This window comes from Pseudomonas sp. GW822-FHT06B12, assembly GCF_058799675.1.
The window spans coordinates 280,221-334,397 of the sequence record NZ_JBXALR010000003.1; the positions used below are offsets into that span (position 1 = coordinate 280,221).

The 54,177-nt window shown below is 57.7% G+C and carries 60 protein-coding genes and 1 tRNA gene (2 of these 61 running past the window's edge); 40 read left to right on the forward strand and 21 right to left on the reverse strand.

Annotated elements, in window-relative coordinates:
• The 11 genes from AC1RKH_RS08760 to AC1RKH_RS08810 all read left to right on the forward strand — a co-directional run.
• Positions 1-188, forward strand: the 3' portion of a protein-coding gene (locus AC1RKH_RS08760; RefSeq protein WP_123425574.1) for a DUF4398 domain-containing protein. It extends 169 nt beyond the left edge of the window; only the last 188 of its 357 coding nucleotides appear in the window; its start codon lies off the left edge, out of view; its stop codon occupies positions 186-188.
• A complete protein-coding gene (locus tag AC1RKH_RS08765) occupies positions 185-997 on the forward strand; it encodes an OmpA family protein (protein WP_493061443.1) in 813 nt (270 codons plus the stop codon). Before AC1RKH_RS08760 ends, AC1RKH_RS08765 begins: the two co-directional genes overlap by 4 nt.
• Positions 998-1,209: 212 nt before the next feature.
• Positions 1,210-2,649, forward strand: a complete 1,440-nt coding sequence (locus AC1RKH_RS08770; RefSeq protein ID WP_123425576.1) for an aminotransferase-like domain-containing protein — start codon at positions 1,210-1,212, stop codon at positions 2,647-2,649.
• 92 nt (positions 2,650-2,741) lie between these two features.
• A complete protein-coding gene (locus AC1RKH_RS08775; protein WP_123426078.1) occupies positions 2,742-3,245 on the forward strand; it encodes a translation initiation factor 2 in 504 nt (167 codons plus the stop codon).
• A 167-nt stretch (positions 3,246-3,412) separates the two neighbouring features.
• Positions 3,413-3,667, forward strand: a complete 255-nt coding sequence (locus tag AC1RKH_RS08780) for a YkgJ family cysteine cluster protein (protein ID WP_123425577.1) — start codon at positions 3,413-3,415, stop codon at positions 3,665-3,667.
• 41 nt (positions 3,668-3,708) lie between these two features.
• Positions 3,709-4,314: an START domain-containing protein gene (locus tag AC1RKH_RS08785; RefSeq protein WP_123425578.1), complete on the forward strand. Its 606-nt coding sequence runs from the start codon at positions 3,709-3,711 to the stop codon at positions 4,312-4,314.
• Positions 4,315-4,452: 138 nt separating this feature from the next.
• Positions 4,453-4,689, forward strand: coding sequence for a hypothetical protein (locus AC1RKH_RS08790; protein WP_493061444.1), 237 nt, complete (start codon positions 4,453-4,455; stop codon positions 4,687-4,689).
• Positions 4,690-4,900: 211 nt separating this feature from the next.
• Complete coding sequence (locus AC1RKH_RS08795; RefSeq protein WP_493061445.1) at positions 4,901-5,242, forward strand: ribonuclease E inhibitor RraB; 342 nt, start codon at positions 4,901-4,903, stop codon at positions 5,240-5,242.
• A 300-nt stretch (positions 5,243-5,542) separates the two neighbouring features.
• Positions 5,543-6,952 carry a circularly permuted type 2 ATP-grasp protein gene (locus tag AC1RKH_RS08800; protein ID WP_123425580.1) on the forward strand — a complete coding sequence of 470 codons (1,410 nt, stop codon included), beginning with the start codon at positions 5,543-5,545 and terminating at the stop codon, positions 6,950-6,952.
• A 12-nt stretch (positions 6,953-6,964) separates the two neighbouring features.
• Entirely contained in the window at positions 6,965-7,915 is a 951-nt protein-coding gene (locus AC1RKH_RS08805) for an alpha-E domain-containing protein (protein WP_123425581.1), read from the forward strand.
• Positions 7,912-8,715, forward strand: coding sequence for a transglutaminase family protein (locus tag AC1RKH_RS08810; protein WP_123425582.1), 804 nt, complete (start codon positions 7,912-7,914; stop codon positions 8,713-8,715). Before AC1RKH_RS08805 ends, AC1RKH_RS08810 begins: the two co-directional genes overlap by 4 nt.
• 122 nt (positions 8,716-8,837) lie before the next feature.
• Here AC1RKH_RS08810 and AC1RKH_RS08815 read toward each other — a convergent pair whose 3' ends face one another.
• Positions 8,838-9,644 (reverse strand): c-type cytochrome, encoded by an 807-nt coding sequence (locus tag AC1RKH_RS08815; protein WP_493061446.1) that lies wholly within the window; start codon positions 9,642-9,644, stop codon positions 8,838-8,840.
• A gap of 605 nt (positions 9,645-10,249) precedes the next feature.
• Here AC1RKH_RS08815 and AC1RKH_RS08820 point away from each other — a divergent pair.
• From AC1RKH_RS08820 to AC1RKH_RS08830, 3 genes are all read left to right on the forward strand, one after another.
• The gene (locus tag AC1RKH_RS08820) at positions 10,250-11,455 is read left to right on the forward strand and encodes an acetyl-CoA C-acetyltransferase (RefSeq protein ID WP_493061447.1); all 1,206 of its coding nucleotides are present in this window, start codon (positions 10,250-10,252) and stop codon (positions 11,453-11,455) included.
• A 25-nt stretch (positions 11,456-11,480) separates the two neighbouring features.
• Complete coding sequence (locus tag AC1RKH_RS08825) at positions 11,481-13,625, forward strand: 3-hydroxyacyl-CoA dehydrogenase NAD-binding domain-containing protein (RefSeq protein ID WP_493061448.1); 2,145 nt, start codon at positions 11,481-11,483, stop codon at positions 13,623-13,625.
• A gap of 107 nt (positions 13,626-13,732) precedes the next feature.
• On the forward strand, positions 13,733-14,461 hold the full coding sequence (locus AC1RKH_RS08830; protein WP_493061449.1) for an amidotransferase: 729 nt from the start codon (positions 13,733-13,735) through the stop codon (positions 14,459-14,461).
• 87 nt (positions 14,462-14,548) lie between these two features.
• On the opposite strand, the gene AC1RKH_RS08835 is transcribed toward AC1RKH_RS08830, so the two are convergent.
• The 3 genes from AC1RKH_RS08835 to AC1RKH_RS08845 form a co-directional block, all read right to left on the reverse strand.
• Positions 14,549-15,520: a magnesium and cobalt transport protein CorA gene (locus AC1RKH_RS08835; protein WP_493061450.1), complete on the reverse strand. Its 972-nt coding sequence runs from the start codon at positions 15,518-15,520 to the stop codon at positions 14,549-14,551.
• A 132-nt stretch (positions 15,521-15,652) separates the two neighbouring features.
• Entirely contained in the window at positions 15,653-16,375 is a 723-nt protein-coding gene (locus tag AC1RKH_RS08840) for a lysophospholipid acyltransferase family protein (RefSeq protein ID WP_493061451.1), read from the reverse strand.
• Positions 16,376-16,591: 216 nt separating this feature from the next.
• Positions 16,592-17,281 carry a crotonase/enoyl-CoA hydratase family protein gene (locus AC1RKH_RS08845; protein WP_493061452.1) on the reverse strand — a complete coding sequence of 230 codons (690 nt, stop codon included), beginning with the start codon at positions 17,279-17,281 and terminating at the stop codon, positions 16,592-16,594.
• Between the two features lie 307 nt (positions 17,282-17,588).
• Here AC1RKH_RS08845 and AC1RKH_RS08850 point away from each other — a divergent pair.
• The 4 genes from AC1RKH_RS08850 (at position 17,589) to AC1RKH_RS08865 (ending at position 19,271) form a co-directional block, all read left to right on the forward strand.
• A tRNA-Ser gene (locus AC1RKH_RS08850) sits at positions 17,589-17,678 on the forward strand.
• Between the two features lie 213 nt (positions 17,679-17,891).
• Positions 17,892-18,638, forward strand: a complete 747-nt coding sequence (locus AC1RKH_RS08855) for a zeta toxin family protein (RefSeq protein WP_493061453.1) — start codon at positions 17,892-17,894, stop codon at positions 18,636-18,638.
• Positions 18,635-18,817: a hypothetical protein gene (locus tag AC1RKH_RS08860; protein ID WP_493061454.1), complete on the forward strand. Its 183-nt coding sequence runs from the start codon at positions 18,635-18,637 to the stop codon at positions 18,815-18,817. Before AC1RKH_RS08855 ends, AC1RKH_RS08860 begins: the two co-directional genes overlap by 4 nt.
• A 256-nt stretch (positions 18,818-19,073) precedes the next feature.
• Positions 19,074-19,271, forward strand: a complete 198-nt coding sequence (locus AC1RKH_RS08865; RefSeq protein WP_493061455.1) for a hypothetical protein — start codon at positions 19,074-19,076, stop codon at positions 19,269-19,271.
• A gap of 20 nt (positions 19,272-19,291) precedes the next feature.
• Here AC1RKH_RS08865 and AC1RKH_RS08870 read toward each other — a convergent pair whose 3' ends face one another.
• Both AC1RKH_RS08870 and AC1RKH_RS08875 read right to left on the reverse strand, forming a co-directional pair.
• Complete coding sequence (locus AC1RKH_RS08870; RefSeq protein ID WP_493061456.1) at positions 19,292-20,839, reverse strand: sensor domain-containing diguanylate cyclase; 1,548 nt, start codon at positions 20,837-20,839, stop codon at positions 19,292-19,294.
• Positions 20,840-21,062: 223 nt separating this feature from the next.
• Positions 21,063-21,605, reverse strand: a complete 543-nt coding sequence (locus AC1RKH_RS08875) for an Hsp20/alpha crystallin family protein (protein WP_493061457.1) — start codon at positions 21,603-21,605, stop codon at positions 21,063-21,065.
• Between the two features lie 282 nt (positions 21,606-21,887).
• Here AC1RKH_RS08875 and AC1RKH_RS08880 point away from each other — a divergent pair, with 282 nt between their 5' ends.
• Positions 21,888-22,142 (forward strand): DUF1652 domain-containing protein, encoded by a 255-nt coding sequence (locus AC1RKH_RS08880; RefSeq protein ID WP_123426079.1) that lies wholly within the window; start codon positions 21,888-21,890, stop codon positions 22,140-22,142.
• A gap of 53 nt (positions 22,143-22,195) precedes the next feature.
• Here the strand turns inward: AC1RKH_RS08880 and AC1RKH_RS08885 are convergent, their stop codons facing one another.
• Together AC1RKH_RS08885 and osmE are read right to left on the reverse strand one after the other, a co-directional pair.
• Positions 22,196-22,531 (reverse strand): c-type cytochrome, encoded by a 336-nt coding sequence (locus AC1RKH_RS08885; RefSeq protein WP_493061458.1) that lies wholly within the window; start codon positions 22,529-22,531, stop codon positions 22,196-22,198.
• Positions 22,532-22,588: 57 nt separating this feature from the next.
• Entirely contained in the window at positions 22,589-22,954 is a 366-nt protein-coding gene (osmE, locus tag AC1RKH_RS08890; RefSeq protein ID WP_493061459.1) for an osmotically-inducible lipoprotein OsmE, read from the reverse strand.
• 245 nt (positions 22,955-23,199) lie between these two features.
• Here osmE and AC1RKH_RS08895 point away from each other — a divergent pair, with 245 nt between their 5' ends.
• Together AC1RKH_RS08895 and AC1RKH_RS08900 are read left to right on the forward strand one after the other, a co-directional pair.
• Positions 23,200-23,535 (forward strand): hypothetical protein, encoded by a 336-nt coding sequence (locus AC1RKH_RS08895; RefSeq protein ID WP_123425596.1) that lies wholly within the window; start codon positions 23,200-23,202, stop codon positions 23,533-23,535.
• Between the two features lie 36 nt (positions 23,536-23,571).
• Positions 23,572-23,868 (forward strand): hypothetical protein, encoded by a 297-nt coding sequence (locus tag AC1RKH_RS08900; RefSeq protein ID WP_493061460.1) that lies wholly within the window; start codon positions 23,572-23,574, stop codon positions 23,866-23,868.
• Between the two features lie 69 nt (positions 23,869-23,937).
• Here AC1RKH_RS08900 and AC1RKH_RS08905 read toward each other — a convergent pair whose 3' ends face one another.
• Entirely contained in the window at positions 23,938-24,516 is a 579-nt protein-coding gene (locus AC1RKH_RS08905) for a DUF4337 domain-containing protein (RefSeq protein WP_493061461.1), read from the reverse strand.
• A 276-nt stretch (positions 24,517-24,792) separates the two neighbouring features.
• On the opposite strand from AC1RKH_RS08905, the gene AC1RKH_RS08910 reads away from it, so the two are divergent.
• A complete protein-coding gene (locus AC1RKH_RS08910) occupies positions 24,793-25,125 on the forward strand; it encodes a hypothetical protein (protein WP_493061462.1) in 333 nt (110 codons plus the stop codon).
• On the opposite strand, the gene AC1RKH_RS08915 is transcribed toward AC1RKH_RS08910, so the two are convergent.
• Positions 25,122-25,280, reverse strand: coding sequence for a hypothetical protein (locus tag AC1RKH_RS08915; RefSeq protein WP_493061463.1), 159 nt, complete (start codon positions 25,278-25,280; stop codon positions 25,122-25,124). The two genes, AC1RKH_RS08910 and AC1RKH_RS08915, sit on opposite strands and share 4 nt — an antisense overlap.
• Entirely contained in the window at positions 25,273-26,178 is a 906-nt protein-coding gene (locus AC1RKH_RS08920) for a LysR family transcriptional regulator (RefSeq protein WP_493061464.1), read from the reverse strand. The genes AC1RKH_RS08915 and AC1RKH_RS08920 overlap by 8 nt, the downstream gene beginning before the upstream one ends.
• Positions 26,179-26,272: 94 nt before the next feature.
• Between AC1RKH_RS08920 and AC1RKH_RS08925 the strand changes: the two genes are divergently transcribed.
• Positions 26,273-27,262 (forward strand): SDR family oxidoreductase, encoded by a 990-nt coding sequence (locus AC1RKH_RS08925; protein ID WP_493061465.1) that lies wholly within the window; start codon positions 26,273-26,275, stop codon positions 27,260-27,262.
• Positions 27,263-27,307: 45 nt separating this feature from the next.
• Here the strand turns inward: AC1RKH_RS08925 and AC1RKH_RS08930 are convergent, their stop codons facing one another.
• The gene (locus AC1RKH_RS08930) at positions 27,308-27,502 is read right to left on the reverse strand and encodes a hypothetical protein (RefSeq protein ID WP_493061466.1); all 195 of its coding nucleotides are present in this window, start codon (positions 27,500-27,502) and stop codon (positions 27,308-27,310) included.
• A 125-nt stretch (positions 27,503-27,627) separates the two neighbouring features.
• Between AC1RKH_RS08930 and AC1RKH_RS08935 the strand changes: the two genes are divergently transcribed.
• The 3 genes from AC1RKH_RS08935 to AC1RKH_RS08945 all read left to right on the forward strand — a co-directional run bounded on the left by AC1RKH_RS08935 (position 27,628) and on the right by AC1RKH_RS08945 (position 29,034).
• Positions 27,628-27,948, forward strand: a complete 321-nt coding sequence (locus tag AC1RKH_RS08935; RefSeq protein WP_123425603.1) for a YbjQ family protein — start codon at positions 27,628-27,630, stop codon at positions 27,946-27,948.
• Positions 27,949-28,139: 191 nt separating this feature from the next.
• A complete protein-coding gene (locus tag AC1RKH_RS08940; RefSeq protein ID WP_493061467.1) occupies positions 28,140-28,331 on the forward strand; it encodes a hypothetical protein in 192 nt (63 codons plus the stop codon).
• A 358-nt stretch (positions 28,332-28,689) separates the two neighbouring features.
• Positions 28,690-29,034, forward strand: a complete 345-nt coding sequence (locus AC1RKH_RS08945; RefSeq protein WP_019689428.1) for a hypothetical protein — start codon at positions 28,690-28,692, stop codon at positions 29,032-29,034.
• 131 nt (positions 29,035-29,165) lie between these two features.
• Here the strand turns inward: AC1RKH_RS08945 and AC1RKH_RS08950 are convergent, their stop codons facing one another.
• Together AC1RKH_RS08950 and AC1RKH_RS08955 are read right to left on the reverse strand one after the other, a co-directional pair.
• Complete coding sequence (locus AC1RKH_RS08950; protein WP_493061468.1) at positions 29,166-29,492, reverse strand: helix-turn-helix domain-containing protein; 327 nt, start codon at positions 29,490-29,492, stop codon at positions 29,166-29,168.
• Positions 29,473-29,727: a type II toxin-antitoxin system RelE family toxin gene (locus AC1RKH_RS08955; RefSeq protein WP_401122422.1), complete on the reverse strand. Its 255-nt coding sequence runs from the start codon at positions 29,725-29,727 to the stop codon at positions 29,473-29,475. The genes AC1RKH_RS08950 and AC1RKH_RS08955 overlap by 20 nt, the downstream gene beginning before the upstream one ends.
• Positions 29,728-29,980: 253 nt before the next feature.
• Here AC1RKH_RS08955 and AC1RKH_RS08960 point away from each other — a divergent pair, with 253 nt between their 5' ends.
• Positions 29,981-30,673, forward strand: a complete 693-nt coding sequence (locus tag AC1RKH_RS08960; RefSeq protein ID WP_493061866.1) for an HAD-IA family hydrolase — start codon at positions 29,981-29,983, stop codon at positions 30,671-30,673.
• A gap of 84 nt (positions 30,674-30,757) precedes the next feature.
• Here AC1RKH_RS08960 and AC1RKH_RS08965 read toward each other — a convergent pair whose 3' ends face one another.
• The gene (locus AC1RKH_RS08965; RefSeq protein WP_493061469.1) at positions 30,758-31,504 is read right to left on the reverse strand and encodes a 3-oxoacyl-ACP reductase family protein; all 747 of its coding nucleotides are present in this window, start codon (positions 31,502-31,504) and stop codon (positions 30,758-30,760) included.
• A 124-nt stretch (positions 31,505-31,628) separates the two neighbouring features.
• On the opposite strand from AC1RKH_RS08965, the gene AC1RKH_RS08970 reads away from it, so the two are divergent.
• Positions 31,629-32,552 (forward strand): LysR family transcriptional regulator, encoded by a 924-nt coding sequence (locus AC1RKH_RS08970; protein ID WP_493061470.1) that lies wholly within the window; start codon positions 31,629-31,631, stop codon positions 32,550-32,552.
• 140 nt (positions 32,553-32,692) lie between these two features.
• Here the strand turns inward: AC1RKH_RS08970 and AC1RKH_RS08975 are convergent, their stop codons facing one another.
• Positions 32,693-33,427: a phosphoadenylyl-sulfate reductase gene (locus tag AC1RKH_RS08975; RefSeq protein ID WP_493061471.1), complete on the reverse strand. Its 735-nt coding sequence runs from the start codon at positions 33,425-33,427 to the stop codon at positions 32,693-32,695.
• A gap of 174 nt (positions 33,428-33,601) precedes the next feature.
• Here AC1RKH_RS08975 and thrH point away from each other — a divergent pair, with 174 nt between their 5' ends.
• On the forward strand, positions 33,602-34,219 hold the full coding sequence (gene thrH / locus AC1RKH_RS08980; protein ID WP_493061472.1) for a bifunctional phosphoserine phosphatase/homoserine phosphotransferase ThrH: 618 nt from the start codon (positions 33,602-33,604) through the stop codon (positions 34,217-34,219).
• Between the two features lie 31 nt (positions 34,220-34,250).
• On the opposite strand, the gene pabB is transcribed toward thrH, so the two are convergent.
• The 4 genes from pabB to rloA all read right to left on the reverse strand — a co-directional run bounded on the left by pabB (position 34,251) and on the right by rloA (position 38,880).
• Positions 34,251-35,594, reverse strand: coding sequence for an aminodeoxychorismate synthase component I (pabB, locus tag AC1RKH_RS08985; RefSeq protein ID WP_493061473.1), 1,344 nt, complete (start codon positions 35,592-35,594; stop codon positions 34,251-34,253).
• Between the two features lie 225 nt (positions 35,595-35,819).
• Positions 35,820-36,806: an alpha-L-glutamate ligase-like protein gene (locus AC1RKH_RS08990; RefSeq protein ID WP_493061474.1), complete on the reverse strand. Its 987-nt coding sequence runs from the start codon at positions 36,804-36,806 to the stop codon at positions 35,820-35,822.
• Positions 36,806-38,338, reverse strand: coding sequence for an osmotic stress tolerance membrane protein RloB (gene rloB, locus AC1RKH_RS08995; protein ID WP_493061475.1), 1,533 nt, complete (start codon positions 38,336-38,338; stop codon positions 36,806-36,808). Before rloB ends, AC1RKH_RS08990 begins: the two co-directional genes overlap by 1 nt.
• 5 nt (positions 38,339-38,343) lie before the next feature.
• The gene (gene rloA, locus AC1RKH_RS09000; RefSeq protein WP_493061476.1) at positions 38,344-38,880 is read right to left on the reverse strand and encodes a retropepsin-like aspartic peptidase RloA; all 537 of its coding nucleotides are present in this window, start codon (positions 38,878-38,880) and stop codon (positions 38,344-38,346) included.
• A gap of 270 nt (positions 38,881-39,150) precedes the next feature.
• Between rloA and AC1RKH_RS09005 the strand changes: the two genes are divergently transcribed.
• From AC1RKH_RS09005 to prpD, 6 genes are all read left to right on the forward strand, one after another.
• On the forward strand, positions 39,151-39,873 hold the full coding sequence (locus AC1RKH_RS09005; protein WP_123425615.1) for a GntR family transcriptional regulator: 723 nt from the start codon (positions 39,151-39,153) through the stop codon (positions 39,871-39,873).
• Positions 39,870-40,760, forward strand: a complete 891-nt coding sequence (prpB, locus tag AC1RKH_RS09010) for a methylisocitrate lyase (protein WP_123425616.1) — start codon at positions 39,870-39,872, stop codon at positions 40,758-40,760. The genes AC1RKH_RS09005 and prpB overlap by 4 nt, the downstream gene beginning before the upstream one ends.
• A 76-nt stretch (positions 40,761-40,836) precedes the next feature.
• The gene (prpC, locus tag AC1RKH_RS09015; RefSeq protein WP_493061477.1) at positions 40,837-41,964 is read left to right on the forward strand and encodes a bifunctional 2-methylcitrate synthase/citrate synthase; all 1,128 of its coding nucleotides are present in this window, start codon (positions 40,837-40,839) and stop codon (positions 41,962-41,964) included.
• A gap of 202 nt (positions 41,965-42,166) precedes the next feature.
• Complete coding sequence (gene acnD, locus AC1RKH_RS09020; RefSeq protein WP_493061478.1) at positions 42,167-44,761, forward strand: Fe/S-dependent 2-methylisocitrate dehydratase AcnD; 2,595 nt, start codon at positions 42,167-42,169, stop codon at positions 44,759-44,761.
• A gap of 53 nt (positions 44,762-44,814) precedes the next feature.
• Positions 44,815-46,005 (forward strand): 2-methylaconitate cis-trans isomerase PrpF, encoded by a 1,191-nt coding sequence (gene prpF, locus AC1RKH_RS09025; RefSeq protein WP_493061479.1) that lies wholly within the window; start codon positions 44,815-44,817, stop codon positions 46,003-46,005.
• A 210-nt stretch (positions 46,006-46,215) separates the two neighbouring features.
• Positions 46,216-47,700 (forward strand): 2-methylcitrate dehydratase, encoded by a 1,485-nt coding sequence (gene prpD / locus AC1RKH_RS09030; RefSeq protein WP_493061480.1) that lies wholly within the window; start codon positions 46,216-46,218, stop codon positions 47,698-47,700.
• Between the two features lie 135 nt (positions 47,701-47,835).
• On the opposite strand, the gene ppsR is transcribed toward prpD, so the two are convergent.
• Positions 47,836-48,654 (reverse strand): posphoenolpyruvate synthetase regulatory kinase/phosphorylase PpsR, encoded by an 819-nt coding sequence (gene ppsR, locus AC1RKH_RS09035; RefSeq protein WP_493061481.1) that lies wholly within the window; start codon positions 48,652-48,654, stop codon positions 47,836-47,838.
• Positions 48,655-48,830: 176 nt separating this feature from the next.
• Between ppsR and ppsA the strand changes: the two genes are divergently transcribed.
• The 5 genes from ppsA to AC1RKH_RS09060 form a co-directional block, all read left to right on the forward strand.
• A complete protein-coding gene (gene ppsA / locus AC1RKH_RS09040) occupies positions 48,831-51,206 on the forward strand; it encodes a phosphoenolpyruvate synthase (RefSeq protein ID WP_493061482.1) in 2,376 nt (791 codons plus the stop codon).
• 96 nt (positions 51,207-51,302) lie between these two features.
• Entirely contained in the window at positions 51,303-52,292 is a 990-nt protein-coding gene (locus AC1RKH_RS09045) for an alpha/beta fold hydrolase (protein ID WP_493061483.1), read from the forward strand.
• A gap of 100 nt (positions 52,293-52,392) precedes the next feature.
• A complete protein-coding gene (locus tag AC1RKH_RS09050; RefSeq protein WP_493061484.1) occupies positions 52,393-52,692 on the forward strand; it encodes a Rieske (2Fe-2S) protein in 300 nt (99 codons plus the stop codon).
• An 88-nt stretch (positions 52,693-52,780) separates the two neighbouring features.
• Positions 52,781-53,272 carry a ribonuclease E activity regulator RraA gene (gene rraA, locus AC1RKH_RS09055; protein WP_123425626.1) on the forward strand — a complete coding sequence of 164 codons (492 nt, stop codon included), beginning with the start codon at positions 52,781-52,783 and terminating at the stop codon, positions 53,270-53,272.
• A 26-nt stretch (positions 53,273-53,298) separates the two neighbouring features.
• On the forward strand, positions 53,299-54,177 hold the 5' portion of the coding sequence (locus tag AC1RKH_RS09060; protein ID WP_493061485.1) for a zinc transporter ZntB. It continues 117 nt past the right edge of the window; the window shows 879 of its 996 coding nt (coding positions 1-879); its start codon is at positions 53,299-53,301; its stop codon lies beyond the right edge, outside the window.

The following is a 54,177-nucleotide window of genomic DNA, read 5'->3' on the forward strand; positions in this document are numbered from 1 at the left end:
AGTTCGCTCAGGCTCAGGCCGACATGAGCCATCAATCGTTCAAGGATGCGCGCATGCAGGCCGAACAGGCGGAGCTGGACGCGCGCTTGGCCGAGGCCAAGGTTCTGACGTTGAAAAGTCAGGAGAAACTGAACGTGCTCAATACCCGCATCACTCGCCTGCGCAAGCAACTGGGAGATGCCCAATGAACCTGAAAAACACATTCCTGGGCGGCTTGCTGCTGGTCGGTTGCGCAGGGCTTGCCGGCTGCGCAGGTCAACACAGCGCGGCGGCTTTGCAACAAGCCGGCGCCGACTTTCAGAAGGTCAAGGAAGATTCGAATGTACTGCGCATTGCGCCCAAGGACGTGATTCGGGCCGGTGAATCCCTTGCCCGAGCTGATCGCCTGTCGACCTACTGGGGCAGCGGCGCGGATGTTCAGCATTACGCTTACCTGAGTCAGCGTTACAGCGAAATTGCCCGTCAACACACAGAGCAAGCGCTGAATGATGAGCGTGCGGTGAAGCTTGAGTTGGAGCGTCAGCGCCTGCAACTGGCATTGCGCGAGAACAAACTGCTCAGCGTGCAGCAACAGGGTAAATGGCTCGAAGAACAAATCATCAATCTGGCCACGACCCAGACCGATCGGGGTCTGGTCATGACCCTCGGCGATGTATTGTTCGACACGGGGGAAGCCGAGCTGAAAAACTCGGCAAACCGCACCGTACTGAAAATCGTCCAGTTCCTTCAGCTCAACCCCAAGCGTGTGGTGCGTATCGAAGGCTATACCGACAGCACCGGCGGCAAGCAGGACAATCTCCATTTGTCTCGCGACCGTGCCCAGTCAGTGGCTGACATGCTGATCGATCTGGGAATCGACGATAAACGTATTCAGGTCGAAGGCTACGGTGATGAGTATCCGGTAGAGGCCAACGCTTCCGAGCGGGGGCGCGCGCAAAACCGCCGGGTCGAAATTGTGTTCTCCGACGAAAAAGGCCAGCTTGGCGCTGCCCGCTAAGGTCAGCGTTATTGGAAAACCCGGCCCCTCAGTGGTGCCGGGTTTTTTTTGCCTGCGAATTGGATCGCGCCCATACCCATAAAAGCAGTACAGTTTTTGCTGTCACTGCACTGTACGGTCGACTATTGTGGCAACTGTCCCAGTACACTTCTAAACTGTTCCGGTATTGTTTCACACAAGAATAAAATGCCCGTGAAATCGAGTGCTGCGTCATGACCAATCTCTTGCTCTATCAACGTATCGCTCAGCAGTTGGCTGAGGATATCCGGCGTGGTGTCTATCAGCCTGGCGAGCGCGTGCCTTCAGTGCGCAAGATGAGCTCGCAGCTGAATGTCAGCCATGCGACGGTGCTTCAGGCGTATGCCAATCTTGAAGATCAGGGGCTGATTCGCGCGCGTCCGCAATCGGGTTACTACGTCCACCAGACCCCGGCACTGACCGCGCCGACACCGGATATCGCGCGTGTCGAGCGTCCTGGCCTGGTCACGCGCAGCAGTATCATTCAGCAAGTGTTGGTCGAGTCGCGTCGTGAAGGGGTGTTCCCGCTAGGCGCGGCGGTGCCCAGTGTCGACTACCTGCCGGTACGGGCGTTGCACCAGCAATTGGCCAAGGTCACACGGTTCCACAGCCCGCGGGCGTTCAGTTACATGTTCAGCCCGGGGTTTGAGCCGCTGCGTCGTCAGGTGGCAATCCGCATGCGTGATGCCGGCGTAGTGGTCGATCCTTCAGAAGTGGTCATCACCCATGGTTGTGTCGATGCGCTGCAAATGTCGTTGCGCGTCCTGACGCGTCCCGGCGATCTGATCGCAGCGGAGTCGCCGACCTACTACGGTCTGTTGCAACTCGCCGATTTACTGGGTTTGAAAGTCATCGAGATTCCCAGCGACCCGGCGACGGGAATGAGCCTGGAAGCCTTGCAGTTGGCCGCCAACCAATGGTCGATCAAGGCGTTGGTGCTGACCACCCGCCTGAGCAACCCGCTGGGTGGCACCATGCCGGAAGAGCGGCAAAAGCAGCTGCTGCGCCTGGCTTCGGACTTCGATATCCAGATTGTCGAAGACGATATTTACGGCGAGTTGATGTTCGAGCAGGGCCGCACCAAATCGTTGAAAGCCTATGACCGGCTGGATCGGGTCATCTATTGCTCAAGTTTCTCCAAGACCCTGTCGCCCGGTGTGCGTATCGGCTGGATGATTGCCGGCAAGTACCAGCAGGAAATCCAGCGTTTGCAGACCTTCAGCACCCATTCGGCGTGCAGCGTGACGCAGATGGGGATTGCAGCTTATCTGGAGAATGGCGGCTACGATCGCCACTTGCGCTACATCCGTCAGGAATACCGCAAAAATCTCAGCGCTTTCCAGTTGGCGGTGCAGCAGTATTTCCCAGAAGGAACGCAGATGAGCCGGCCCACAGGCGGCTTCATTCTATGGGTCAGCCTGCCGGGACGGGTCAATACGCAGGAATTGCATGTACGGGCGTTGCAGCAGGGCATCAGTATCGCGCCGGGGCTTATTTTCAGTAACACCGAGCAGTTCAATCACTGCATTCGCTTGAACTGCGGCACGCCGTGGAATCGTGAAGCCGAGCGGGCGCTGATGACACTCGGGATGCTCGCTACTCAGCTGTGTCAGGAGACCGCTAGCGGCTTTTGACGCGGACTCGAGGGCTGGATTGCTATGTGAGCTTGTCAGGGGCTTTACAACAAGCGAGCATATGGCCCTCTGCCGTTAGCGCTGTAGTGTTTATGAAAGCGATTTTCCCTGCGGGATTGATGTTGGCGTGCCTTTTGAGTGTCTTCATTCCGGGCAGCGCGATGGCTGCGGCTGCTCCAGATAAAGGGGCAGTCAGCACGTCTGAGGTGAAGGCGAAGCCCGCTGCGCCGGCGAAAAACCATGCCCCTGTCAAAAAGACCGAAGCGTCGAAGAAGCCGACACCCCAAAAAAAACGCCCACCTGTTGCCTCAAAATCGAAATCCGCGAGTGAGGTGGTTAGAACCACGTACTTGCCACCGGCCAAGCTGGATTTGAGTCTGCCACCGGATATGGTCAAGCAGTTGCAACCTGTCGGGAGTGTCCCGCTAGTCAAACACGCGCCTTTGCTGCCGCCCATGTTTGGTGAAAAGCCCAAAGATGACAGCCCGTTTCAGCTCAACGGGCGCCTGCTCAGCAACGAAATGCAGTTGCAAATGCGCAAAGAAGAGCACCGAGAAGTAGAAGGCGCGGCACTTGAGTTCGAGTTCAAGCACTAAATCACTCGCAGATCCGTGACTCCCGAACCAGACGCTTTGTCGGAGACTGGTCAGTCACGCGTATTTGAATGAAAAAACCGCTGTCCGGCCAATTTCAAACGGCTGTTTTAGCGGGTACTCTAGTCCACGTTATTCAACACACTACCCGTCGCGAGGAGCGTGTCGTCATGAACTGCCGTGAAGGCTGTGGCGCCTGTTGCATTGCCCCTTCCATCAGCACACCTATCCCCGGAATGCCCAACGGCAAAGCGGCGGGAGAGCGTTGTGTGCAACTTTCTGTCGACAATCTGTGCAGTATCTTCGGCAAACCTGAACGTCCGGCAGTATGTAGCGCGTTTCAGGCGGATATCGAGGTCTGCGGCAACAGTCGGGAAGAAGCCATCAAGTTGATCGGTTGGTGGGAGGAAATGACCGCGGCGTAGTGTGTTCAACGAACGGAACTTCAACAATAAGGAATAAGACTATGGGTTCGCTGCATCGTATCGCTGTGTTGTGTGGTTTGACCGTTCTGCTGGCCACGACAGCCCAGGCTGAAGACTGGAAAACTGCCAAGGATGAGGACGGTATCAAGGTTTCCCTGAGTGAAGTCGCCGGGTCTCAATACAAGGCCTATCGCGGTGTGACTGTGATGAAGACCACCGTGGCCAAGCTGCGCGCTCTTCAGGAAGACGTGGTCGGTGCGTGTGCCTGGATTCACGAGTGCAAATCGCAGAAGTTGCTCAAGCACGAAGGCGATCAAAGCTGGACCTACACTCAGTTCAATACCCCATGGCCGGTGACTGCACGTGATTCGGTGCTGCACGTGACCACCGTCGCAGGTGCCGATGGCAGCCTGACCCGTAAGCTTGAAGGTGTGCCGACCTACCTTCCTGAAGAAAAAGGTTTTGTGCGTGTCACCCAGGTTCAAGGCTTCTGGAAGTTCATTCCAAAAGGCGCTGACCAGGTCGAAGTGACCTATCAGGTTCACACTGAGCCGGGTGGCAGCGTGCCGTCCTGGCTGGCCAACAAGTTCGTTGTCGACGCGCCATTCGATACCTTGAAAGCACTGAAAGAACGCGCCGAGAAGTAATCCCGCGCGCGTTGCAGAGAGGTCGCCAACAGGCGGCCTTTTTTCGTGCTAAAGCATTGGTTTGCGCGGGAACGATTGCTCGGCGTTCGGGGTCGAGATGTTGTAAGCCCATCAATGGGTTTTATCGAGGAGGCACCAATGCAAAAGTGGGAAGTCACCTTCGTTGATGATCATGGTGTGCAGACCGTGGAGCAATTCGATTGCGATCAAGAACCCACGATGGAGCGGGCCGCGCAATTGATTCGTGCAAAACTCCTCCCTGTTCCGGCCGAGCTCGATCTCAATGATCTGGAGGGTCGAACCGATGATCCGACAGTCAAAAGTCTGAAAGATCAGAACAGCATTGAAATTCTTAGTATCACTCCAATTGCATAACCTCTTGATGCGACTCGCAACCAGGCCTTGGCAGCAGCTCTGACTTGGGGCTACTCTGCAATCGAGATCAGCGAATGGATCGCTAAGGTCTGGTCTTGTCAGCTACATGCTTGTTTCCCGGCGGCAATCTGATTGCCGTATCGCCCTCACCATTCGGTTGCGGGCGCAGGGAGTACGGAAAGTCTATCCATCAGTTTGAGGAGGACGTTTCATGAGCACAGCCTATCAAGAAGACATCAGCAGCAGCGTGCTGCGCCGCATGAAAGAGGGCGGTTTTGACTTTTCACGGTTCCATCCCATCGAGTTCTACGCCATTTTCCCGGATGAGGAGCGGGCACGCAGGGCGGCAGGGCATTTTCGCGGTGAGTCCTTGAATGCGCAGATCAGCGTGCGTGATGACGGTGCCTGGCATCTGGAGTTGAGCAAGGTGATGTACGCCACTTACGGCGGCATCGGTGACTTCGAACAGGACTTTGAGGCGGTGGTCGAGCCTTTGGGTGGGATTATCGAAGGATGGGGCGTCAAGCAGGAGGTACGAGGGCTACTCGCATAACACTATGAACAGCGACAACACTCAGCAACGGCTGACCTCAGGGTTGGCCGTTTTCGTTTGTGTTCATTAAACATCAGAGAATTGCAGCCGCACGCGAGCAGTGAAATCAACTCTGGCTATGCTGGTAATAGCCATGAGCATTGCTTCGCAATGAAGCGGGGGCGATCAGGTTGGGGCATTTGCCGCACAGGATTGGTGCGGTGTGCATTGGGCGATTATCCAACCGATTGATAATAAAGCGTTTATGCCGCTGGCACGGGCCTTGCGAAGCCTAGGTGTCCGGGTGACAAGGAGTACGGCATGATCCGCACCTATTTTGATGAGATGTACGACGCCGGCGGCCTGGTCCGCCCGCATTATCGGGAGTTTGCCCGTTGGTTAGCTGAAACGCCTGACGAGCTTTTGGCACAACGGCGACGCGAGGCCGATCTGTTATTTCATCGCGCCGGGATAACCTTCACGCTCTATGGTGATGAGCAGGGGACAGAGCGCCTGATTCCCTTCGACACCATTCCCCGCAGCATCCCCGCCAGTGAATGGCGGATCGTCGAGCGCGGCTGTATTCAACGGGTCAAGGCACTGAACATGTTTCTTGCCGACCTGTATCACGAGCAGCGCATCATCAAGGCCGGCATCATCCCGGCCGAACAAGTGCTGGCCAACGAGCAATACCAGCTGGCCATGCAAGGGCTGGATCTGCATCGCGATATCTATTCGCATATCTCAGGCGTCGATCTGGTGCGCGATGGCGACGGCACGTACTACGTGCTCGAAGACAATTTGCGCACGCCCAGTGGCGTCAGCTACATGCTCGAAGACCGCAAGATGATGATGCGGCTTTTCCCCGAGTTGTTCGCCGCCCAGCGCATCGCGCCCATCGATCATTACCCGAACCTGTTGCTCGACACCCTGAAAAGCTCGAGCCCGCTGGACAACCCGAGTGTCGTGGTACTGACCCCCGGGCGCTTCAACAGTGCGTTCTTCGAGCATGCGTTTCTGGCGCGCGAGATGGGCGTGGAACTGGTGGAGGGCGCGGACCTGTTCGTACGTGATGACAAGGTGTTCATGCGCACCACCGATGGGCCGAAAGCCGTCGATGTGATCTACCGTCGCCTCGATGATGCCTTCCTCGATCCGTTGGCGTTCAATCCGGATTCGATGCTCGGCGTTCCAGGGCTGCTGTCGTCCTATCGCTCTGGCAATGTGGTGTTGGCGAATGCCATCGGCACCGGTGTCGCGGACGACAAGTCGGTTTATCCGTTCGTGACCGACATGATTCGTTTCTACCTGGACGAAGAACCGATCCTGAAAAACGTGCCGACCTGGCAGTGTCGCAACCCGTCAGAGTTGTCTCACGTCTTGGCGAACCTGCCTGAACTGGTGGTCAAGGAAACCCAGGGTTCCGGTGGTTACGGAATGCTGGTCGGACCCGCGGCCTCTGCGGCAGAGATCGAATCGTTTCGCGCACGCATCAAGGCCAAGCCCCACGCGTATATCGCACAACCGACGTTGTCCCTGTCGACCTGCCCGACGTTTGTCGAAAACGGCATCGCCCCACGGCACATCGACTTGCGCCCGTTTGTCCTGTCTGGCCGCGAAACCCGGGTCGTACCCGGCGGCCTCACCCGTGTAGCCCTGCGCGAAGGATCCCTGGTGGTCAATTCGTCCCAGGGGGGCGGAACCAAGGACACCTGGGTGGTCGAGGATTGAAGGAAGCCTGCCATGTTAAGTAGAACTGCCTCGGATTTGTATTGGATGTCGCGTTACCTGGAGCGGGCGGAAAACCTCGCACGGATGCTCGATATCAGTTATTCGCTGTCATTGATGCCGCAGGATGGCCGCGGTGACGGTCTGCACGAATTGGCGATGCCCTTGCTGATCACCGGTACGCTGGACGATTACCTGGAGCGTCATGGCGAATTGCACGCCGAACGATTGCTGCACTTCTTTGCCCTGGATGCGGCCAACCCGGCCAGCATCTACAGCTGTCTCGGTGCTGCGCGGGCCAGTGCTCACGCGGTACGTGGGCGGATCACCGCCGACATGTGGGAAAACATCAACTCTACCTGGCTGGAGATTCGCGGTATTGCCGAACAGGGCCTCAGCCGTTATGGCATGAGCCGTTTCTGCGAGTGGATCAAAGAACGCTCCCACCTGTTTCGGGGCGCGTCCTACGGCACCATCATGCGCAACGATGCCTTTCGCTTCATTCGTCTGGGGACGTTCATCGAAAGGGCTGACAACACGTTGCGCCTGCTCGATGCCCGCTACGAAATGGCCGGCGATCAGGCCGAGGCTGTCAGCGATGGCACCGCCCACGCCTATTACCAATGGAGCGCATTGCTGCGCGCCTTGTCGTCGTTCGAGGCGTACACCGAGATCTACCGCGACGCGCCTGGCGCTCGGCATGTCGCCGAGCTGTTGCTGTTGCGTGCCGACGTACCGCGTTCGCTGCGTGCCTGCACTGAAGAAATCGATCAGATCCTCGCCCAACTGCCGGGGGCCAACGGCCGTCCTGCACAACGTTTGGCAGCGGAAATGGACGCGCGGCTGCGTTATACCGGTATCAACGAAATCCTCGACGAAGGCCTGCACGCCTGGCTGACCGAATTCATCCCGCTGGTGCGCCAGTTGGGCAACGCCATACACAGTTCCTATCTGGAGGCTGCATGAGACTTTCCATTAGCCACGAGACCACCTATCACTACGAAGATCAGGTGCGGGCGAGCATCCAGTATTTGCGACTGACACCGCACGACAGTGAGCGTCAGCACGTGCTCAGCTGGCAACTCGACCTGCCACGTCCGGTGCGCGCGCAACTCGATCCGTTCGGCAACATCCTGCACGTGCTGACGATGGACGAGCCCCACGAGGCGATCATCATCGGAGCGCGGGGCCAGGTGGACATCGATGAACTGCGTGAGGCCGAACATGAAAGCCAGTCGGCGCTGCCGTTCTTGCGTTTCACTCGACTGACCGAGGCGGATGAGGCGCTACGTGCGTTCGCCGAGAAGGAATGTCGTCAACGCCGTGATCGCACAGCGCTGATCGACTTGATGCATGGCCTTAACCAGCACATGACCTACACGCCGGGGTCCACTGAAGTCGAAACCAGCGCCGCTCAAGCCTTCGCCGGGCGCGCGGGCGTCTGTCAGGATCACGCTCATGCGTTTCTCGCCTGCACGCGCAGCCTGGGGATTCCAGCGCGGTATGTGTCGGGTTACCTGTACAGCGAAAACAGCGAGCACCTGGCCAGTCACGCCTGGGCCGAAGCCTGGCTCGACGACGCGTGGTACAGCTTCGATGTCACCAACGAACTGGCCAGGCCCGAGCGTCATCTGAAACTGGCGGTAGGCCTCGACTATCTCGATGCCTGCCCGGTACGCGGCATGCGCCGTGGCGGTGGGTGTGAACAGATGCACGCCAAGGTGTTCGTCTCGCCGACGCCGGTGATTTCGGTGCAACAGCAGTAAGATTGGGGATACCTCATCGCGAGCAAGCTCGCTCCCACATTGGATCTCCAGTGTGCCGGAAATCCTGTGGGAGCGAGCTTGCTCGCGATGAGGCCCTTACTAACACCACATCTCTCAAACTATCAGGGCTGCTGCTTACGCCCCGCCATATGCTTCAAATACCCCACCAGCAACGTCAGCTCCTCATCCGACAATACCGCCGTCGAGAACCCCGGCATCTTCGCCTGTGGCCACTGGCGCAAGCTTTGCGGGTCGCGGATATAGCGCTTGAGGAATTCGGCGCCAAAGTACTCGGTTGGGCTGAAGGGAATGTTCAGGTCAGGACCAAACTGCGCATCGCCCGCGCCATTCACACGGTGGCACGCCAGGCAGTTTTTCTGGAACAGCGCGTAGCCCAGATTCACCGGGTCATTGGCTGCGAGCGCCGGGTCTGGAAGCAGGGCAGGGAAGCGTACGCCTACCGCTGCCAGGCGTTTGATACTGGCGACCTGGAAAGGCCATTGCTCGGGACTGATGTGCCCGGCCTGAGGGTTGGTCCACACCAGATAAAACGGTCCGGCGCTGGGTTTACCCTCCGCCAGCGCTGGCCAAGGCTTGGCCGGGTCTTCAATGGCCAACCACGCCTGCGCGCCCTCCGTGTTGAGCAAAGGCGCGGCAGCCAGCTCGGCAGCGAAACCGTCCAGGGCCACGGCTTGCAAGTGGTCGTCGGCTTTTATTCCGGTCAACAACGCCGCCAGCGGTACAGCGCGATAACTCATGTCCCGTTTATAGGACACATCGTCGGTGATCTGAATAGTCTGAACCTGAGGATGTTTGAGCAACTCCTCGGTCCGCCAGGTTTGGCTGCCGCTGCCCAGATCGAGCACCAGTTGCGCAGCATACAAGGGTGTGCTGAGCAACAAGGCCCAGAGCAAAAGTAGACTTTTCAAGTGATCGCCATCCTGTCGTGGGTATGCCGTAAAGGTTGGCACACGCACGCTGACCCGGGTAGCGAGCGAGTCAGATTTTTAGTGAGGCGTCGTAAACAACCACGCTTGATTATCCGATCATTTTTGTAAGGTTCGGCAAAATCAGTATCAGCGTAGTGGCGAATAGAATGAGCCCGGCTTGACGTACCTTCGAATGTTTGAACATGGCTGTCTGCCTTTTTTTGTTATTTCCTGAGCGTCGAATGCTTGCCTGCATTTCTCCATGACGGCAAAGCGCTGTAGTTCCCTTCTCACGAGCGCCTCGGCAAAACCCGACGACAACCTCGTAAGGTTTACCTTAGGGGCCCCGCAGGCTGTGGTTTAGATCCATTTCGTATCAAATAAGAACAAACAGCTACTAAAAAGGCATGAGGCGTATTGCCAGCTGCTTTGCCGGCCTTTTGCTAGACAGTTCGCTGACCTGAACCGGTTAATCCGATAGCTCACTACCGTCCGTCTGAGCGTGACCGTCAAGGCCGTTGAGCGCTTCGGTCATTGAATCCGCCGCTGCTGAGCCTAAGGTGAGAACTCGCTCATTATTCATCTGCCAGCGGTACGAGGATGTCATGACCCAAGCTTTGATTTTCGATGCGTTACGCACGCCCCGTGGCCGAGGCAAGGCCGATGGCGCCTTGCACAGCGTCAAGCCGGTGAACCTGCTGGCAGGCTTGCTCGGCGCTTTGCAGCAGCGTACGCAGCTCGACACCAGCCAGGTCGATGACATCGTGATCGGCTGTGTCACGCCGATTGGTGATCAGGGCGCCGATATCGCCAAAACCGCAGCGCTGGTGGCCGACTGGGACGTCAGCGTCGCGGGCGTGCAAATCAACCGGTTTTGCGCGTCCGGGCTGGAGGCGGTGAATCTCGGTGCGATGAAGGTTCGCTCCGGCTTCGAGGACCTGGTGGTGGTCGGCGGCGTCGAGTCCATGTCGCGGGTGCCGATGGGCAGCGATGGCGGCGCCTGGGCGCTTGACCCGCAGACCAACCTGCACAGCCATTTCACTCCACAAGGCGTCGGCGCCGACCTGATCGCCACGATCGAGGGATTCAGCCGTCAGGACGTCGATGCGTACGCGCTGCACTCCCAGCAGAAGGCTGCACGGGCACGGGCGGATGGTTCGTTTAAAAAGTCCCTGGTGCCGGTGCAGGATCAGAACGGTATCGTCCTGCTCGATCATGACGAGTTCATTCGCGCCGAGTCGACGCTGGAAGGTCTGGGCAAGCTCAAGCCGAGCTTCGAGATGATCGGGCAAATGGGTTTCGACGCCACCGCGCTGCGGGTCTATAGCCACATCGAACGCATCAACCACGTTCACACACCGGGCAACAGCTCGGGGATCGTCGACGGCGCGGCGCTGATGTTGATCGGCTCCGCCGCTCGTGGTCGAGAGTTGGGTTTGCAGCCACGGGCGCGGATCGTCGCCACTGCAGTCACCAGCACCGATCCGACCATCATGCTGACCGGACCTGCGCCGGCCACTCGCAAGGCCTTGGCCAGGGCCGGGCTGCGCGTCGAGGACATCGATCTGTTCGAGGTCAACGAAGCGTTTGCCTCGGTGGTGCTCAAGTTCATCAAGGACATGGCCATCGATCCGACCAAGGTCAACGTCAACGGCGGCTCCATCGCCATGGGCCACCCGCTGGGCGCCACCGGTTGCGCGATTCTCGGCACCTTGCTCGATGAACTGGAAGTGCGGCAGTTGCGCTACGGTTTGGCGACCCTTTGCGTCGGCGGCGGCATGGGCATTGCCACCATCATTGAACGCCTCTGAGCCCCGACTTCAAGGAAGCACCTTTATGACTGATGCCATTCGTTACGAAAAAGGTCAGGACCAGATTGTCGTCCTGACCATCGACATGCCGGGCCAGAGCGCCAACACCATGAACGCGGTGTACCGCGACGCCATGGCTGGCTGCGTTGCGCGCCTGGTGGCCGACAAGGATTCGATCGCCGGAGTGATCATCACCTCCGCGAAAAAAACCTTCTTCGCTGGCGGCGATCTCAACGAGTTGATCAAGGTCGGCAAGCCCCAAGCCAAAGCCTTCTACGATATGGTGCTGACACTCAAAGCTCAGCTTCGGACGCTGGAAACACTCGGCAAACCAGTGGTTGCGGCGATCAATGGTGCGGCACTGGGCGGCGGCTGGGAAATCTGCCTGGCCTGCCATCACCGCGTTGCGCTGGACAATTCGTCGGTGCAGATCGGTTTGCCGGAAGTCACGCTGGGGCTGCTGCCGGGCGGCGGCGGGGTGGTGCGCATGGTGCGCATGCTAGGTCTGGAGAAGGCACTGCCGTATTTGCTCGAAGGCAAGAAAGTTCGGCCGCAGCCAGCACTGCAAGCCGGTTTGGTCGATGAGCTGGCGGCGGATCGTGATGAACTGCTGGCGAAGGCGCGCGCGTGGATTGTTGCCAACCCTGCGGTCAAACAGCCTTGGGATATGAGCGGTTACCAGATTCCCGGTGGTACACCGTCGCACCCGAAAGTCGCGCAGATGCTGGCCATCGCGCCGTCGATTTTGCGCAGTAAAACTCAGGGTTGCATGCCGGCACCGGAGAAGATCCTCTGCGCCGCGGTTGAGGGTGCTCAAGTCGATTTCGACACGGCGCAACTGATCGAAACCCGCTACTTCACCGAGCTGACTACCGGCCAGGTGGCGAAAAACATGATCGGCACCTTCTGGTTCCAGCTTAACGAGATCAATGCCGGAGGTTCGCGGCCTGTAGGTTTCGCACCTTACGTGACCAAGAAAGTCGGGGTGCTCGGTGCGGGGATGATGGGCGCGGGCATTGCCTACGTCAGCGCCGTGGCCGGTATCGACGTGGTGCTCAAGGACATCAACCTGACGGCAGCCGAAAAGGGCAAGGCCCATTCGGCAGCACTGCTGGACAAAAAAGTCGCCCGTGGCCAGTTAAGCGCAGCGCAACGGGAAGCCACGCTGGCGCGGATCAAAACCACCGAGCAGGACGCCGATCTGGCGGGTTGTGACCTGATCATCGAAGCCGTATTCGAAGACCGCGAGCTGAAAGCCAAAGTCTCGTCAGCCGCGCAAAAAATCGTCGGCGTGGATGCGGTTATCGCTTCCAACACCTCGACCTTGCCGATCAGTGGCCTGGCGACAGCGGTGCCGGATCAGTCGAAATTTATCGGTCTGCACTTCTTCAGCCCGGTCGATAAAATGCCGCTGGTGGAGATCATCAAAGGCGCCAATACCAGCGATGAAACCCTGGCCCGTGGTTTCGATTTCGTCCTGCAAATCAAGAAAACCCCGATTGTGGTCAACGACAGTCGGGGATTCTTCACCTCGCGGGTGTTCGGCACCTTCACCAATGAAGGCATCGCCATGCTCGGCGAGGGCATCTCGGCGCCGATGATCGAAACCGAGGCACGCAAGGCCGGAATGCCGATTGGTCCGCTGGCGATTTCCGACGAGGTTTCCCTGAGCCTGATGAGCCATATCCGCCAGCAAGCCGCCAAGGACCTGCAAGCCGAAGGCAAACCGCTGACAGTGCATCCGGCCTTTGCCGTGATCGACCTGCTGCTCAACGAATACAAACGTCCTGGTAAAGCCGCTGGCGGTGGTTTCTATGAGTATCCGGCTGGAGGGCAAAAACATTTGTGGCCAGGGCTGAAAACGCGTTTCGAGAAGGCTGACGGGCAGATATCACCACAGGACGTACGCGATCGCTTGCTGTTTGTGCAAGCCATCGAAACCGTGCGCTGCGTGGAGGAGGGCGTGCTGCAGTCGACGGCCGACGCCAACATCGGTTCGATCTTCGGCATTGGCTTCGCTGCCTGGACGGGTGGGGCGTTGCAGTTCATCAACCAATATGGCGTGAAAGACTTCGTCGCCCGCGCCCAGTACCTGGCCGAGCAGTACGGCGAGCGTTTCACGCCGCCGGCTTTGTTGTTGGAAAAGGCCGCGAAGGGAGCGTTGTTCTGAGGGAGTCGCTCTGACGGATTGGCGGTGCGCACCGGGCTTGCCTGACCCAACGTTTCAAGGCAGGCTCTGGGTGTGCACTATCGCCTCTATCGTGTCAGGTATTTTTTATGTCGTTACGCATCTGCATTCTGGAAACCGACATCCTGCGCCCAGAACTGGTCGATCAGTATCAGGGTTACGGGCAGATGTTCCAGCGTCTGTTTTCGCAGCAACCCATCGCTGCCGAGTTCACCGTCTACAACGTGATGCAAGGCGAGTACCCGAGCGATGAGTTGAGCTTCGATGCCTATCTGGTGACCGGCAGCAAGGCTGATTCGTTCGGCACCGATCCGTGGATTCAAACCCTCAAGACTTACCTGTTGGCGCGCTATGAGCGCGGCGACAAGCTGCTGGGCGTGTGCTTCGGCCATCAATTGCTGGCGCTGCTGTTGGGCGGCAAAAGCGAGCGCGCGACGCAGGGCTGGGGCGTCGGCACCCACAAGTACAAACTCGCCGCCAAAGCGCCGTGGATGAGCCCGGTGCGGGAAGAACTGACCTTGTTGATCAGCCACCAGGATCAGGTCACCGCGCTACCGGAAAACGCTACGGTGATCGCTTCCAGCGATTTTTGCCCGTACGCCGCGTACCACATCAACGACCAGGTACTGTGCTTCCAGGGCCACCCGGAGTTCATTCACGATTACTCGCGGGCGTTACTGGAATTTCGCCAGCAACATCTTGGCGAACAGGTCTATCAGAAAGGCGTGGCCAGCCTGGCGCATGAGCACCACGGCACCACTGTTGCGGAATGGATGATGCGGTTTGTGGCCCACAAACCCCAGACCAAATCCGTATAGATGCCCGTAGGAGCTGCCGCAGGCTGCGATCTTTAAAGTTCAAGATCAAAAGATCGCAGCCTGCGGCAGCTCCTACAGGATAAGGCGTTACAACCACCCCGACCGCTTGAAGCTCACCCACAACCCGAAACAGCCCACAGTCATAAACCCCATCACCACGAAATAGCCGTAGTGCCAACTCAGTTCCGGCATGTTCTGAAAGTTCATCCCATAGATCCCGGCCACCGCTGTCGGGAACGCCAGAATTGCCGCCCAGGCCGCAAACTTGCGTTGCACCACACTTTGTCGGGCTGCTTCCAGCAACACGCCGATCTCGATGGTCTGGCTGGCGATGTCGCGTAACGTCGTCAGGTCTTCCATCTGCCGTGTGACATGGATCTGCACATCGCGAAAGTACGGTCGCATGTTCTTGTCGATAAACGGGAAGCTCAGCTTCTGCAGCTCCTCGCTGATTTCCACCATTGGCGCTGCATAACGGCGCAGGCGCAACACGTCGCGACGCAAACCATGGAGGTTCTGAATGTCCTTTTCGTTGAGTGTGCTACGCAGCACGTTGCGCTCCAGTTCATCGATCTCGTTATGGATCGCTTCGCCCACTGGCTGATAGTTTTCGATGACGAAATCGAGCAGGGCGTACAGGACGAAATCTTCGCCGTGCTCAAGCAACAGCGGGCGCGCCTCACAGCGTTGGCGCACATGCGCGTAGGATGCCGAGTGACCATTACGGCAGGTGATGATGTAACCCTTGCCGGCAAAGATGTGGGTTTCGATGAACTCCAGTTTGCCCTCATGGCGCACCGGCGAGTACGTGACGATAAACAGCGCATCGCCGAAGGTTTCCAGCTTCGGTCGGCTGTGTTTACCCAGGGCGTCCTCAATTGCCAGTTCGTGCAGGCCGAACTGACGTTGCAGGTTGGCCAGCTCCTGGGCGTTCGGCTCCTCAAGGCCGATCCAAACAAAGTGGCCTGGTTTTGCAGCCCAGGCGGCGCCCTCATCGAGGGTGATATTGGCGACTCTCTTACCGGCACTGTAGACCGCAGACGCAACGACTCTACCCATGATTTTTATTCACTTCTTCTTGGCAAATGACAATGACAGGTAACGTTCAGCTTATCCTGCTCTGAGGCTTGAGAGTCAGCAAAATCGGCGAAGTTCGCCGGCAAAAAGAAGCCCGCACAGGGCGGGCTTCATTCAGGCAGCTTGCAGCTGTCGATCCATCGACTCGATGCACTCGCGCATCTGTTCGCGGCACTGGGCGATCAGCATCGGCATGTCGTCCATGCTCAAAGCGGCGGTAGGAATTGCCGGTAGCGAGCGGATCAGGATCTTCCCACTGCGCCAGCGGTTCAGGCGCATATGATTGATGTAGCTGCTGACGCACACGGGCACGATCGGCACCCCGGCGGCGATAGCCATCTGGAATGCGCCTTTCTTGAACGGCAGCAACTCTTCACCAAGGTTGCGCGTACCTTCCGGGAATACCCAGATCGAGGTGTCTTTGTGCTGCAAGGTGTTGGTGGTGGTGAGCATCGATTGCCGAGCCTTGTGCGCATTACCACGGTCGATCAACACATTACCCGCCAGCCAGAACAGCTGTCCGAACAACGGCACCCACTTCAGGCTCTTCTTGCCGATGCACACGGTGCGGTGTGGTACCACATTACCCAGCACAAACAGATCGTAGTTCGACTGATGGTTGGCGATCACCACGCAGCTTTGCGTCTTGTTCGTTAGCCCGTCGACATCGGTCTTCACTCGCAAACGCAAAATACACATCGCCGGCCAGGCATAAAGGCGCGCGCACAAACGGCTGTTATCCGGATTGAACGGTCGGCACAGACCAAGCACTACACCGAGCACGCCCGCTACCACAAAATGCAGACCCATCAATAACATGCGAAACAGATACAGCATTTACAGGCCCACCGGGACAAAAGGTGGCGCAGTGTACGGATGTGCACTGTTTTCGGCAATTGCCGCTATAGAGGTAGGAGATAGGCGATGTTTTAGCGCATGTTTCTGACTATAGCGTCAGATGCAGCCTAGAGCGGCTGAGGGACGGTAAACAGATCGGACAAGAAAAAGCCCGACTCGGCGGTCGGGCTTTTCGTTGCAGCGCTTTCGGGCTTCTTAAACCAAATGTTCCTGATCCTGGATGATCGCGTTGTCCAGCGTCTCCAGCAGGGCCTTGCGTACTTTCAGCTTGGTGTTCTTGTGAGCGGTCATGTTGATCTTCTTCAACTGGCGCGCCATGGCCAGTGCTGCACCTTGCAGTTCTTCAGCAGAGACGACCTTGTCAAGGAAGCCAGCATCCACCGCGCTTTGCGGATCGAACATCTCAGCGTTGATCACCGAACGGTGGAACGCCGATTTGCGCAGACGATCACGGGCCAACTCGATACCGGCGTGGTGCATGGTCATGCCGATCTGCACTTCGTTCAGACCAATGCTGAACGGGCCGTCGACACCAATCCGGTAATCGGCCGACAACAGAATGAACGCGCCCTTGGCCACCGCGTGCCCAGGGCACGCGACAATCACCGGGAAAGGGTGCGACAACAGACGACGGGCAAGGGTCGAACCGGCAGTCACCAGGCTCACCGCTTCTTTAGGGCCGGCCGTCATCACCTTCAAGTCATAACCGCCCGACAGAATGCCCGGCTGACCGGTGATGATCACCACCGCCCGATCCGTCACCGCCTGATCCAGCGCAGTATTAAACGCGGCAATCACGTCCGGCGAGATGGCATTGACCTTGCCATTGCTCAAGGTCAGGGTCGCGATACCGTCTTCGAGATGGTAGGAAATCAACTCACTCATGACGCTATTCCTTGTATTGAAGTGGGGCAGACGTTACCCACCGCCGTAGGCCAGGTAAAGCACCAAGACTGACCGACCAGTCAGCCAACTCGCGCCCGCCAAGCGTAGCCGGCCATACGCACCGCGCATTGCCCTCTATATAGAAGCATTCACCCAGCCGAAGATTGGCAGGTTTGCCCTGTCTCCAAACCCGCCCGAACGCATAAATCTCTTAACCGCATGAAAATTCTGAAAAAATGTTTGCCATCGGAAAAGCTTTCGACTACATTAGCGCGCCTCGACAGACAGAACATGTTTGAAGAGATACGGTGAAGTGTCCGAGTGGCTTAAGGAGCACGCCTGGAAAGTGTGTATACAAGAAATTGTATCGAGAGTTCGAATCTCTCCTTCACCGCCACATTCGATACACACAAAACCCCTGATTTCGAAAGAAGTCAGGGGTTTTGTGGTTTCTGGCGTCTAAAAAAAAGCGAACATCCCAACAGATGGGGTACCTAGGAGAAACCGAAAATGTGACCGCATCATTCCAGATGGCCGTATCACCAGTAGCAACCGGTATAGTCGGCATGCCGTAGCCTTAGACGACGCCACGAGTGAATCCGAGTTTCATATGACCCCTGAAGAAATTGCCATTGAAGAGGCAGCCTTTGAGTTTGCAAAAGCGAATCGGACGTCGCTCGCCAGAACAATTGCGGACACGAGTATTTTCGCGGCGGAAGCTTCTCCGCTTACCGTTTTCATGGCTGGGTCACCAGGGGCAGGGAAAACAGAGATTTCCAAGGCTATGGTCGAAACCTTGGAGGAGGGGATACCAGGTGTGCCTGCGCAGAGAGTTTTACGCATTGATCCCGACGACTTCAGGTGCTTGATTCCTGGGTATGCTGGCGATAATTCATACCTCTATCAGCGTGCGGTGACCAAAATTTTGGAGAGGGTGCTTGATCGGGCGTTCAACAAGCACCTTTCATTTCTTCTTGATGGGACCTTGGCAAATATTGACGTGGCAAGACGGAACATCGACAGGGTCCTGAGAAGTCAACGAGTGGCTCAGGTGATCTATGTTTATCAAAGGCCTGAGCTAGCTTGGCAGTTTGTTAAAGCTAGGGAGATCACTGAGGGGCGCAATATCCCAATGGATGCATTTGTCAGTCAGTATTTGGCTGCGCGCCGAAACGTTGTGGAGCTGAGGAAATCTTACGGTGAACATTTTTCTGTGGATTTGATCATAAAAAATACGGATCGTACGGCTATGGCCTTCGAGGGCGACGTTTCCGTAGAGCAAATTGACGCTTTGATTCCTGAGACCTATGATCAAAACGAGCTCGTTGAGCTATTAACCGAGGTGGAACAGTCATGAGTGCCGTTAAGGCCGGAAAAAACAGCCCATTGGCTGATTTTTTCTCCAATGCTTCTGCGGAAACGAAGCGAGGAGTGTTTGAAGAAGTGATCAGCAAGGCTATCGCTTCTCAGCTAGAAGTCATAGAAAGGGCTGAAGCGATCAAAAAGACGCGAAAATCGTCGAAGGCACCCGTATAACAATATTTCCTCGATTCCGAAGCCCAGCCTAGTGCTGGGCTTTTTCATTGGACCCCTACGGGGCTTCCGAAATTGCTGTAGGGCAAATGATGGAGGTGTGGGAAGCAACGCTGCAAAGCCAGGTGCTTGAGCACTTCCATGGGTTTCAGCGCTTCACACGAAGCAAGTCGGGAAGGGCTATTCATTTCGCACCTTTAGGGTAGAAAATGAATCAAAGCGCAGCACACCCGACCCACCACCCGAAAGGATGAGCGTTATGCAGGAGCTGACCCTGCAACAGGCCGAACTGGAAAAGGTTCACGTGGAAATCGTCAAGCTGATGGCTGAGCAGCGCAAGCTGAATGCCGAGGCTGGCAAGATGACCCGTGAAACTTTTTGGTATCCGGTAGCCGTTGCGACTGGCCTGATCGGCACGGTGGCCGCCGTCACTGCGGTGTTGATCAAGCTTCTCTAATCCCTTCAAGCCGATCAATATTAATTTGAAATAATGGTCCTGTTTCTCCCGTTGGATTTGGCGATGTATAGCGCTTTGTCGGCGGTATCCACCAGGTTTTCGGGAGTGCCAATTTCCTCTTCGGAGAGTGCGCTAATGCCAATGCTGATAGTGATCACTCCCAGCGGAGACTTGATGTGTTCTATTTTAATTTTTTCTAGATCGAATCGTATCTTTTCAGCCAGCAGGAAAGCGCCAACATAATCTGTATTTGAGAGCACAATGGCAAATTCTTCTCCACCGTATCGGGCGGCAAGATCGCCGACCCGGTTGACATGGTTTTTAATTATTGCCGCCACCGTCTTCAGGCACTCGTCACCCTGTACGTGTCCGTAGTGGTCGTTGTAGTCTTTGAAGAAGTCAATGTCGATCATGATGAGCGCTGTGCCGTCTAACTTGCGTTTCTTTCGGCTAATTTCAGCTTCTATAAATAAGTCAAAATGACGGCGGTTGGCAATTTTTGTAAGCCCGTCTTCGAGTGCCATTAATCCAAGTGCTTTGTTTACTTCGATATAGTTCTTTTGGGAGGCCTGTAACTCTCTTTGCGCTTGAATTTGCTGGCTCATCAGTTTGATCAGTCGATAACCTATGAAGCTAAGGATTATCAGCAGTATGGAGGATATGATTAAGCTGGCAAGAGACTCGCTTCGCCAGTCCGCGAGGAGTTCATTTCTGTCAAAGGCCGCGATGACTACCAGCGGGTATCCATCGACGCGTCGAAAGCCGATGACCCGCTCCACGCCGTCTATAAACGACCTTATGGTTGCAGTGCCAGAATTGACATCAGGCTTTAGCAGGGCGAACACTTCACCCGTTGATATGTTAATGCCGATGTCTGAGTCGTGAAATGGTTTGCGTACCAGAATATTACCGCGTGATGTCACTAGATTGATGATTCCGTTTGTTCCCATGTCTACGTCGTCGTAGAGGCTGAGAAAATAATTAAGATAAATGGTAGCAATCGTTACCCCGGCAAAACTCCCGTCAGGATGGTTGATCCTGCGAGATATAGTCATTATCCATTCATTGGTCGAGCGACTGCGTATTGAAGGGCCAAGATAAGGGCCGGAGTCGGGGTGGTCGCGATGGTAAATGAAGTAGTCGCGGTCTGAGTTGTTTGCGCCGACGGGGAGTATGCCGTTTGAGTTAAGTAGCCAGCGCCCCTGCTCATCATAGATAAAGAAGCCATGTATTTGAGGTAGACGCTTTTGTTGTACTTTAAGTAGTTCACCCAACCTTTTTAAATTTTCTGTATCTTCACCTTCAGCTTCCAGACGCTCCTTAACACCTAAAAGCACTGTGTCGGCCTGAGTTAGAGTGGCCTCAATGTTGGATGATAGCGTCTTGGAAAGATTTGACATCTCGGTTTCTTTGTCGTGCAGGTGGTACTCCAGGGAGCTGAATACGCCCCAGATGCTTATCGCTATCAATGAGATGCATACGACTGCAACGAAAAGGACTACATGACCGACCTTCAGTTTGGCATCCGTCCACTCAGTGGCAAAAATTGAGGCCTTTTTTATTAGCATTGATGTCTGCCGTCATCCTTGGGTAGTAGCGTTTAGCGTATTCTAGTTTTTTTACATCGTTGAGATTTTTTCGGCTGAGGTTCCGGCCATTCTGGCCATATGCTCGTTTTGATTTTTGAATGACGACAGTGCAGGTAACCGTCTACAGGTGCGCGTCGCCCTTGCTCACTACAATGAAAAGCCCCTTGCCGGTTTCCCGGCAAGGGGCAGGGCTGTCACCGGCTCATTCGGTTTTGATCGGTACGATCTTTTCCGGCTTTATGGCTTCGGGTTTTTTCGGCAGCGATAGGCTCAGCACACCGTTGCTGAATTTTGCTTCAATCTTGTCGGCATCAACCCCTTTTGGCAGGTTGAACACCCGCTCGAAGGAACCGTAGTGACGCTCGGAAAGGTGATAGCCCTTTCTGTTCTCTTCCTTATCCTCTCTCTTTTCGCCTTTGATGATCAGGCTACCGTTGGACAGTTTGATCTCGATGTTCTTCTGATCCATGCCGGGTAATTCGGCAGTGATTTCGAAGCTTTTTTCCTTCTCGGCAATATCCACGGCAGGTAAGCCGCGACCGATAAATTCCCGCCGCCAGAACGGCTCGACATCAAACAGTCCGCGGCTGAACGGCGACAATCCTGAGCCTCGATTGAAGTCTTCGAACAGGTGATCGACCTGTTGCCGCAGTTTTTCCAGGGGGCGCCAAAGGTCAGTCGTTACCGGGTGCTGACTGGCTTTGTCTTCGGTATGGATCGGCATTTTTTTCACGGAGTTGGCCATTTTCACCTCTCCTCTTGGTAATGACTGGAGGTGGGCTGCGAGCATCCCGGACGCTTGCCCACTCCAAAAAAATATACCGTCTTACCAAGCCCTACAAGGCCGGTTTCCCCAACCACACACTCCGAAACGGTCTAACAGGCGGCTACTCAAGGCGTAGACTGAAACTGCCGTCACCCTCGCCAAGTGGTTTGAGGGGCGGTGTTCAGGCGTTAATGCTTCTGGACCCATCAAGACCATCAAGCAAGAGCACCTTGGCTGGCTCCTGCCCTGAACGGGGTCATCATGTTATCTACGCTCGAGTTGCGTCACCTCATCGAATCAGCATTCCTGCCTCTTTCCTGCCAATGTCGAGTTGACCCCGGCGGATCGCTGCAAGCTCAGATTTTCGAGCCAGTCACAGGCCGAGTGGAGTTGCTGGTGACAGGGATTCCTGCTTCCAGCCTGAGTGGCAATCTGGCGATAACCAAGCTCATCGGCGAGATTCGACACGATCTCAAGGCCACCCATGAACGGCGGGGATTGCACAGGATCAGGTAGGGCCAGAATGTAAAGGGCCGGCGCTGTTCAAGCGTCCGGCCGAAGGTTGTGCGTCATTTTTGCTTGTGCAGGTATTGCTGTATTGCGTCCACTTCAAGCTTGCCGGGTTTTGCGCCATTATCAGCTTTGAAGCTGGCCCCGCTCCAGTGTGGCATGGGGGCTTTCAGGGGCTTTCCATGGTCGTCGACACCGTTCAATACGGCCCGCTCAAATACCTTTGCTTTCCACTCGCTGGCATCTCCCGCCAATTTAGGTGCCGAGCCCCCCATGCCTCGAGGCCCATGGCAGGCACTGCAGTTCTCCTGGAAAAGCGCTTCCCCATCGGGCGGTAACGCCATGGCCGATGAGCAAAACAGCAGAGTCATCAGGGTAAAAAAAGCGCACTTCATTTCAGACTCCTTGGCCGGCCAGCCGTTACGCGGGTATAGGCCGGCATGACCCCTGCCTTAATAACCACCACCACCGCCCATGCCTCCCATACTGCCGGACGGCTCTCGGGCCTTTTGCTGCACGCGACTCCATTCCGCGCACGTCATAAAGCTCTTATGGTCTACCTTGCCGGTCCTGTCGAAGCTGACATTGAACGTATGCCTCTGGCCAGCCTGCGTGAGCATGTAGTCAAAGCAGGTGCCGGGTTCGACGGTGCGATCACTGATCGATAAAGGTTTACCGCCGATTTGCTGAACCTGATCCTTGCTCATGCCCATCTCGACCTTTGCGACCAGCGGTTGCTCTCGATAGACCTGTGAATCAGAGCTGCATCCAGCCACCGCAGACAACACGGCGACCAGTGCGAATAAAGGGGTGTTCATGACTGGGCTCCCGGTAGTGAGTGTCGTGAAGAAACTCTTGGGTGCATCAGTAAAATTAAAGTCGAGTTCGACGGTGCGCGCCAAATATCCTCAGGGTCGACTTTCAGAGGCGCGCGCAAACGCTCCCTTTCGATAGATTTGTGCTCAATTCTGCAACAGTGTGTTGCACTGCTGACCCCCTAATTACACTGGATGTCTACTCGGGCCCGCGTTACATTTGCCACATTTTATTGCAGGGAACAATTATGCGAATTTTGATAGGCGCGCTTGCTGTTGCGGCGTTGGCGGGGTGCTCTTTACCGGCGTCCCTGGTGCCGGGTGAACCGAATGTCAGCGAGATCACTGCCAAGGCGCCCAAAGACTATGCCCAGTGCGTTTTGCCGGCCTGGCAGCGCGAGATCCCTAAAACCACTCAGGCTGCGATAGCTAACGGCTACAGGATCACTGCGCCAAGCGTTGTGACTGCCGATGAGACGCTGGATATCGTGAAGTACAAGAATGGGAGTCGCATATCGCTGTATCAAGGCCCGCCGTGGGCCAAGTCCCGCGCTCTGATGAAGTCCGTGCACGACTGTTTGTAATTCATACCTTATGAATCGACGTTGGAGTGATGCCGGATGCGTGCACCAGTAGGTTCAATCGTGGGGCTTTGCTCCGCCTCTGCGACGATGTTTGCCATGGGCATGGCGTTTCTCGGCTATTGGGGCGTGCATGAACCTCACCCGTGGCGCTGGCACGAAATCCTCGTGGTGGTGTTGGCTCTGGGTGGATTCGCGATGCTCGGAGCGGTGACCTGGATCGCCACAACACCTGTCGAGGATGAAACGCTGGAGAGGGTTTTGCCAGCCAGACGAGCATTTGCGTCGGGTGTTGTGCTGCTTTGGCTGTCCGTCCTGGTCACGGTTGTGTATTGATTGCTTGTGCCTGTTCAACAAGAGGCAAGGTGGAGGAGCGATGACTTGATGTCGCCCCCCGCCAAAAGCTTATATATGTAACCACGCCAGCGAACCCAGCACGATGCTAACGCCCGCCGCACTGTACGCGACCCTTTTCAGCCACTCTTTGCGCGTCAACAAGGTGATTGCCGCCAGCGAAATAGCGATCTGAATCGCCGTCATTGCCTGGGCCCAGCGATGATGCTGGTGCAATACCAATTCTGATTTTTCATCCCACTCGCGAGCCTCTGCTTCGAGTACTTCGGCTTTCTTGCGTACCTCTTCTTTTTCGGTCTTGTAGCGTTGCGCTTCGGCAGTGTAGTGCGCGGCATCGAGGCCAGGGATGTGAATCGCCAGTTCAGACAGGTTTTGCCGGCTGGATTTTGCCTGGTAGTAATTCCACTCGTTGGAGGCTTCGGTTTTCTTGATGGCAGCGTTGTTTTTGTCCATTGCCGCTTCGCTTTCCGTGGAGCCCGCCTGATAGCTGAGCATGGCGCCGATGGTCGCCATGATCGCCGTCATCACCGCGATCTTGCTGGCGAAACTGTCCCCACGGGCCTGGGCGTGTTCGGTAGCGTGTTCCAGATGTTTTTCGTGCGGGCTAGGGACTTCGAAGTCTTCAGTCATGGACTTTGGTCTGCGCGGAGTGAATAAGTGTCAAATTGTAACGGTAGTATTTGTCAAAGGCGCTACCTCAATGAGGCGCTTTTGGACTTTTATTCCTGGATAACATGAAGTTTTCACCTTTATCCGACGGTAACCCTACAACCCCAAGTCCAAGCTCTGCGGCGCCACGGCTGACAGTGAGGAGGACCAGGCAAAGGGCAGGACTCAAAGGGTAACGTTGGCGCAAATCGCATTAACGATTCACGCGTGTGCAATCCACTCATTCAGGAGTTACCTATGTCCATCGGAGCAATCTCGGCTTCCAACCCAGTGACTATTAACGGGCTCAGTTCTGCCCAAAGTCAGCCCAAGGCGCAAGCGGATCAGGCAACTGCATCCACAAGCGTCACCGCCGTTGCCAGCAACGTTGCGGCGGCATTGAAAGAAGCAACCGAAACCGCTGCACAAACCGCTCAAGAAGCTGGGCATGGTGATCATCAAGCTCAGCTATTGATGCAAAAACAGCATCACCACCACGTAGGCGCTGCAACGCCGTCCAAGGCGCCAGCTACTGGCGTTGTGAATGGCAATGGGCAGATAACCGGCGAGCTTATCAACACTAAAGCTTAAGCCGTTTGATGAAGTGCTGAAGGCTGGTGAATCCTGCGCGAGCAGGCTTTGCCAGTTGCGATTTGAAGCGCGCCAGTAATGCCCGCATTCACAGACAACTCTCCCATTTCAAAAGCAGCGCCTGATAAGCCATCTTCCTTTGGCAACTCAATCACCCAGAGCATCCTGATCGGCATAGTGCTGCAACCCTTCAACCAACGCGTCGAAGGTCGTTCGGCAGCGCGGGCTGTTGCGCAAGTCCTCGTGCATGGTGACCCAGGTTTCCATTCCCAGCGAAAACGAACTCGTCAGCACACGCTGCAGCGCAACGTCACGCTTGGCCAGCGGAACCTGGCAGACACCGATGCCCGCTCCCGCTCGTATCAGCGCTAACTGTGCGAGATCGCTGTCGCTGCTCAGTGAGAAGAGCTTACGGTCAATGTCTTTGATGGATTTCCCGATACTGCGGATAAAGGCGTTCGGTTGGTCGTAACCGATGATCGAATGACCAGTCAGTTCGTTGAGGTCGCGCGGTATTCCATGTTGGCTCAAGTACTCGGTGCGCGCATGTAGCCCAAGTTCGATTTGACCGATCCGGCGTGCCACAAGCTGCTCTTGGCGGGGGCGCATCATGCGCACGGCGATATCGGCTTCGAGCTGCAAGAGATCCACCACTCGGTTAGTCAGTACGAGTTCTACTTTCAACGCCGGGTGTTGTTGGCGAAGCCTCGCGATGATGGGTGGCAACACCTCGACGCCAATTACGTCGCTGGCTGAAATACGGACAATCCCCTGTACTGCCGTGCCCCGGCTTGAAGCTGCTCGCTCGATGGCGGCCGCTGTGCTTTCCATGGTGTGTGCGTGGGCGCGCAGGGTCAGTGCCACTTCGGTGGGTATCAGTCCTGTTTGTGAGCGTGTAAACAAGGCAACGCCCAGCGCCTTTTCGAGCGCGGCGATGTGCCGGCCGACCGTTGGCTGTGTAATGCCGAGCAAGCGCGCCGCGCCCGACAGCGATCCTTCGTTGAGTACACCCAGGAAGGATCGATAGAGCTCCCAACCAATATTCGATGCCATGCATAAATGTATAGCGTCACGCCGATCTTCGGCAATTTATCTATAGCGCCCATTCGCCCACGATCAAGCCCTCTATAACCTTGAGGTGTCGGGTATGAACAGCAACAAGGCGCTGGTACTGGGAGCGACAGGTGGGATTGGCAGGGAAGTGGCGAGTCAATTGAGAGGCGCCGGCTGGGAGGTTTGTGCGCTAACGCGTCATCTCGAAAACGGCATTGATCAACCATCGGGTATCACCTGGCTGCGTGGTGATGCGTTGAATCGGCAGGACGTTATCGAGGCTGCGAAGGGTTGCTCGGTGATCGTTCATGCGGTCAATCCACCAGGCTATCGTCGATGGTCGGAGCTGGTGCTGCCGATGCTCGATAACACCATCACTGCGGCCCTGGTCGAAGGTGCAACCATCGTGCTGCCCGGCACGGTTTATAACTTTGGTCCTGATGCCTTTCCGGTCCTGCGAGAGAATTCACCACAGCATCCGCAAACCCGAAAAGGCGCTATTCGGGTGGAGATGGAACAGCGTCTGCGCAACGCCGCCGGCAATGGCGCTCGTGTGCTGATCGTTCGCGCCGGAGATTTTTTTGGGCCCAGAGCCGGCAACAACTGGTTTTCCCAAGGGCTGATCAAACCGGGAAAGCCCGTCAAAGTGCTGAGTTACCCAGGTGAGCGGGGCGTTGCTCACCAGTGGGCCTACCTGCCGGATGTTGCGCGGACCATGGTCGAGTTGCTGGAGCGTCGCACCACACTCGACGCCTTTGAAAGTTTTCATATGGCCGGTCATCTGGACACTGACGGTACTCGGATGAACCGTGCTATCCAGCGTGCTGTCTATCAGCACACGGGCAAGGAACCGCGTGTGACCGCTTTCCCATGGTGGTTGTTGAAAGTGGCTTCGCCCTTTGTCGTCACGTTCCGCGAAGTGCTGGAGATGCGTTATTTGTGGCGCACGCCGGTGCAGATGGACAATGCGCGATTGATTGAAGTGCTGGGACACGAGCCGCATACGCCTTTGGATGAGGCAGTTGAAGCGGCGCTGGTGGGAATGGGGTGTATCAGTCGGGACGGGTTAGCGACGTGTTCCTGAAATAGCGGCTACGACTTCCGAAAATAAAGCTGCCCTCATTGACTATCACTGGCTGACTTGAGTTTCACAGACAAAGTAATTGGTCTTACGATTCTTGGCCGTGAGATCTACCGTTAGCTTCTTGGCGGCAGCGATGCATTGCTTGTAAGCGTTCGCCTGTACCCAGTGTTCGACGGGTATCACCTGGCATTCGGTGCGGGAGGCGTCAGTGCACAGGTACAGCAGTAAAAATACCGTCATACAACCTCCTGCGTGCCCAACACCAAAACCCCGGCTGAACCCGGATGGCAACAATCCTTAGTATGTACGTCTCTCCAGCTTCAGCCAGCAGCATGGCTGATACCCAGTCAATAAAGGAATGCCACATGATCATGACCACTACTCAATCCATCGAGGGCCGCCAAATCGCAGCGTACCTGGACATCGTCAGCGCCGAATCCGTGCAGGGCATCAACGTAGTGCGGGATATGTTTGCCGGGATGCGGGATTTCTTCGGTGGGCGTTCCCAGACGCTGGAAAGGGCGTTGAAGGAGGCTCGCGCCCAGGCAACGGATGAGCTCAAGGAGCGTGCACACAGCCTTCAGGCGGACGCGGTGGTCGGGGTGGACTTCGAAATCAGTATGCCCTCAGGCAGGGGCAGCATGCTGGTGGTGTTTGTGACCGGGACGGCGGTGAAGCTCAAGTAAGCTGATTGGCGTTTTATCTGTCGGAAAGAGGTTGGTGAGGTCATGGAGTTTTCTTGGCCGTTCGTCGGGTGTTTCGCATTTGAATCATTGGTCTGGGAATGACCGGCTAGTCTCAAAATCCTTGAAGGTCGGTATTTTTTTTAGGCAATCAGTTGCTTGCCGGTATCGATCTGTCTGGAGGGACTGATTAGATGAGCAATCCTTACGTTGAAGATGATGGCGCTGAGTACCCGATCAACAATTGTGTGCAGTGTGGCCAGACGGATTATGTGGCTGGGTTTGGTGAAACGCCGACCAAGCCGGGCAAGGCCAGGCTTCCAGCGGTGACAAAAACCACCGCAAAACCGTTTATGCCGAAGGTCGCAGCGCCTGTACGCAAGTAACCGAAAAGTATGCCGACCCCGCCATTGAGCGGGGTTTTTTGTGAGTGCTGCCTGGACGTATGGCAGGTGAGTGGTGGCGGTCTAGAGACGCGTCATACGCGGTATCAAAGTTATTGATCGTTTGGTGTTTCTTTCACGCTTCTTTCACAAGCACGCCAGTAGGCTCAGCTCATCCGTTAAAAAGCAATTCCATTAGCCCGTCTCCCCGCGGGCTTTTTTTTGTCTGCGATAAAACTCTTTGCGTATAAACTGTCCAACCTTCGCGCTCGGGAGGGTTGAGCTGGTTCATTGACTGATCCGGCTGCCTTTTACAGCATCCAATTTATTACTGTTCAGCACCCTTTTTGAGGTTCATGTCATGCGTTTAACTTTGCCTGCTCTGGTTCTGGGTCTTCTGGTCGCTCAAGGCGCAATGGCTGGTGATGGCTCCGCAGCGCTCGGCGGCGGCCTGGGCGGTGCGCTGGGTAATGTGGTCGGTCAGAAGCTCGGTGGCAGCACCGGCGCGGCGATTGGTGCGGGCGTTGCAGGCGCGGCAGGCAGTGCTGCCGGCGCACGCAAAGGTCACCGAGCCAAAGCTGCAATCGGCGGTGGTGTAGGCGCGGCGGGTGGTTCGGTCATCGGCAACTCGCTGGGCGGCAAGACCGGCTCCGCCATCGGTGCAGGCCTTGGCGGCGCAGCGGGCGGTGCGCTCATGGGCAAGTAAGGGCACTGATTCCAGCGGTACGATTTGAAACAGCCCGGCTAATTGCCGGGCTTTTTCATTCTGGGGCACTCGACCCCAAGCCCCTCATGCTAGTGCGCTACCTGAGCCCACAGCCGGCAATGACTCTGACTTCACAACTCCAACTGATCAGCCCTGATCCCGAACGCCATGGCAATCTTTTCCCGAGTGGCGCGGCGTGGTTTGTTCACCGCCTCCTGCTGGGCGAACGCAGGTTGTGAAATCCCCATCCGCTTTGCCACTTCCTCCTGCGTCAGGTTCAAGTGTTCGCGCCAGGCGCGGATTGGGGTGGCACCGTCGACGATACGACTGACCACTTGATGAGGAATCAGCTCGGTGCCGCCGTGTTGAGCGACATACTGCTGGTAGGGGATGACCACAAAGGCCGGTTCACCGTCCGGGCCGTTGATGATTTGTACGTCAGTAGGTGCGTTCGTCACGTTTTTTGACCTCTTGAATGCTGACTACCTGGACCGAGCCGTCCCAGTCAAACAGAACCCGGTAGTTACCGACTCTCAGACGATACCCGCAATTGTGCAGGGCCAGCGCCTTGACGTTGATTGCGTCGGGCATGCGCTCCAGCTGCGTTACGGCATCGCGGATTTGGGCCCGGTGCTCCGTGTGTACTCTGAGCAGTTGCTTTACGGCTTTGCGGGTCCAGTAGATTTCGTTCATGAGATCTTAATAAGCCTTCCATAAGTCATGCAATGATTTTCTTATATTTCTATAAGTAACCGTGCGCGCTTTCCTTGCGCTCACTCCATACCCTAGGCCGTGATCGACGCGTGGGAGCGGCAAACAGTTGCTGCATGTGAACCGCGCTCGCTATGCTGCTGACCCCTTTGATCGATCCCTCTTCGATCGATCAAGGCACTGGCCGTACCTGAGCCGCCTCCCGGAATGTTGTGTTGATAACGGATCAGATGCGATGAATGCACCGCTCGACTGCGGCCCGATCAAGGCCGTGATTTTCGATATGGATGGTTTGCTGCTCGATACCGAGGGTATTTACACCGAGGTCACGCAAATCATTGCCGAACGCTACGGCCGAACCTTCGACTGGAACATCAAGCAGAACATCATCGGCCGCGGTGCTGGCGATCTGGCGCGCTATGTCGTCGAGGCGCTGGACCTGCCGATCAGCGCCGAGGAGTTTCTGCTGATCCGCGAGCCTTTGATGCGTGAACGCTTTCCGCGTGCGCTGGCGATGCCGGGTGCACAGGAGCTGGTTCAGCATCTGAAAGCGAACAACATTCCGATTGCCGTGGGCACGAGTTCTTCGAGTCAGTCCTTCGGGCAAAAAACCACATTGCATGGCGATTGGTTTGCGCTGTTCGACACCATCGTGACTGCTGATGACCCTGAGGTGGGCGCGGCGAAACCAGCGCCGGATATCTTCCTCACCGCCGCGCGACGTTTGGGTGTAGCGCCGCAGGATTGCCTGGTGTTTGAAGACTCGCCGTTTGGCGTCACTGCGGCAAAAGCCGCGGGGATGACCGCGATTGCTGTGCCGGATGCGGCCATGGCTGATGAAAAGTATGCGCATGCCGACAGCATTCTTCGCACGTTAAAGGCCTTCCAGCCGCACGCGTACGGCTTGCCGGCACTCGAGCTGAGATAACGGGCAAACGCTGAACGACAAAACGCCGGGCAACCTGATCAAAGGTTACCCGGCGTTTTGTTTTTACGGTGCGAGGGCGGTGAATCAGGCGCCAAAACCACCGTCGATGCTAAGGCTGGCACCGGTGATGTAGCCGGCTTCCGGGCCGGCCAGGTAGGCGACGAAACTGGCGATCTCGGAGGCGGTGCCATAACGACCAACGGCCATCAGCGGGATCAGGCTCTCGGCGAACTCACCGTGGGCCGGGTTCATGTCGGTATCGACCGGGCCAGGCTGCACGTTATTGATGGTGATGCCTCGCGGGCCCAGGTCGCGGGACAGGCCTTTGGTCAGGCCGACCAGCGCCGCCTTGCTCATGGCGTAAGGGCCGCCACCGGCGAAGGGCATGCGGTCGGCGTTGGTGCTGCCGATGTTGATGATGCGACCGCCTTCGGTCATGTGTTTGGCGGCTTCTTGAGTTGCGATGAACACACTGCGTACGTTGATCGCGAGGGTTTGGTCGAAGTCTTCGAGTTTGAAATCTTCAAGCGGCGCAACGGCCAGCACACCTGCGTTGTTGACCAGAATATCCAACCGACCAAAGGTTTTGACGGTGGCGTTGACGGCGTTGCGAATGGCGACTGCATCAGCGCTGTCGGCCTTGATCGCCAGAGCTTTGCCGCCGGAAGCGGTGATGCTGTTCTGCAACTCTTCAGCCTTGGCGGCGGAGCTGACGTAAGTGAAGGCAACCGCTGCGCCTTCAGCGGCCAGGCGTTTGACGATGGCGGCGCCGATGCCGCGGGAGCCGCCCTGGATGAGCGCTACTTTACCGCTGAGATTTTGAGTGGTCATGTCGTTCTCCAAAAGTACAAGGCGGACTGCCTTGTTGTTGGAGCCGAGTATCGGCCTCGGATTACCCGCTGTGTAGACGGTAATTACTATAGTCTGTGTAAACCAAAAGTTTATAGTGGCGACCATGGAAACCTTCAGTAGTATCGAATGCTTCGTCCGCAGCGCCGAGGTTGGCAGCTTCGCCGAAGCCGCGCGGCGCCTGAGTCTGACTCCGGCAGCGGTGGGCAAAAGTGTCGCCAAGCTTGAGGCACGCCTGGGTGTGCGGCTGTTTCAGCGCAGCACGCGCAGCCTGACCTTGACCGAAGCCGGTCAGCTGTTTCTCGGTGAGGTCAGTGCCAGTCTGCACACCATTCAAAATGCCGTGGCCAATCTGGCCAGCGCCGAAGGACGTCCGGCCGGGACGCTGAAAGTCAGCATGGGCACGGTGTTTGGGCGGCTGTACATCGTGCCGCTGCTGGGCGAGTTTCTGCGGCGTTTTCCGGCGATCAACCCGGATTGGCATTTCGATAACCGCCAGGTCGATCTGATCGGCCAAGGCTTCGACGCGGCGATTGGTGGCGGCTTTGAACTGCCGCAAGGCGTGGTCGCGCGCAAGCTGACGCCGGCCCACCGAGTGCTGGTGGCATCCAGCGATTATCTGGCGCAACGCGAGGCGATTAGTGAGCCGGATGATTTAAGTGACTGCGACGGGATTCTGATTCGTTCACCGCAGACGGGTCGCGTGCGCTCCTGGCAACTGACCAGTCGTCGTCAGGAACACAGCCCGCTGAACCTCAAGGCGCGGATGACCATGAGTGACTCCGAAGCCGCTTGCGCCACCGCCGTGCAAGGCTTGGGGATTGCGCTGGTGAGCATGCCGTTCGCCGTCGGCTACCTGAATGCCGGTACGTTGCAGCGCGTGCTGCCGGACTGGTACGTCGATGATGGCAACATCTCGATCTACTACGCCGAACACAAGCTGCTGCCGGGCAAGACGCGGGCGTTCGTGGATTTCATCATCGAGCAATTCGCCGAGCAGCAATGGGCGCAGCGATTCAGCGCCGTCTGAGCAGGTCTCCTGGCCGAGTGCAGATCCTGTGGGAGCGAGCTTGCTCGCGATGACGGACTGACATTCAACATTGATGTTGATTGTTACACCGCTATCGCGAGCAAGCTCGCTCCCACAGGGGGATTTCGCAGGGCAGGGGATCAGGCTTTCTGGATGATGTTGCCCGCGTGCAAGCCGCACTCTTTCTGTGTGGCTTCTTCCCACCACCAGCGACCTTCGCGTTCGTGCTGGTTCGGCAGCACCGGGCGGGTGCACGGCTCGCAGCCAATGCTGATGAAGCCGCGCTCATGCAGGCTGTTGTACGGCAGCTCCAGCATGCGGATGTAGCCCCAGATCTCTTCGCTGGTCATTTGTGCCAGCGGGTTGAATTTGTACAGGGTGCGTTCCGGCGTCGAGAACGCGCTGTCGACTTCCAGTACGGCAACCTGGCTGCGGGTGCCCGGGCTCTGGTCGCGGCGCTGGCCGGTGGCCCAGGCGCTGACGGTGAACAGCTTGCGACGCAGCGGTTCGATCTTGCGGATGCCGCAGCATTCGCCATGGCCGTCCTTGTAGAAGCTGAACAGGCCTTTTTCCTTGACGAATGGTTCGAGCTTTGTATGGTCCGGCGAGACCAGTTCAATCTCGATCTTGTAGTGCTCGCGCACCTGATCGATGAAGCGATAGGTTTCCGGGTGCAGGCGTCCGGTGTCGAGGCTGAAGACTTTGACGTTTTTGTTGATCTTCCAGGCCATGTCCACCAGCACCACGTCTTCGGCGCCGCTGAAGGAGATCCAAAGATCATCCCCGAACTCGGCAAAAGCCAGTTTGAGAATGTCCTGGGCGGATTTGGTGGCATAGGTCGCGGCGAGTTCAGCGACGTCGAACGATGGGCTCATCAGGGCGGTTTCCTACAGGTCGGTGGCGCTAAGCGCTCTATATAGTGGCGATGGTAGCAAAAACCCGAGGCAACAGGGGCGCTCGTCTGCGTTGCGTCGGTCGGTACGACTCGCTAGAGTTCGGCAGTCCTTTTGCTCGCTCAACTCAATAATCAGTACAAATGGGAGTGTCTTGTGGAAATTGCCTGTCTCGATCTGGAAGGTGTCCTGGTCCCGGAAATCTGGATCGCCTTTGCCGAAAAAACCGGGATTGAATCCCTCAAGGCAACCACCCGGGATATTCCCGATTACGACGTGCTGATGCGGCAGCGCCTGCGCATCCTCGACGAGCACGGCCTGAAGCTGTCCGACATCCAGGAAGTGATCGCCACCCTGAAGCCGCTGGACGGTGCCATCGAGTTCGTCAACTGGCTGCGCGAGCGCTTCCAGGTGGTGATTCTTTCCGACACGTTCTACGAATTTTCCCAGCCGCTGATGCGTCAACTGGGCTTCCCGACCTTGCTCTGCCATCGTCTGATTACGGATGTCACGGGGCGGGTGACGGGCTACCAACTGCGTCAGAAAGATCCCAAGCGTCAGTCGGTATTGTCCTTCAAGAGCCTCTACTATCGGGTGATCGCGGCCGGTGATTCGTACAACGACACCAGCATGCTGGGCGAGGCGGACGCAGGGATCCTGTTCCACGCGCCAGACAACGTGATCCGCGAATTCCCGCAGTTTCCAGCGGTGCACAGCTTTGCCGAGTTGAAGCAGGAATTCCTCAAGGCCTCGAACCGCGAACTGAGTCTGTAAACACGCCCCCCTACGGGGGCAATACACTGGGTTACAGGTTTTGCAGGGTTTCCAGCAATACCTTCACCTTGGTGATGGACTCCTGATACTCGGCCTGCCAGTCCGAATCGGCGACGATCCCTCCACCCCCCCAGCAGCAGACCTGACCATCCTTGACCAGCAAGCTGCGGATGGCGATCGAGCTGTCCATCTCTCCGCGTACGTCCAGATACAGCAACGAACCACAGTACAAACCACGGCGGGTCGGTTCCAGTTCGTCGATGATCTGCATGGCACGGATCTTCGGCGCGCCGGTGATCGAGCCGCCGGGGAAGCTACCGGCGATCAGATCCAGGGCGTCTTTTTTGTCAGCCAATTCGCCGGTGACGCTGCTCACCAGGTGATGCACGTTCGGGTAGCTTTCCAGGCTGAACAACTCTGGCACGCGCACCGAGCCAATGCGGCAGGTGCGGCCGAGATCGTTACGCAACAGGTCGACGATCATCAGGTTTTCCGCGCGATCCTTGGGGCTGGCCAACAGTTCGGCGGCGTTGGCCGCGTCTTCGGCGGCGTTCTGTCCACGCGGGCGGGTGCCCTTGATCGGCCGGGTTTCCACATGGCCGTCGCTGACTTTGACGAAACGCTCCGGCGACAAGCTCAGTATTGCGCCGCCGTCGGGCAAGCTCTGGAAGCCGGAGAACGGTGTTGGGCAGGCTGCCCGCAACGCGCAATACGCGGCCCATGGATCGCCCTGACACTGTGCGCGGAAGCGTTGTGCAAAGTTGACCTGATAGCAGTCGCCGGCCTGAATGTACTGCTGGATACGCACGAACGCCTGCTGATAGTCGCTGGCACTGAGGTCGGGGCTCATGGCGCCGTTCAGGGCGAACGTCTCGGTGGACGCAATCGTGGGCTGGCTGAACAGTTCGATCAGACGCTGGCGCTCGGTTTCAATCAGGTGTGGATGAAACACCAACTGGCTGCTGCCGGTCAGGTGATCGCTGATCAATGCCCAGTCATACAGGCCGAAGCGCGCGTCGGGCAGTTGCAGGTCATCGTAAGCCTGAGAGGGCAGGGCTTCCAGGTGACGACCGAAATCGTAACTGAGGTAGCCGATCAAGCCGCCCGCGAACGGCAGCTCGTAGGGTTCTGGTATCGCTGCATCGCCGAGTCGGGCCAGCGTGTCGCGCAGGCGTTGCAGGAACGCGCTGCCACGTTCGTCAGGGGAAACGGCCAGCGTTGTCAGCGGCCAGGCGCTGAGCAGGTCATAACGCCCGCGCTCGGCACTCGGCCGGCCGCTGTCGAGCAGCACACTGCCCGGGGCATGACGAATCGCCGCGAAATACTCGGCGGGGTTGGCGCGATAGGGAAGCGGATATACGGAACAGGTCAACATGAGCGGGGCAGATCAGCCATCGAGGCGGGGTGGCGATTGTAGTCCTCTGCGGGAGTTGCTCCTAGAGGGGATGTCGGTGATTGGCAGGTTGGAGGCAGGGTTGAAGGCTTTGGTGGCTGTCAGGCCGCCATCGCGAGCAGGCTCGCTCCCACATTAGATATTCGGTGCGACACAGATCCAGTGTGGGAGCGAGCCTGCTCGCGATGGGCGCACCTCGGTCTCGAATCAGCCCTCAATCGGAGGAATATGCCCGAACATGTGCTGAACAAACTCCACCCGTTCTTGCGGCGTTTCGGTAATTCCTCTGGCCTTCAGTTCTTCCAGGCGAGCCTCGACGGCATGAGTACGCTGAGTCAACCCGCAGTCATTGGCAATCTGAATATTCAGCCCAGGCCGCGCGTTGAGTTCGAGAATCAGCGGGCCTTTCTCCTGGTCCAGCACCATGTCGACGCCAATGTAGCCCAGGCCACACAGCTCATAACAACTGGCGGCGAGCTTCATGAAACCGTCCCAGTAGGGCAGTTGCACGTCATCCACCGGGTTGGCGGTGTCCGGGTGTTTGGCGATGAATTTGTTCAGCCAGGTGCCGCGCAAGGTCAGGCCGGTGGCCAGGTCGACACCGACGCCGATAGCGCCCTGGTGCAGGTTGGCCTTGCCGTTGGACTGCCGGGTTGGCAAACGCAGCATGGCCATTACCGGGTAGCCCATCAGCACAATGATGCGGATGTCCGGCACGCCTTCAAAACTGATGCTTTGGAAAATCTGGTCGGGAATCACCCGATACTCGATCAGCGCACGGTCGCGGTGACCACCCAGGGAATACAGGCCGGTCAGAATGCTGGAAATCTGATGTTCGATTTCCTCATGGCTGATGATCTTTCCGGAAACTGTGCGGTACTGGCCTTCGAAGCGGTCGGCGATCACCAGGATGCCGTCACCGCCGGCACCCTGCGCCGGTTTGATCACGAAGTCGCTGTGGTTGCCGATGATCTCGCCGAGCTTGTCGATTTCCTTCTCGGTGGAGATCACCCCGTACATTTCCGGCACATGAATGCCGGCCTTGATCGCACGTTCCTTGGTGATGATCTTGTCATCGACAATCGGGTACAGGCTGCGCTTGTTGTACTTGAGTACGTAGTCCGCGTTGCGCCGATTGATGCCCATGATGCCCCGGGCTTCCAGGGCCTTCCAGGTCTTCCAGAAACCGAACATTACGACTCAGCCTTGACGAAGGCTTTGAAGCGCATGAGTTCGGTCAGGCGGTAGCCGCGATAACGACCCATGGCCAGCATGAAACCCACCAGGACCAACAGGATCGCCGGGAAGGTGAACACGAAGTAGATCAGTTCCGGAATGCTCATGATCAGGTGCCCCAGGGATGCTGCGAACAGCGTGCCGATCGCGACTTTCAGCGCATGGCCGGCGCCGCGTTCTTCCCAGGTGATCGACAGGCGTTCGATGGTCATGGTCAGAATCACCATCGGGAACAGTGCCACCGACATGCCGCGCTCCAGTCCCAGTTTGTGGCTGAACAGGCTGATGGCGGCAATCAGCACCACGACGAAGGTCAGTACTACCGACAGCCTCGGTAACATTTGCAGTTTCAGGTGTTCAAGGTAGGAGCGCAAGGACAGGCCCAGCGCCGTGATCACCGTAAACAGCGCGATACCGAAGCCCAGCTGGGTTTCCCGGAAGGCCAGGGCGATCAGTACCGGAGTAAAGGTGCCCAGGGTCTGCAAGCCGACCAGGTTGCGCAGGATCAGGATCACCAGCACGCCGATCGGGATCATCACCATGATCATGAAGGTTTGCTGGGTCTGTAGCGGCAGGCCATACAGCGAGTAATCGAGGAAGCTGGCGTCGGTGTTCTCGTCGGTCAGCTTGGCCAGGCGAATGGCGTTCATTTCGCTGTTGTTCAGGCTGAAGGTGACGTTGGCTTTCTTGCCGCCCTCGACGGTGATCAGGTTGTCATCGCCGGTCCACCACAGCAGGCGGTCGGTCGGCAGGCCTTGCTCACCGGTTTCCGGGTTGAAGTACAGCCAGTCGGTGCCATTGAAGCTGCGCAGCCAGAGTTCCGGGATTTGTGGCTGATCGGCTACCAGGCGGATGGTGTGGACCTTTTCCATCGGTACGTGGGCGATGGACAGCAGCAGTTCGATGATTTTCGCCTTGTGCGCGGGCGAAGGATCGCCTGCCAGGAGCATTTTGGCGTTGTCGTCGTTGGTGTTGTTGACCCGTTTGATCGCTTCGCTGATGAACGTTTCAACATCCGCAGAGTGCTGGCGAATCGGCGCGAGCAGGGCATCGGCGGCGATTTTTTCCGGGCCTTCGACGGCGATGCTGTCACGGAAGGTCGGGCCTTTGACTTTGGATTTTTCACCGGTGTAGCGCTTGGTCAGCACCAGGCGGTAGTAAAGCGTCTGGTTGCCCTTGGCCCGACGTGCCGACCAGGTGACTTTGCGGTTGCCGTCGACGCGGTTGACCGAAACGCCATAGTTGTTGGAGATGAAACTTTCATTGAGGCTGACGTAATCGCGGCTCAGCGGTGGCACGAACATCTGGATCTTGACCGGATCTTTGGCACTGGCGACGAACTCGACCTTGGCGTCGATGTTCCACAAGTCGTCGGTGGCGTCTTCGGTCACCGGAATGCCCAGCACGAAAATCTGATAGGCCGTAACGGAAATGCCCAGCACCATCAATATGGCGATCAGGATTTTCAGGTGGAGGGTAAGAGAGCGCATGGGTATTACTCTGCGGTATGTGCGTCGGTGGCGCAGGCAGGTTTGCCAGCAGCGTATTTAAGACTGGGGTCGACCAGCGCATCAAAGCGTTTCAAGGCTTCGGAGCCGATCAAGAGCGGGAATTGGAATGCACTACGGTCGGTCAGGTTCACTTCTATGCTGCGCAGCGCCGTGCCCATGCAGATATCCAGTTCGATCACCGGGCGAGCGGTGTACTGCTTGCCTTCCTCGGGATCGAAGTCGCCAGCACGGCGTTTGATTTTGCTCACGCGTGCCAAAGGGCGTTCGATCGGGTGCGAGTGGGCGGTGTCGATAGCCAGATAGAAGCGCACCCAGGATTCGCCATTGCGTTTGAAGCGCTTGATGTCGCGGGCACTGAGGGAGGCAGTTTTGGCCCCGGTGTCGAGTTTGGCCGCGACTTCCAGGTCGATCCCTGCCAGCTGCGCGTATTCGTTGAGGCCGTACACAGTCTTTTCGCCCGCGATAGCGAGACCTGGCAGGCAGAGTAGGCAGAACAACAGGGTGAAGGGCTTGAGTCTCATAGATCCTGGCGCGGTGCCGTCCGTTCTTCAGTTCAAGGCGACTGGCATTGCTGCACAAGCTCCTTCTCTTGCCTGCCATAAAAAGATGACAGACAAATGCGGGCGGCATTCTAGCACGGTGGTTTTATGGCGCCAGCCGCGGGGCTGTCCTTTACTTAGGTTTTACCAAAGGCGTTTATTAGACGATTGTCGACAATAGATCTATTTCCTTTGACTGATCGCCTGTTATTGGTTAGTTTTTGGCGCATTGACTTGCAAGGTGTCGACAATATGCTGGATCAACTCGATCCCCCAGTGATGGCGTCAGACGATTCGGAAACCCTTTCCGAAAATGTCTTCCGACGCATTCAGGCGGCCATCGTCAAAGGCGAGATCGCCCCGGGCAGCAAGATCTCCGAGCCTGAGCTGGCGCGCACCTACGGCATCAGCCGTGGGCCATTGCGTGAGGCGATCCATCGCCTGGAAGGTCAGCGCCTGCTGGTGCGCGTCCCGCATGTGGGGGCAAGGGTGGTGTCGCTGAGCCACGCCGAGTTGCTCGAACTCTATGAAATTCGCGAGTCCCTGGAAGGCATGGCCTGCCGCCTGGCTGCCGAGCGCATGACCAGCGAAGAAATCGATGAGCTACGCCGGGTGCTGGAAACCCACGAGCGCGATGCGGCGTTTCAGGCAGGTGTCGGCTATTACCAGCAGGAAGGCGATTTCGACTTTCACTACCGGATCATTCAGGGCAGTGGCAACCGCACGCTGACGCAAATGCTCTGCGGCGAGCTGTATCAACTGGTGCGCATGTACCGCATCCAGTTTTCCGCCACGCCCAATCGGCCGCGCCAGGCGTTCGCCGAGCACCACCGGATTCTCGACGCCATCGCCGACCGTGACGGTGAATTGGCCGAGTTGTTGATGCGTCGTCACATCGGCGCTTCAAAACGCAATATCGCCCGTCACTATCAGGACGGCGCCCATCAGACAGCCACTCCACGAGGTGAGTCATGAGTTCCAACAAGAGCACACCAGGCCAGCGTTTCCGCGATGCGGTTGCCAGCGAGCAACCTTTGCAAGTGGTCGGCGCGATCAACGCCAACCATGCGCTGCTGGCCAAGCGCGCCGGTTTCAAGGCTATCTATCTGTCCGGTGGCGGGGTCGCTGCCGGTTCTCTCGGTGTGCCGGATTTGGGCATTACCGGCCTCGATGATGTGCTGACCGACGTACGCCGGATCACCGACGTCTGCGATCTGCCGCTGTTGGTGGACGTGGACACCGGTTTTGGTTCCTCGGCGTTCAACGTTGCGCGCACCGTGAAGTCGATGATCAAGTTTGGCGCGGCGGCGATTCACATCGAAGACCAGGTCGGCGCCAAGCGCTGCGGTCACCGTCCGAACAAAGAGATCGTTTCCCAGCAGGAAATGGTCGATCGGATCAAAGCCGCTGTCGATGCGCGCACCGATGACAGCTTCGTGATCATGGCCCGCACCGACGCCCTGGCGGTGGAAGGTCTGGAGTCGGCACTGGATCGCGCCGCGGCGTGCATTGAAGCCGGCGCCGACATGGTGTTCCCGGAAGCCATCACCGAGCTTGAGATGTACAAGCTGTTCGCCAGCCGCGTCAAAGCGCCGATTCTGGCCAACATCACCGAGTTCGGCTCGACGCCGCTGTACACCGTCGAGCAACTGAGAGCCGCCGATGTGTCGCTGGTGCTGTACCCGCTGTCGGCCTTCCGTGCCATGAACAAAGCCGCGGAAAACGTCTACACCGCGATCCGCCGCGACGGTACGCAACAGAACGTCATCGACACCATGCAAACCCGCATGGAGCTTTACGATCGCATCGATTACCACACCTTCGAGCAGAAGCTCGATGCGTTGTTTGCTGCGAAGAAGTAAAGATCAAAAGATCGCAGCCTCGTTTCACTCGACAGCTCCTACAGATTCCCTGACAAATTCAAGATTGGAGACAGCAATGGCCGAAGCAAAAGTATTGAGTGGCGCCGGGCTGCGTGGCCAGGTGGCCGGGCAAACCGCATTGTCCACTGTGGGACAAGAAGGCGCAGGCCTGACCTATCGCGGCTATGACGTTCGCGAACTGGCGGCGCAAGCGCATTTCGAAGAAGTGGCGTACATGCTGCTTTACGGCGAGCTGCCGAACAAGGCGCAACTGGCCGCCTACATCAGCAAACTGAGCAAGCTGCGTGACCTGCCGCAAGCGCTCAAGGAAGTGCTCGAACGCATCCCGGCCGACGCCCATCCGATGGACGTGATGCGCACCGGTTGCTCGTTCCTCGGCAACCTTGAACCGGAGAAAGACTTCTCCGAGCAACACGATAAAACCGACCGGCTGCTGGCCGCGTTCCCGGCGATCATGTGCTACTGGTATCGCTTCAGCCACGACGGTAAACGCATCAACTGCGTGACCGATGAAGAGTCGATCGGCGGGCATTTCCTGCACCTGCTGCACGACAGGAAGCCGAGCGAGTTGCACGTCAAGGTGATGAACGTTTCGCTGATCCTTTACGCGGAACACGAGTTCAACGCGTCGACCTTCACCGCCCGCGTTTGCGCATCGACCTTGTCCGACCTGTTCTCCTGCGTTACTGCGGCCATCGGTTCCCTGCGCGGCCCGCTGCATGGTGGCGCCAACGAGGCAGCGATGGAAATGATTCAGCGCTTCGCATCGCCGGAGGAGGCAATCAAAGGCACCCTCGGCATGCTTGAGCGCAAAGACAAGATCATGGGCTTCGGTCACGCGATCTACAAAGACAACGACCCGCGTAATGAAGTGATCAAGGGCTGGTCGAAAAAGCTCGCTGACGAAGTCGGTGACACTGTGTTATTCCCTGTGTCCGAAGCCATCGACAAGACCATGTGGGAACAGAAGAAACTGTTCCCCAACGCCGACTTCTACCATGCCTCGGCGTACCACTTCATGGGCATTCCGACCAAGCTGTTCACGCCGATTTTCGTCTGCTCGCGCCTGACCGGCTGGGCGGCGCATGTGTTCGAACAGCGTGCCAACAACCGCATCATCCGCCCGAGCGCCGAGTACGTCGGCGTCGAACAGCGCAAGTTCGTGCCAATCGAACAACGCTGACCGGTGGGCACCGACGCTGGTTGCTGAATGAACCGAAAACCCTGTGGGAGTGAGCTTGCTCGCGATAGCGGTGGGTCAGTCGACATCAATGTTGGATGTGACTCAGTCATCGCGAGCAAGCTCGCTCCCACAGTAAACCGAGTTCACTTCAAACCGGTGCCAGGCGCGCCCCCTCTGAAACTACCGTGACCGAGTCCTGACGATGAACACAGAATTTCGCAAACCGCTGCCCGGCACCCATCTGGATTACTTCGACGTCCGTGCGGCAGTCGAGGCTATCCAGCCCGGCGCCTACGACACCCTGCCGTACACCTCCCGCGTGCTGGCGGAAAACCTGGTACGCCGTTGCGACCCGGCCACGCTCACCGAATCCCTGAAGCAGTTCATCGAGCGCAAGCGCGACCTCGACTTTCCGTGGTTCCCGGCGCGCGTGGTGTGCCACGATATTCTTGGCCAGACCGCCCTGGTTGACCTCGCCGGCCTGCGTGACGCCATCGCCCTGCAAGGCGGCGATCCTGCGCAGGTGAACCCGGTGGTGCCAACGCAACTGATCGTCGACCACTCCCTGGCCGTTGAGCGCGGTGGCTTCGATCCGGAGGCGTTCGAAAAGAACCGCGCCATCGAGGACCGTCGCAACGAAGACCGCTTCCACTTCATCAACTGGACCAAGAAGGCCTTCAAGAACGTCGACGTGATTCCGCCGGGCAATGGCATCATGCACCAGATCAACCTGGAGAAAATGTCTCCGGTGATTCAGGTGCGCGACGGCGTGGCGTTCCCGGATACCTGCGTCGGCACTGACAGCCACACGCCTCACGTCGATGCGCTGGGCGTGATCGCCATCGGTGTCGGCGGTCTGGAAGCCGAAAGCGTGATGCTCGGCCGCGCGTCCTGGATGCGCCTGCCAGAAAGCGTCGGCGTTGAACTGACCGGCAAGCTGCAACCGGGCATCACCGCCACCGATATGGTGCTGGCGCTGACCGAGTTCCTGCGTCAGCAAAAAGTCGTCGGCGCCTGGCTGGAATTCTTCGGCGAAGGCGCCTCGGCACTGACTCTCGGCGACCGCGCAACCATTTCCAACATGGCTCCGGAATACGGCGCCACCGCGGCGATGTTCTACATCGATCAGCAAACCATCGACTACCTGAAACTCACTGGCCGTGAAGACGAGCAGGTGCAGTTGGTCGAGAGCTACGCCAGGCAGACCGGTCTGTGGGCCGACAGCCTGAAGGGCGCGCAATACGAGCGCGGGTTGAGCTTCGATCTGTCTACGGTGGTGCGCAACATGGCGGGGCCGAGCAATCCCCACGCCCGTGTCGCCACCTCGGACCTCGCCGCTCAAGGCATCTCTGGCCAGTGGGACGATGTGCCCGGTCAGATGCCGGATGGTGCGGTGATCATTGCCGCCATCACCAGTTGCACCAACACCAGCAACCCGCGCAACGTCATCGCCGCCGGCCTGTTGGCACGCAACGCCAACAAGCTCGGGTTGACCCGCAAGCCATGGGTCAAATCGTCCCTCGCACCGGGTTCGAAAACCGTGGCGCTGTACCTGGATGAAGCCGGCCTGACCACTGAACTGGAACAGCTTGGTTTCGGCGTGGTGGCGTTCGCTTGCACCACCTGCAACGGTATGTCCGGTGCGCTGGACCCGGTGATCCAGCAAGAAATCATCGACCGTGACCTGTACGCCACCGCCGTGTTGTCGGGTAACCGCAACTTCGACGGTCGGATTCACCCGTACGCCAAGCAGGCGTTCCTCGCGTCGCCGCCGCTGGTGGTGGCGTACGCCATTGCCGGGACCATTCGTTTCGACATCGAAAAAGACGTGTTGGGCCTGACGGCCGACGGCAAGGACATCCGCCTGAAGGACATCTGGCCGAGTGATGAAGAGATCGACGCGGTGGTCAAGGCGTCGGTCAAGCCGGAGCAGTTCCGTCAGGTTTACATTCCGATGTTCGCCATCCACGAAGACACCGGCCCGAAAGTCAAACCGCTGTACGACTGGCGCGAGATGAGCACCTACATCCGCCGTCCGCCGTACTGGGAAGGCGCGCTGGCCGGGGCCCGTCCGCTCAAGGGTATGCGCCCGCTGGCAGTGCTGCCGGACAACATCACCACCGATCACCTGTCGCCGTCCAACGCCATCATGCTCGACAGCGCCGCCGGCGAATACCTGGCGAAAATGGGCCTGCCGGAAGAGGACTTCAACTCTTACGCGACGCACCGCGGTGACCACTTGACCGCACAACGCGCGACCTTCGCCAACCCGAAACTGTTCAACGAAATGGTTCAGGAAAGCGGCAAGGTCAAGCAGGGTTCGCTGGCGCGTGTCGAGCCGGAAGGCCAGGTCATGCGCATGTGGGAAGCCATCGAAACCTATATGGAGCGCAAGCAGCCGCTGATCATCATCGCAGGTCAAGACTACGGTCAGGGTTCGTCCCGCGACTGGGCCGCCAAGGGTGTGCGACTGGCCGGGGTCGAGGCTATTGCAGCCGAAGGTTTCGAACGCATCCACCGTACCAACCTGGTGGGCATGGGCGTGTTGCCGCTGGAGTTCAAGCCGGGTACTGATCGCAAGACCCTGGGCATTGACGGTACTGAGACCTTCGACGTGATCGGCGAGCGCACTCCGCGCGCCACACTGACGCTGGTCATCACCCGCAAGAACGGTGAACAGGTGTCGGTGCCGGTCACTTGCCGTCTCGATACTGCTGAAGAAGTCTCGATCTATGAAGCTGGTGGCGTGTTACAGCGTTTCGCCCAGGACTTCCTTGAATCGGCTGTTGCCGTCTAACGCGACTTGCCGGGGCGGGGCTTCGAGTCCTGCTCCGGCACATAAGGAACACCATGGCTCACGTACCTCAAATCAAGATCCCCGCCACCTACATGCGGGGCGGCACCAGCAAAGGCGTGTTCTTCAGCTTGCAGGATTTGCCTGAATCGGCACAGGTTCCGGGCCCGTCCCGCGATGCGTTGCTGTTGCGTGTGATCGGCAGCCCTGACCCGTACGAAAAGCAAATCGACGGCATGGGCGCGGCGACCTCGAGCACCAGCAAAACGGTGATCGTGTCCAAGAGCATCAAGGCCGATCACGATGTCGATTACCTGTTCGGTCAGGTCTCCATCGACAAGCCTTTTGTCGATTGGAGCGGCAACTGCGGCAACCTCTCGGCGGCGGTCGGTTCGTTCGCCATCAGCAGCGGTCTGGTAGAGGCCAGTCGCATCCCGCACAACGGTGTGACGGTGGTGCGCATCTGGCAGGCCAATATCGGCAAGACCATCATCGCCCACGTGCCGATTACCAACGGCGCGGTGCAGGAAACCGGTGATTTCGAACTCGATGGCGTGACCTTTCCGGCCGCGGAAGTGCAGCTTGAATTCATGAACCCGGCGGCCGAAGAGGAGGGCGCCGGTGGTTCGATGTTCCCGACCGGCAACCTGGTCGATGACCTGGAAGTGCCAGGCGTTGGCACCCTCAAGGTGACGATGATCAATGCTGGTATCCCGACCATTTTCCTCAACGCGGACGCCATCGGTTACACCGGCACCGAGTTGCAGGGCGACATCAACGGCGACCCGAAAGCGCTGGCGATGTTCGAGACCATCCGGGCGTACGGTGCGCTGCGTATGGGGTTGATTTCGAACCTCGACGACGCCGCCAAGCGTCAGCACACCCCCAAGGTTGCGTTCGTCGCACGGCCTGCCGATTACCTCGCCTCCAGTGGTAAGCCGGTGGCCGCGGGTGATGTCGACCTGCTGGTCCGGGCGCTGTCCATGGGCAAGCTGCACCACGCGATGATGGGCACCGCTGCCGTCGCCATCGGCACCGCTGCGGCGATTGACGGCACGCTGGTCAACCTCGCTGCCGGTGGTATTCCACGCAACGCCGTGCGTTTCGGGCATCCGTCGGGCACCTTGCGTGTCGGCGCCGAAGCTCATCTGGTCGACGGCGAATGGACCGTGACCAAAGCCATCATGAGCCGCAGTGCGCGGGTGTTGATGGAAGGCTGGGTGCGCGTGCCGGGTGACGCTTTCTGAGGTAATACAAACCTCACGTGAACCCTGTGGGAGCGAGCTTGCTCGCGATGAGGCCATAACATTCAGTATCTATGTTGGCTGTCACACCGCCATCGCGAGCAAGCTCGCTCCCACAATTGACCGTTTTTCAACAATAAGAATGATGTAACCGACTGAGATTGCCCCTGAACCGAGGTCCCATCTACGAACCACTGCCAGAGTGAATCGAACATGAGCGCCAACGTCGACCTGAACAACCGTCCCGACTACGACAAGGTCCTGCAGGACATTGCCGACTACGTCCTGAACTTCAAGATAGAGTCCAAAGAGGCGTTGGACACCGCCCGCAATTGCCTGATGGACACCCTCGGCTGCGGCCTGCTGGCCCTGCGTTTTCCCGAATGCACCAAACACCTGGGTCCCATCGTCGAAGGCACGGTCGTACCCTTCGGCGCACGTGTTCCCGGCACCCGCTTGCGCCTCGATCCGGTCAAAGCTGCGTGGGACATTGGCTGCATCGTCCGTTGGCTCGACTACAACGACACCTGGCTGGCCGCCGAGTGGGGGCATCCGTCCGACAACCTCGGCGGGATCCTCGCGGTTGCCGATCACCTGTCGCAGAAACGCGTGGCCAATGGCGATGCACCGCTGACCGTGCGAGCGGTGCTGGACGCGATGATCATGGCCCACGAGATTCAGGGCGTGATTGCCCTGGAAAACTCTTTCAATCGGGTCGGTCTGGACCATGTCCTGCTGGTCAAAGTCGCCTCGACGGCCGTTACCGCGAAACTGATGGGCGCCAATCGCGAGCAACTGTTGGCGGCGCTGTCCCACGCTTTTGTCGACGGCCAGGCACTGCGCACTTACCGTCACGCGCCGAACGCCGGTTCGCGCAAGTCCTGGGCGGCGGGTGATGCATCCAGTCGTGGCGTGCGGCTGGCGGACATCGCCATGCGTGGCGAGATGGGCATTCCGGGCGTATTGACAGCGCCGCAATGGGGTTTCTACGACGTGCTGTTCAGCCACACGAACAAGGATCTGGCGCTCAAGCCTGAAGATAAACGCACCTTCAGTCTCTCGCAGAAGTACGGCACCTACGTGATGGAAAACGTGCTGTTCAAGATCAGCTTCCCGGCCGAGTTCCACGCGCAGACCGCCTGCGAGGCAGCGGTGACCCTGCACCCGCAGGTGAGCAATCGTCTGCATGAAATCGACAAGATCGTCATCACCACCCACGAGTCGGCGATTCGCATCATTTCCAAGGTCGGCCAACTGGCCAACGCCGCAGACCGCGACCACTGCATCCAGTACATGACGGCGGTACCGCTGGCCTTCGGCAATCTGCTGGCTGAACAGTACGAAGACGAGTTTCACGCGGCGCACCCGATCATCGATGTGCTGCGCGAGAAGATGGTCATCGTCGAAGACCCGCGCTACACCCGCGAGTATCTGGAGGCCGACAAGCGCTCCATCGCCAACGCCCTGCAAGTGTTCTTCAAGGACGGCTCAAGCACCGAACAAGTGGTGGTCGAATACCCGATTGGTCATCGTCGTCGCCGCGCCGATGGCATTCCCTTGCTGGAGGACAAATTCAAGGCCAATCTGGCAACCCGATTCACTGCGCAACGCTCGGCGCAGATATTTGCCCTGTGCAAGGATCAGGCAAAACTTGAGGCAACTCCGGTTAACCGTTTTGTCGATTTGTGGGTGATCTAGCCAGACCGCGTAATCGTTCATCGCGAGCAGGCTCGCTCCCACATTGTTTCTTCGTCGTACACAATACCGTGTTCACTGAAGATCAACTGTGGGAGCGAGCCTGCTCGCGATGGCGGTAGATCAGGCGCTGAAAACCTACTTGAAGCGCCGCTCAACCCCCTTCTCCACCAGAATCTTCGCCGAAATCTCTTCCACGGAAAAATGCGTGGAGTTGATGTGCGCGATGTTCTCGCGGCGGAACAGGTTCTCGACTTCGCGCACTTCGAACTCGCACTGGGCGTAGCTCGAGTAGCGGCTATTGGGCTTGCGTTCGTTGCGGATCGCGGTGAGGCGGTCCGGATCGATGGTCAGGCCAAACAGCTTGTGCTTGTGGGCACGCAATGCCGTTGGCAGTTGCAGGCGCTCCATGTCGTCTTCGGTCAGCGGGTAGTTTGCCGCGCGAATCCCGAATTGCATGGCCATGTACAGGCAGGTCGGGGTTTTGCCGCAGCGCGACACGCCGACCAGGATCAGGTCTGCGCTGTCGTAATAGTGCGTACGGGCGCCGTCGTCGTTGTCGAGGGCGAAGTTCACCGCCTCGATACGCTCCATGTAATTGGAGTTGTGGCCAATGGAATGGGATTTGCCGACCGAGTACGACGAGTGTTCGCTCAACTCCTGCTCGAGCGGCGCGAGGAAGGTCGAGAAAATGTCGATCATGAAACCATTGGAGGTCGCGAGGATCTCACGAATATCCTGGTTGACGATCGTGTCGAAGATGATTGGACGAAATCCGTCCTTTTCGGCGGCCATGTTGATTTGTTGTACCATGGCCCGCGCTTTGTCCACGTTGTCGATGTACGGTCGTATGACTTTGCTGAAGGTAATGTTTTCGAACTGCGCCAACAGGCTTTGACCCAGGGTTTCGGCTGTAATGCCCGTGCCATCGGAGATAAAGAAAGCAGATCGTTTCATTTGCGCCTTGGGCCTTAAGCTGGTGACGATTCTTGGATATGATAGGCGCGGTTTGTCGGCCTGGATTGGCCCGCATTCTCACTTATTTTCCAGGTCCAGGCCATATCGCTGGCAAATGCTCCTGATGAGCCGCCAGCGCCCTGAGCTTTTCCAACACAGTTAGTGGAGAGATCACCTTGGTAGAGTACGTAGTTTCCCTCGATAAGCTCGGCGTCCATGATGTAGAGCATGTGGGGGGCAAGAACGCATCCCTGGGCGAGATGATCAGTAATCTTGCGGGGGCCGGTGTATCGGTCCCGGGTGGCTTTGCCACGACGGCTCAGGCTTATCGTGATTTTCTCGAATTAAGTGGTTTGAACGACCAGATCCACGCAGCCCTCGATGCGCTGGACGTAGACGACGTGAACGCCCTGGCGAAAACCGGTGCGCAAATTCGTCAATGGATCATGGAAGCCGAATTCCCGGAGAAGCTCAACGCCGAAATCCGCACCGCGTTCGCCACACTGTCGGCCGGTAACCCGGACATGGCCGTGGCCGTGCGCTCCTCGGCGACCGCCGAAGACTTGCCGGACGCTTCCTTCGCCGGCCAGCAGGAAACCTTCCTGAACATCCGTGGCGTCGAAAACGTCATTCGCGCCGCCAAGGAAGTGTTTGCTTCCCTCTTCAACGACCGCGCCATTTCCTACCGCGTGCATCAGGGCTTCGACCATAAACTGGTTGCCCTGTCGGCTGGCGTGCAGCGCATGGTCCGTTCGGAAACCGGCACTGCCGGCGTAATGTTTACCCTCGATACCGAATCCGGCTTCCGTGACGTGGTGTTTATCACCGGCGCCTACGGCCTGGGCGAAACCGTCGTACAAGGCGCGGTGAACCCGGATGAGTTCTACGTCCACAAAGGCACGCTGGCAGCAGGTCGTCCGGCTATCCTGCGCCGCAACCTGGGCAGCAAAGCCATCAAGATGATCTACGGCGACGAAGCCAAGGCCGGTCGTTCGGTCAAGACTGTCGATGTCGACAAGGCCGAGCGCGCGCGTTTCTGCCTGAGCGATGCTGAAGTCAGCGAACTGGCCAAACAGGCGATGATCATCGAGAAGCACTACAAGTGCCCGATGGACATCGAATGGGCCAAAGACGGCGACGACGGCAAGCTGTACATCGTTCAGGCTCGCCCTGAAACCGTGAAGAGCCGCACCCAGGCCAACGTCATGGAACGTTACCTGTTGAAAGAAACCGGCACCGTGCTGGTTGAAGGTCGCGCCATTGGCCAGCGCATCGGCGCCGGTAAAGTGCGCATCATCAAAGACGTTTCCGAGATGGACAAAGTCCAGCCGGGCGACGTTCTGGTTTCCGACATGACCGACCCGGACTGGGAACCGGTCATGAAGCGCGCCAGCGCCATCGTCACCAACCGTGGCGGCCGTACCTGCCACGCGGCGATTATCGCCCGCGAGCTGGGCATTCCGGCCGTCGTCGGTTGCGGTAACGCCACCCAACTGTTGAAAGACGGGCAGGGCGTGACGGTTTCCTGCGCTGAAGGCGACACTGGTTTCATCTTCGAAGGCGAGTTGGGCTTCGACATCAAGAAAAATTCCGTCGACGCCATGCCGGAACTGCCGTTCAAAATCATGATGAACGTCGGTAACCCGGATCGCGCTTTCGATTTCGCGCAGTTGCCGAACGCCGGTGTGGGCCTGGCCCGTCTGGAGTTCATCATCAACCGCATGATCGGTGTGCATCCTAAAGCACTGCTGAACTACGACGGTCTGCCGTCGGAAATCAAGGAAAGCGTCGACAAGCGCATCGCCGGTTACAACGATCCGGTTGGTTTCTACGTCGAGAAACTGGTCGAGGGCATCAGCACCCTGGCCGCCGCGTTCTGGCCGAAAAAGGTCATCGTGCGTCTGTCGGACTTCAAGTCCAACGAATACGCCAACCTGATCGGCGGCAAGCTCTACGAGCCGGAAGAAGAAAACCCGATGCTGGGCTTCCGTGGCGCTTCGCGTTATATCAGCGAGTCGTTCCGTGATTGCTTCGAACTCGAATGCCGCGCGCTGAAACGCGTGCGCAACGATATGGGCCTGACCAACGTCGAAATCATGGTGCCGTTCGTCCGTACTCTGGGCGAAGCCAGCCAGGTCGTGGACCTGTTGGCCGAGAACGGCCTGGCGCGTGGCGAAAACGGTCTGCGCGTCATCATGATGTGTGAACTGCCGTCCAACGCGATCCTCGCTGAAGAGTTCCTCGAGTTCTTCGACGGTTTCTCCATCGGCTCCAACGACCTGACCCAGCTGACTCTGGGCCTGGACCGTGACTCAGGGATCATCGCGCACCTGTTCGACGAGCGTAATCCGGCGGTCAAGAAATTGCTGTCCAACGCGATTCAGGCCTGTAACAAGGCTGGCAAATACATCGGTATTTGCGGTCAGGGTCCTTCCGATCACCCGGACCTGGCCAAGTGGCTGATGGAGCAGGGTATCGAAAGCGTTTCGTTGAACCCGGATTCCGTACTGGAAACCTGGTTCTTCCTGGCTGAAGGTCAGGCTGCGGTCTGATGTGTTGAGTGAAGGGGCTGATTGATGATCGGCTCCTTTAGGATTCAAGTAGGGCGGCATCCAGATGGACCCCGCCCTTTTTTGTGCAAGAGCATTATGCAAAGCAGCAGCAACCTGTTTCCTGTCGCCTTGATCAGCGCCGAGCGTCGCGGCGATCTGAGCGAGGACGTCTATCGCTTGAAACCCGGCAACAGCCCGGATGGCACCGTCGAGCTGGCGGTCACCCGCCTGGGTATGGCCGATGAACCTTCCGTGCGTGGCGTTCCGGTGATTTTGCTGCATGGCAGCTTTTCCAATCGGCGTTTCTGGTTTTCCCCCAAAGGCCTTGGTCTGGGCGCCTACCTGGCGCGCGCTGGTTTTGATGTGTGGATCCCGGAAATGCGCGGTCACGGCTTGTCTCAGCGCAATCAGAACTATCGAAAGAACCGCGTTGCCGACTACGCCCGTTACGATCTGCCGGCGATTGCAGCGTTCGTTCGCGAGCAAAGCGGACAGATTCCGCACTGGATTGGTCATTCACTGGGCGGTATCACCCTCGCGGCAGCGCTGGGTGGTCAGTACCTGGGTGAGCCGGCAGTCGCCTCCGCTGCGTTCTTTGGTACGCAGGTCAGTCGAACCTACTGGCCGCTGAAATTTCCGCCGGTGGAGTGGAGCGGGCGGTTCATCCTGAAGCGTTTCGCGCAGATTTCGGGTTCTCGCCTCAAGCGTGGTCCGGAGGACGAGCCGATAGGCCTGGCCCTGGAAGGCATGCGCTGGTACGGCTTGTTCGGACGCTTCGGCGATGCCGAAAAAGATTGGTGGGCGGGGCTTGCCGAGGTTCAGGTGCCGGTCCTGGGTGTTAGCGCGACCAGTGATCATCAGGACCCCGATTGGGCGTGTCGCAAGCTGTTCGATCAGATCGGCTCTGCGCACAAACAGTTCATCTGTCTGGGGCGCGAGCAGGGCTTTTCGGACAATTTTGGGCATGTTGAAATGCTGGTCAGCAAAGCTGCACAGGCCGAAGTCTGGCCGTTGGTGCAGCGCTGGCTGACTGATCAGCAGACGCCATTACTGGCTGACAAGCCGGATTTGGCTACAGCAGTCTGAGTACGAATGCTCTGACAAGAGCGTTTCGTTCCGATCAGCTAACGGCTAAGATATGACGCATTGAGCTGTTCTGGTCACAATCGGTTGCTGAGTCAGCCTTATGTTCGTGCCACTTGAGCGTCTGGTCAATCTGGATGAAGGTTATCGGCGGACGTTCCAGGTCGAAGGGCGTAGCCTGCTGTTGTTGGTGCTGGATAATCAGCCGTTGTTGCTGATAGACAGCTGCCCACATAAAGGTGCGTCGTTGAGCGTCGCGACACTCTCGGGAAATATCCTGCGTTGTCAGCGCCATGGCATTGAGTTTCAGTTGCCCAGCGGCATTCCGGTACAGGCACCATGCCCTGGCTTGAGCATGTTGGAGGTGGCTTACGAGGGTGATTGCATCGGGATCGATGTTTAATCTCTTTGCGACTACTCGTTTCAGTACTGCAACCCTGGCGATTTTCGACAGCCCACAATCGTGTTCTTTCTCTTACAGGAGTTTCTCGATGAACCATTACCTCACTCCCGACCTGTGTGATGCCTACCCGGAACTGGTGCAGGTGCTGGAACCGATGTTCAGCAATTTTGGCGGCCGTGATTCCTTCGGCGGCGAAATCGTTACCATCAAGTGCTTCGAAGACAACTCGCGGGTCAAGGAGCAGGTCGAGCTCAAAGGGAATGGCAAGGTGCTGGTGGTCGATGGCGGTGGTTCGCTACGCCGCGCCCTGCTGGGCGACATGATCGCCGAGAAAGCCGCAAAAAACGGTTGGGAAGGGCTGGTGATCTACGGCTGCATCCGTGACGTCGACGTTATTGCGCAGACCGATCTGGGCGTGCAGGCGCTGGCCAGCCATCCGATGAAAACCGACAGGCGTGGCCTCGGTGACCTGAACGTTGCGGTAACCTTCGCTGGCGTGACTTTCCGTCCGGGTGAATACATCTATGCGGACAACAATGGCGTGATCATTTCGCCAAGTCCGTTGAAAATGCCAGAATAAATAACTGATTCAAGCCAGGGGTGAGGATGTTCGAGGAAGAAAACGCGCAGTGGGGGCTGGTGCATGCCCTGGTGCTGGATGGTAAAGGCGGTGCGCGTTGGCTTGCCCGGACTGAACTTGATGACCTGCAACTGCAACCCCATGAAAGCCTCTGGCTGCACTGGGACCGTAGTCACCCGCAAACTCAGACCTGGTTGCGTAAATCCAGCGGTCTGAATGAGTTCAGCTGCGATCTGTTGCTCGAAGAAAACACCCGGCCGCGCCTGTTGGCGCTACCGGACTCCGAGCTGTTGCTGTTTTTGCGTGGAATCAACCTCAATCCGGGTGCCGAGCCTGAAGACATGGTCTCGGTGCGGATCTTCGCCTCTGCTCAGCGGGTCATTTCCCTGCGATTGCGACCGTTGCGCGCGACCGATGAGTTGCTGGTGCAGCTGAACGAGGGCAAGGGGCCGAAAACCACCTCCGAACTGATCCTGTATATGGCTCAGTACCTCACCCATAAAGTGCAGGATCTGGTCAGCGATCTCTCCGAAATCGTCGATGACGAGGAAGAAAAGCTGGATGCCGACGAACGGTATACTCCGGAACATGGCGCTGTTTTGCAGATCCGTCGGCGAGCGGCAGGACTGAAGCGTTTCCTTGCTCCGCAGCGGGATATCTTCGGTCAATTGACCAAGATAAAACTGCCGTGGTTTGTCGACGATGATGGCGACTACTGGAACGAATTGAACAACAGCCTGACGCGCTATCTGGAAGAGCTGGAATTGACCCGGGAGCGCGTGGGGCTGGTGCTGGAGAGCGAAGACCGGCGATTGAACGTACGCATGAATCGCATCATGTACCGCTTCGGGATCATCACCGGGATCTTCCTGCCGATGAGTTTTCTGACCGGTTTACTCGGTATA

Bases quoted from the DNA above. Each gene is read 5' to 3' on its own strand.
- AC1RKH_RS08765 (WP_493061443.1), top strand. From the start codon at position 185: ATGAACCTGAAAAACACATTCCTGGGCGGCTTGCTGCTGGTCGGTTGC.
- AC1RKH_RS08770 (WP_123425576.1), top strand. From the start codon at position 1,210: ATGACCAATCTCTTGCTCTATCAACGTATCGCTCAGCAGTTGGCTGAG.
- AC1RKH_RS08775 (WP_123426078.1), top strand. From the start codon at position 2,742: ATGAAAGCGATTTTCCCTGCGGGATTGATGTTGGCGTGCCTTTTGAGT.
- AC1RKH_RS08780 (WP_123425577.1), top strand. From the start codon at position 3,413: ATGAACTGCCGTGAAGGCTGTGGCGCCTGTTGCATTGCCCCTTCCATC.
- AC1RKH_RS08785 (WP_123425578.1), top strand. From the start codon at position 3,709: ATGGGTTCGCTGCATCGTATCGCTGTGTTGTGTGGTTTGACCGTTCTG.
- AC1RKH_RS08790 (WP_493061444.1), top strand. From the start codon at position 4,453: ATGCAAAAGTGGGAAGTCACCTTCGTTGATGATCATGGTGTGCAGACC.
- AC1RKH_RS08795 (WP_493061445.1), top strand. From the start codon at position 4,901: ATGAGCACAGCCTATCAAGAAGACATCAGCAGCAGCGTGCTGCGCCGC.
- AC1RKH_RS08800 (WP_123425580.1), top strand. From the start codon at position 5,543: ATGATCCGCACCTATTTTGATGAGATGTACGACGCCGGCGGCCTGGTC.
- AC1RKH_RS08805 (WP_123425581.1), top strand. From the start codon at position 6,965: ATGTTAAGTAGAACTGCCTCGGATTTGTATTGGATGTCGCGTTACCTG.
- AC1RKH_RS08810 (WP_123425582.1), top strand. From the start codon at position 7,912: ATGAGACTTTCCATTAGCCACGAGACCACCTATCACTACGAAGATCAG.
- AC1RKH_RS08820 (WP_493061447.1), top strand. From the start codon at position 10,250: ATGACCCAAGCTTTGATTTTCGATGCGTTACGCACGCCCCGTGGCCGA.
- AC1RKH_RS08825 (WP_493061448.1), top strand. From the start codon at position 11,481: ATGACTGATGCCATTCGTTACGAAAAAGGTCAGGACCAGATTGTCGTC.
- AC1RKH_RS08830 (WP_493061449.1), top strand. From the start codon at position 13,733: ATGTCGTTACGCATCTGCATTCTGGAAACCGACATCCTGCGCCCAGAA.
- AC1RKH_RS08835 (WP_493061450.1), bottom strand. From the start codon at position 15,520: ATGGGTAGAGTCGTTGCGTCTGCGGTCTACAGTGCCGGTAAGAGAGTC.
- AC1RKH_RS08840 (WP_493061451.1), bottom strand. From the start codon at position 16,375: ATGCTGTATCTGTTTCGCATGTTATTGATGGGTCTGCATTTTGTGGTA.
- AC1RKH_RS08845 (WP_493061452.1), bottom strand. From the start codon at position 17,281: ATGAGTGAGTTGATTTCCTACCATCTCGAAGACGGTATCGCGACCCTG.
- AC1RKH_RS08855 (WP_493061453.1), top strand. From the start codon at position 17,892: ATGACCCCTGAAGAAATTGCCATTGAAGAGGCAGCCTTTGAGTTTGCA.
- AC1RKH_RS08860 (WP_493061454.1), top strand. From the start codon at position 18,635: ATGAGTGCCGTTAAGGCCGGAAAAAACAGCCCATTGGCTGATTTTTTC.
- AC1RKH_RS08865 (WP_493061455.1), top strand. From the start codon at position 19,074: ATGCAGGAGCTGACCCTGCAACAGGCCGAACTGGAAAAGGTTCACGTG.
- AC1RKH_RS08870 (WP_493061456.1), bottom strand. From the start codon at position 20,839: ATGCTAATAAAAAAGGCCTCAATTTTTGCCACTGAGTGGACGGATGCC.
- AC1RKH_RS08875 (WP_493061457.1), bottom strand. From the start codon at position 21,605: ATGGCCAACTCCGTGAAAAAAATGCCGATCCATACCGAAGACAAAGCC.
- AC1RKH_RS08880 (WP_123426079.1), top strand. From the start codon at position 21,888: ATGTTATCTACGCTCGAGTTGCGTCACCTCATCGAATCAGCATTCCTG.
- AC1RKH_RS08885 (WP_493061458.1), bottom strand. From the start codon at position 22,531: ATGAAGTGCGCTTTTTTTACCCTGATGACTCTGCTGTTTTGCTCATCG.
- osmE (WP_493061459.1), bottom strand. From the start codon at position 22,954: ATGAACACCCCTTTATTCGCACTGGTCGCCGTGTTGTCTGCGGTGGCT.
- AC1RKH_RS08895 (WP_123425596.1), top strand. From the start codon at position 23,200: ATGCGAATTTTGATAGGCGCGCTTGCTGTTGCGGCGTTGGCGGGGTGC.
- AC1RKH_RS08900 (WP_493061460.1), top strand. From the start codon at position 23,572: ATGCGTGCACCAGTAGGTTCAATCGTGGGGCTTTGCTCCGCCTCTGCG.
- AC1RKH_RS08905 (WP_493061461.1), bottom strand. From the start codon at position 24,516: ATGACTGAAGACTTCGAAGTCCCTAGCCCGCACGAAAAACATCTGGAA.
- AC1RKH_RS08910 (WP_493061462.1), top strand. From the start codon at position 24,793: ATGTCCATCGGAGCAATCTCGGCTTCCAACCCAGTGACTATTAACGGG.
- AC1RKH_RS08920 (WP_493061464.1), bottom strand. From the start codon at position 26,178: ATGGCATCGAATATTGGTTGGGAGCTCTATCGATCCTTCCTGGGTGTA.
- AC1RKH_RS08925 (WP_493061465.1), top strand. From the start codon at position 26,273: ATGAACAGCAACAAGGCGCTGGTACTGGGAGCGACAGGTGGGATTGGC.
- AC1RKH_RS08930 (WP_493061466.1), bottom strand. From the start codon at position 27,502: ATGACGGTATTTTTACTGCTGTACCTGTGCACTGACGCCTCCCGCACC.
- AC1RKH_RS08935 (WP_123425603.1), top strand. From the start codon at position 27,628: ATGATCATGACCACTACTCAATCCATCGAGGGCCGCCAAATCGCAGCG.
- AC1RKH_RS08940 (WP_493061467.1), top strand. From the start codon at position 28,140: ATGAGCAATCCTTACGTTGAAGATGATGGCGCTGAGTACCCGATCAAC.
- AC1RKH_RS08945 (WP_019689428.1), top strand. From the start codon at position 28,690: ATGCGTTTAACTTTGCCTGCTCTGGTTCTGGGTCTTCTGGTCGCTCAA.
- AC1RKH_RS08955 (WP_401122422.1), bottom strand. From the start codon at position 29,727: ATGAACGAAATCTACTGGACCCGCAAAGCCGTAAAGCAACTGCTCAGA.
- AC1RKH_RS08960 (WP_493061866.1), top strand. From the start codon at position 29,981: ATGAATGCACCGCTCGACTGCGGCCCGATCAAGGCCGTGATTTTCGAT.
- AC1RKH_RS08965 (WP_493061469.1), bottom strand. From the start codon at position 31,504: ATGACCACTCAAAATCTCAGCGGTAAAGTAGCGCTCATCCAGGGCGGC.
- AC1RKH_RS08970 (WP_493061470.1), top strand. From the start codon at position 31,629: ATGGAAACCTTCAGTAGTATCGAATGCTTCGTCCGCAGCGCCGAGGTT.
- AC1RKH_RS08975 (WP_493061471.1), bottom strand. From the start codon at position 33,427: ATGAGCCCATCGTTCGACGTCGCTGAACTCGCCGCGACCTATGCCACC.
- pabB (WP_493061473.1), bottom strand. From the start codon at position 35,594: ATGTTGACCTGTTCCGTATATCCGCTTCCCTATCGCGCCAACCCCGCC.
- AC1RKH_RS08990 (WP_493061474.1), bottom strand. From the start codon at position 36,806: ATGTTCGGTTTCTGGAAGACCTGGAAGGCCCTGGAAGCCCGGGGCATC.
- rloB (WP_493061475.1), bottom strand. From the start codon at position 38,338: ATGCGCTCTCTTACCCTCCACCTGAAAATCCTGATCGCCATATTGATG.
- rloA (WP_493061476.1), bottom strand. From the start codon at position 38,880: ATGAGACTCAAGCCCTTCACCCTGTTGTTCTGCCTACTCTGCCTGCCA.
- AC1RKH_RS09005 (WP_123425615.1), top strand. From the start codon at position 39,151: ATGCTGGATCAACTCGATCCCCCAGTGATGGCGTCAGACGATTCGGAA.
- prpB (WP_123425616.1), top strand. From the start codon at position 39,870: ATGAGTTCCAACAAGAGCACACCAGGCCAGCGTTTCCGCGATGCGGTT.
- prpC (WP_493061477.1), top strand. From the start codon at position 40,837: ATGGCCGAAGCAAAAGTATTGAGTGGCGCCGGGCTGCGTGGCCAGGTG.
- acnD (WP_493061478.1), top strand. From the start codon at position 42,167: ATGAACACAGAATTTCGCAAACCGCTGCCCGGCACCCATCTGGATTAC.
- prpF (WP_493061479.1), top strand. From the start codon at position 44,815: ATGGCTCACGTACCTCAAATCAAGATCCCCGCCACCTACATGCGGGGC.
- prpD (WP_493061480.1), top strand. From the start codon at position 46,216: ATGAGCGCCAACGTCGACCTGAACAACCGTCCCGACTACGACAAGGTC.
- ppsR (WP_493061481.1), bottom strand. From the start codon at position 48,654: ATGAAACGATCTGCTTTCTTTATCTCCGATGGCACGGGCATTACAGCC.
- AC1RKH_RS09045 (WP_493061483.1), top strand. From the start codon at position 51,303: ATGCAAAGCAGCAGCAACCTGTTTCCTGTCGCCTTGATCAGCGCCGAG.
- AC1RKH_RS09050 (WP_493061484.1), top strand. From the start codon at position 52,393: ATGTTCGTGCCACTTGAGCGTCTGGTCAATCTGGATGAAGGTTATCGG.
- rraA (WP_123425626.1), top strand. From the start codon at position 52,781: ATGAACCATTACCTCACTCCCGACCTGTGTGATGCCTACCCGGAACTG.